Origin of the sequence: Paenibacillus sp. FSL R7-0210, from assembly GCF_038009085.1 — a bacterium.
GTDB classification, from domain to species: Bacteria; Bacillota; Bacilli; order Paenibacillales; family Paenibacillaceae; genus Paenibacillus_AQ; species Paenibacillus_AQ silagei.
In genome coordinates, this window is record NZ_JBBPAR010000001.1 from 1 (window position 1) to 57671 (window position 57671).

Here is a 57671-nt window from a genome sequence, read left to right on the forward strand (position 1 = left end):
AATACTTTTTACACAGCATGGCTCGTTGGTCAAGGGGTTAAGACACCTCCCTTTCACGGAGGTAACATGGGTTCGAATCCCATACGAGTCACCATTTTTTTGGAACTGATACATGGAGGCTTAGCTCAGCTGGGAGAGCATCTGCCTTACAAGCAGAGGGTCGGGGGTTCGAACCCCTCAGCCTCCACCATCTATCTTAACCGAATAGATTTTGTTCAATGACGCGGGGTGGAGCAGCCCGGTAGCTCGTCGGGCTCATAACCCGAAGGCCGCAGGTTCAAATCCTGCCCCCGCAACCAATTTGGAACCGTGGTGTAGTTGGCCTAACATGCCTGCCTGTCACGCAGGAGATCGCGGGTTCGAATCCCGTCGGTTCCGCCATTTTTAATGGCGTAAGGGATGAGAAATCCCTGGGTTCGTTGAAGCATAGGCATCGTAAGGAATACTTCGCAATCTCGTAACGGAGTGAAGAGTATCCCGTCGGTTCCGCCATCTTTACAAAATTACTTTTATGGCTCGGTAGCTCAGTCGGTAGAGCAAAGGACTGAAAATCCTTGTGTCGGGGGTTCGATTCCCTCCCGCGCCACCATACACAACTTAATATGCCGGTGTAGCTCAATTGGTAGAGCAACTGACTTGTAATCAGTAGGTTGGGGGTTCAAGTCCTCTCGCCGGCACCATACCGTGGAGGCTTAGCGAAGTGGCCAAACGCATCAGACTGTAAATCTGCTCACGTACGTGTTCGGTGGTTCGAATCCATCAGCCTCCACCATTTTTTAGGGGCATAGTTTAAAGGTAGAACAACGGTCTCCAAAACCGTTGGTGTGGGTTCAATTCCTGCTGCCCCTGCCAAGTAATTTCATATAAAAGAATCATATGGCGACCGTGGCGAAGGGGTTAACGCACCGGATTGTGGTTCCGGCATTCGTGGGTTCGAGACCCATCGGTCGCCCCATTTCTTTTATAAGAATTACATAGCAATACAACTTAAAAGCTTCACATGGCGACCGTGGCGAAGGGGTTAACGCACCGGATTGTGGTTCCGGCATTCGTGGGTTCGAGACCCATCGGTCGCCCCATTTTCTTTTAAAAAATATATTGGGGATTAGCCAAGCGGTAAGGCAACGGACTTTGACTCCGTCATTCATAGGTTCGATTCCTATATCCCCAGCCATTATATGCGGACGTGGCTCAGCGGTAGAGCATCGCCTTGCCAAGGCGAGGGTCGCGGGTTCGATTCCCGTCGTCCGCTCCATTTCATGTGGTGCCATAGCCAAGTGGTAAGGCAAAGCTCTGCAAAAGCTTTATCCCCAGTTCAAATCTGGGTGGCACCTCCATTATTTTTTTTCTGGAATTTATATATGTGTACGCCGGCGTGGCGGAATGGCAGACGCGCTCGACTCAAAATCGAGTGGGAAACCGTGGAGGTTCGAGTCCTCTCGCCGGTATTATTTTTAGTAAGAACAGCCCATTAGATTTTTCATCTAATGGGCTGTTCTTATTTTTCTGGATCATTTCCCTACCGCAAAAGTTCCTCCAGTCGCCAGCTCCGCCGGCCGGTCAAGGATAACCAGCGCCACCGGAGTTCCTTGGCTTCGATCCTAGCAAGACAACACTGCGTGATTTTAGTTTATCCCGAATTACTACACGGTAATGTCTCCGCACCAGCGAATGATTCCTTCTTTTATGGTTTGAATTGGATTTGGATCGGATAGAGAAATCGCCCAGGCAATATGTCCATCCGGCCGAATAAGCGCCGTGTGGACGTCGTTCCAATCCGCGTCAGCCTCAGCTAAAGAGGCATGTACAACTTGAAGGTTGCTATACGTTTCCCATTGACCGCTATTCTGTTCATTAGAATGGAAATGCAACAGAAGAAAAGTACCTTTGTGCAGGAGTGGATAGGAGTTAATTAATTGCCCATCTTTCAGCTTTAAGCTTAGATCTTTGAAACGTTTCCCGTTTAAAGGATGGGAACGCGCTTCGGCGTCGGGTGCATAATGTACGTCCAGGGCGGAAATTTGTGCAGCGATTTGATAATTAGCCTCCGGTATTTGAATCAGATTAGCCAGCATGCTTCGCAGTTCCGTGATGAGAGGCGTCACGTCCAGAAGCAGGGTTTGAACCTCGGTATTCCGGAGCAAGGCCGTATTCCATGGAAAACGTTCGGCATGATAACTGTCTAATAGCCAGTCTGGAGCCCAGCCTTTGATTGCTCCTGCAAGCTTCCAGCCTAGGTTCATCGCTTCTTGTAAGCCGACGTTCATTCCCTGTCCACCAGCGGGAAAATGAATGTGCGCCGAATCTCCCGCCAAGAACAATCGACCATTCCGATAGCGTCCCGCTTGCCGTGTAGCATTTCCAAATCGGGACATCCATTTCACATCGTTCAATCCCAGGTCGCTTCCGGTCGTACGGATGAGCGATGAACGAAACTCTTCCAATGTAACGCTCTCATCCTTGGAGACGTTACGTCTCTCCATATCGATCATCAAGACTCGATAGATATGATCATGTATTGGAATGATGCTGACCAATCCTTGTTCTGTAATTCGGGATATGACACTCATAGGAGCCAAATCAGATAGAACGGCATCCCCCAGAATAGCCGTGAAGGTCGCATCTGTACCTTCAAAGGATATATTTGCGTGTTTGCGAACCAAGCTTCTGGCTCCATCCGTACCTACCACATAAGCTGATCTTAACGTTGTTTCTCCATGCGGTCCCGCGATCTTAACGTTGACCCCATTCTCATCCTGATGCACAGACAGAGCCTCAACCTCTCTCAAGACCTCCGCGCCAAGACTAACAGTCCAGTCCTCCAGGACCTTCTCCGTCTCACTCTGCGGTAAAAAGAGGGTATGATTGGAAGAAGAATCCAACACCGAGAAATCCAAAGGAGTATCTAATCCGGCGAAATGTCCTCTCGAAAGTAAGCGGCCTTGCTTGATTAATTGTGATTTCACTCCACGCATATCTAATATTTCAAGCGTGCGTGGATGTACGGTAAGCGCACGTGAATATGGGGTTGTCTCCTTTAGTCGCTCAATGACGCATACCTTTACACCGGCTAAGGCCAATTCTCCAGCCAACATCATGCCGACAGGACCGCCACCGATCAGGATGACTTCATATTTCATATCAATAACCTCTTTCCTTATACATTATGGGAAGATCACGATAGCGTCTATTTCGATAAGCCATTCAGGATCGGCTAGTGCTTGAACGCCTATATAGGTACTTGCTGTCTTCGGCCAGTTAGGGCCAAACACATGAAATCCGGCGTCAAAAATAATCGAAATCAAATCCGGGCTGTGGTTAACAACAAAAATATTCATTTTTGCAATGCACAAGGGATCCGCTTGCACGGCTTCCAATGCATACTTAAGATTGGTGAACACTTGAATCGCTTGCGCGTAATAGTCCCCTGAACCGATCAATGCTCCTGATTCATCTACAGAAACCTGACCTGAGATGAAAGCCAGTTTTGAGGCAGTAGTTACCACGACATGAGAAATTACAGATGTAACCTTGTCCGTCAATATCTTCGGATTCACAATTTCCATAGGCAGGTAGGCTCCATTCCCATATTTATAAATCTTCTCTTGAAAAGTGGTCAAGTATTTCCAGTAAACCTCCTTCATCAATTATTGTTTCGTTGGAACCTTTTTTACTGCCTGTTAAAACAAGTGTGATGAAAATTATATTCTAATTTTGTTTCATATGAAACAATATCAGTTTACTTTGTTGCTATTTGTTCTGTCAACCCTAATATAAATAAGTGTATGAACATTTGTTTCACAGAGAACAATATATGATATAATAATAAAAACAAGTTTAGGAGCCAGTATAATCATGGATACTGCCAATAAGAACAAAACCGCCATTCATAAATTTTTCGTTCAGTTTCTTGAGCAAAAAGAGCAATATGAAACCCGAATAACTGCCACATACCTGGAGGATATCCGGAAACATATTGAATCGGAATTCAGCTTGAATATGACGGAACTGCACATCATTGCGTGCATCGGTGAGCAGGAGCCGATCAATCTCACTTCCATCGCGGAGAGAATAAATTTAAGCAAAGGAAATACCTCCAAAATTGCAAATAAATTACTAAAGGCAGGTTGGGTTCGAAAAGCCCAGCTCAACGACAACAAAAAGGAAGTGTATTTTCGGCTAACGTCTGTCGGCAAAAAGCTATTTGCTGCTCATGATGAGCTTCATGCGAAGGAAAAGCAAAGAATGTACGAATTTTTGGGGAAATATAACGAAAGCGAGCTTGAATTTATTAAACAGTTGTTTGGAGATATGGTTGACTTCTATCGCTAACTTACCTCTCATCTGAGCATAAAGGGGTTAACTTTTTATTTTGCAAAGGAGGCTGCCCCATGGAACAGCAATTAGGAATGACGAATGAAACAACCATGCCAGCAGGGGAATATATCACCGGTTCGGAGGTGCTTTTGCGCGGCTTGCTGCAGGAAGGCGTAGAGTGCGTACTCGGTTATCCTGGCGGAAATGTGCTCTATATTTATGATGCGATGGTACATCAGCCGGATTTCAAGCATATCTTGACCCGGTACGAATAAGGCGCAGTCCTTGCGGCGGACAACCTCAGTCGTGAATTGAAATTCACATAATATGATAAGCAAGTGCTGGAAAAGATATCCGATGTCTACAGCCATGAATGGCCCTTCCAGCCTAATAGATAAATGAGCTTTCAGCGAAAGAGGCCGCACTTTTACAAGCAGCAAAAGATCAACCGGATCAGTCGGAATGAAATTGAATGTTGGCAAAAGAGCAGGGGAGCGGCCCGCAAAAAAGAGGGACCGCTTCATTTTTTATGATTTATAATTCCTCGGAATAAAAAGCCTTGGATACAGCCTCTGTGGCTTTATCAATAAAAGCTGCAACTTTACTCGGGCTTTCCTTCAGGCCACTACTCACCCACTTTTTAATAATGGCTATACTGCCATGAGCGGTAAACGTATACCAGGACTCAAATAATTGCGGATCAAAATATTTTAATTCCTGCTTCCATCGCTCAATCGTTAAATCGTGACTGATATAAAGGATCCTTTCTAATAATTCTTTATCGCCATGCTCGGAGAACAGAACCTCACATATTGTTTTATTCGCTTTTATATACTTACATAATTCATAAGATAGCTTTTGAGGGTTTGAAGAACTAATTCCAAGTTGCTTAATTTCTTCGTAAAGATCATTTTCGATCGTTGCAAGAAGCTCAAACTGATTCGCATAGTGTGAATAAAAGGTGTTGCGGTTAATCCCTGCTTCTCTGCAAATGTCGGTCACTGTAACTTTATTGATTGACCGTTCTGTCAGCAGCTTCAACAAGCTTTCTTTGATCACCATTTTTGTATATCTCACTCTATGATCTGTTTTTTTGTCTTCCATATTATCCTCCCAATTTAAAATAATAAAATAGTAAATGAACAAATCTAATGTGATTTGTATGATAACTAACATATCTCAATCGAACAGCCTGTTGTTTAAGTAACACAGTGAAATTATAATTTACTTGAACGTTCAATTCAAATTCAACTTAAATGGAGGTAAAATATGGGTGATATAACTGTCGTACCTGTATGGATAATTCAAGATATTAGCGTCTTAATTGCTGCTGTTCTAATGGTTTTTTATATCCTTGATAAGGAAACGCATCCCAAAACAGTTCTGCTGCAATTTCTTGGTTTTGTATTTTTTTACGCCGCCGTTTTTGAAATTACTGCTTCATCGCTTGGGGAAGGTTTCTACGCCTATGGGCGGAGTATCTTAATGTTATTTAATATACCGATTACTGTTCCTATTATTGAGTTTCTGATCATTTATTCCACTTTGCGTGTTCTGAAGTCTGTAAATATACCGTCCTGGACTAAACCCTTTATTACGGGCTTGAGCGCTATGGTATTTGACTTTTCACTCGATCCGGTGGCCGTTAAACAGATTTTTGAGACCATGGATGGAACCATTGCAAGATGGACGTATTATCCGCTGGCCGGGGAACCTCAGATCTATGGGGAACCCGTGATGAATTTTACAGGATGGATTTATATCGCGGGGTATTGGACAGTCTTTATTCTGATAGGGGAATGGTGGCATAAAAAGAAAGGCTACAGTAAAACCGTTGGTTACATCTATCCGTTTCTGGCGGCCCTTGCGTCATTGGCTTGTATGTTCTCACCGTTATCTAACTTCTTTAATTATATGGGGCCGTTCTTCGAAAGAACCTCTAATATGCAATGGGTGAATTTGATTGCACTTTCTGTAATTACAATCGGAGTTTTAGCATTAGCTTTCCTAAAGCTCTGGGACCGGAAGGTTAATTATTCAATCACTCCCAAAAAAGATTTTCCGATCATGTTTACGTTCTTAGGTTTCCCTCTGGTTAACACTATTTTTTGCCTTATAGGAGGTTTCACGGAAGTCTTGTGGCTGGTCGTTCTGGCTCAGATCATATTAATGTTAGCCTGGATTGGAATTTATAAGATGGGTAAAAAAGCAAGCCCAATCGCGAGGTAGTTAAAGAAAACACCGCCAGCTTTAGCCCAAAGAGGTCTAAAGTCTGGCGGTGTTTTTTTGCCTTCTTCGTTAAGGCAGAACATTCCCGGCTGCGCGGTAAATCTCATACCATTCCTCGCGGCTGAGGGTGATGTCCGAGGCTTTGGCGATATCGGTTACTCCTTTGTCGGCTCAAACAACGGTAGGATATACTTTGTAATCAATTCAATTCTGTCCTTCGCACGGGGCATGAAACGAGAAGCAATCGTAACTACGATTTTCTTGTTGGGATTTACGTAAATCGCATTTCCGCCGTCGCCCAAAGCCGCATAACAACCTTGTCCCTCATTGTTAACAATCCACCATAAATACCCGTAAGGTAACTCTCCCCATCGGCTGTTTTCTTGGGTACTGTCCTTGATCCATTTTGCGGATAGCATTCGCTTACCGTTCCACAAACCTTCATTTAGGTATAGCTGACCGATCTTTGCCATATCCAAGGGGGTTAAGGTAAGTCCCCAACCGGCGGTGCTCGTTCCTTTGGGATCTATGATCCAACCATTAACAAATTTATCTTTGAGGAACGCCAAATACTCTTCTTTACAATGTATATTCGCATTAGGGGGCGCTTTGATTCCCAACGGTTCAAACAGATGTTCTGTGGCAAAATCAAGTACAGATTGGCCGGTTGCATTGGTGAGGATTCCCGACAGGACCTGTAGGCCGATTGTGGAATACTTGAATCCTCCAGGATCGTCCTTGCCACCCAACAAGTCCAGCGCAGCTTTGGTCCAATCCTCGCTGGTATAGACTTTTGTATATGGCTCCGACTTGTATTTATATGGTGCGGTCATTGTCAGTATATTTTTAATTGTGATATTCTGTATCATTTTTTCACCGCGTTTGACCGTGTAATCAGGAAAAAATTCCAATACTTTCTGGTCAATGCTATTAATATAGCCTTTGTCTATGGCAATGCCGATCAGTGCAGACACAACGCTCTTCGTCACCGATGCAATATGTATCGGATCGTTAGCGGTGTAGCCGTCAAAATAGCCTTCATATACCTTTTCGCTGCCGAGCAGTACTACAATACCAGCAATATTGCCATACTCTGTTTTAATCAGATTCTCGAAATCTAGAATTCTGTTATTCATAGTTGTTCTCCTTCTAAATATAAGTACATCGATGTCTGTGAAAAGCGTATTATGATATAAAATTTTTTGCAAGAGCCTATTATAAAACTTGCTTGAAGTCATGGGTGCAATACAAAAAGACCCGCAACCCCCTTTCTAAAGAGGATTTGCAGGTCTTTCATACAGATGGTCTGGTTTAAGGCAGCACATTTCCCGCTGCGCGGTAAATTTCGTACCATTCCTCGCGGCTGAGGGTGATGCTTGAGGCCTTGGCGATGTCGAGCAGGCGCGCGGTGTTGGTGGTGCCGACAATCGGCTGCATTTTGGCCGGATGGCGAAGCAGCCAAGCGGTCGCGATGGCGGTATCGGTTACCTCTTTTTCTGCGGCAAGACGGTTAATCACTTCATTCACCTTAGGGAACTTCTCGTTGCCCAGGAATACGCCCTCGAAGAATCCATATTGGAACGGCGACCAGGGCTGGATGGTCATATCGTGCAGGCGGCTGTACTCCAGGATTCCGCCATCGTGGACTACGGAACCCGCATTGGTCATGTTGACATTGAAGCCGGCATCAATCATGCCGGTAACCATGATGCTGAGCTGAAGCTGGTTGAAGAGGAGGGGCTGCTTGACATTCTTTTTCAACAGCTCAATCTGTAGAGGGTTCTGGTTGCTGACGCCGAAATGCTTGACCAGCCCTCTGCGCTCCAGATCATCGAAGGCTTCGGCTACTTCTTCCGGCTCCATCAGGGTATCGGGGCGGTGGAGGAGCAGGACATCTACATAATCGGTCTGCAGCCGCTTCAAGCTGTTCTCTACTGAGCTCACGATATGCTCCTTGGAGAAGTCGAAGAAGCCATTGCGGATGCCGCATTTGGCCTGGATCATGAGCCGGTCGCGCATGCCGGGATTTGCAGCCAGTACATCCCCGAATACTTCCTCCGCTTTGCCGCCGGCATAAATATCCGCATGATCAAAAAAGTCTATGCCGACCTCAAGGGCGCTTTGGATATGGACTTCAGCCTCTTTGGGAGACAAATCAGCGATCCGCATACAGCCGAGTGAAATCTCGGACACCTCAAGTGTACCGTTAGCCACATTAATTCTTTTTACCATTAATTATTCACTCCTTAAATGAAGGTATAGTGTAAGCTTAGACCTTAGAGTTAGGTGTAAGTCAATAGAATCATAGAGTGGCTGTTCATAGAAACGGATTGGTGTTACCTTTACATATAGGTGAAGCCAGCCATGGTTGGCAGAAAGGAGCTGCATGATGGGATACAGCATCAAAACCATAGCACAAAAAAGCGGACTGAGCCAATATACGCTGCGTTACTACGAACGGGAGGGTGTATTGCCGGTTGTGGCAAGGGATGTGAACGGTAACCGTTGCTTCAATGATGAGGATCTGGAGCTGATCTCGCTAATCTGCTGCCTGAAGGATACCGGAATGGCTATAGCGGACATTAAGCAATTCATTGCGTTCTCGCAGGAAGGCAGGGACCGTCTGCCCGATCAGCGCAAGCTGCTGCAGGAGCATAAACAGCATATCGATGAGAAGATTAAGTTCTTTCAGAGCTTTGCCCGGAAGATTGACCATAAGATCGCTTATTTCGCCTCCCTTGAGAATGAAGCGAAAGCCTCCGGAAATCATAAAACCACCTGAAAAGTAAGTTATCTGCACCGAAGTTGTGATCCGCTTCTTGGAGCCGGGGCAAACTTTGGGTAGAATAAGGAACAGATTCACTTCAAGAAGATGAAGGAGGACACTATAATGTCAGGCAATGAACCTAGTCTGGATTGGCTGAGCGATGTATCTGTATTTAAGGTGAACCGGTTGGAAGCGCATTCGGACCACCGGTATTATAGAACGATGGAGGAAGCGGAGAGACAAGCCCCCATGGCGCTGCGCCACTCTCTGAACGGAGATTGGAAATTCAGTTATGCAGTGAATGTCGCAGCCCGTGTGCAGAATTTCTATAAGACGGAATATGATACGAGAGGCTGGGGGGACATCCAGGTACCGGGTCATATTCAGCTTCAGGGGTACGGCAGGCCGCAATATGCGAATACGATGTACCCTTGGGACGGTCTGGATGCTGTAAGACCGCCGGAGATTCCGGTGAGCAGTAATACGGTGGGCAGCTATGTGAAGTTTTTTGAGGTGCCGGAGAATATGGGGAAGGGACCGGTCTTTATTTCTTTTCAGGGGGTAGAGGCGGCTTGTTATGTATGGTTGAACGGGCACTTCGTCGGCTACAGTGAAGACAGCTTCACCCCTGCGGAATTTGAATTGACACCCTATCTGCAGGAAGGAGCCAATAAGCTCGCGGTTGAGGTCTATCAGCGCTGCACGGGGAGCTGGCTGGAGGATCAGGATTTCTGGCGGTTCTCGGGGATTTTTCGTGAGGTGTATTTGTATACGGTTCCTGAGCTGCATGTACAGGATCTGCGGATTCAGGCGGGGCTGGATGCTTCCTATGAGGAAGGCAAGTTAACGGCTGAACTTCGCATGGCATCAGAGGCCGAGGCTATGATCCGAATGGAGCTGAAGAATGCGGCAGGCGCTGTGGTGGCGACAGCAGAAGGACGGGCTGTGGCGGGCAAGGCGGCTCTGAGTATGGATGCAGGCAAGGTGTTCCTGTGGAGCGCGGAGAATCCGTACCTGTATAACGTCTGTATCTCTGTAAGTAATAGCGAAGGGAAACTGGTGGAGGCGATTGTGCAGCGGGCGGGCTTCCGCGTGTTCGAGCTGAAGGACAAGCTGATGCTGCTGAACGGCCAACGGATCATGTTCAAAGGCGTCAACCGCCATGAGTTCAACCCCCGCACAGGACGGAACATCTCCAGGGAAGATATGATTAAGGATATCATCATCCTGAAGCAGAATAATATCAACGCAGTGCGGACCTCGCATTATCCGAATCAGACGCTCTGGTATGAGCTGTGTGATGAATACGGGGTGTATGTGATTGATGAGATGAATCTGGAATCCCATGGCTCGTGGCAGAAGATGGGCGCCGTTGAGCCGTCCTGGAACATCCCCGGGGATAAGCCGGAGTGGGAGGGGATTGTCATGGACCGGGCGGTATCGATGCTGGAGCGCGATAAAAATCATCCGTCGATCCTGATCTGGTCCTGCGGCAATGAATCGTATGCGGGTGAGGTCATTTTCAAGGTGTCCCATTACTTCCGCAAGGCTGATCCGGGACGGCTGGTGCATTATGAAGGAGTCTTCCATAACCGCAAATATAATGACAGCAGTGATATGGAGAGCCGGATGTATGCCAAGCCCGCCGACATTGTGGAGTACCTGGAGAATCAGCCGGATAAGCCGTATATCAGCTGTGAGTATATGCATGCTATGGGGAATTCGGTTGGAGGACTCCATAAATATATCGAGCTGGAGAGCCGTTATCCGCTCTATCAGGGCGGCTTCATCTGGGATTACATCGATCAGGCGCTGGTAGCCAAGGACCGGTACGGTGAAGAGTATCTGGCGTATGGAGGGGATTTCAATGACCGGCCGACGGACTACAGCTTCTGCGGTAACGGGATCGTCTTCGCTGACCGGACCCTTACGCCGAAGATGCAAGAGGTGAAGTTCCTCTACCAGAACATCCGGCTGGTTCCTGAAGCGGATGCCGTGACGGTGATCAACGGCAATCTGTTCGAGGGAACGGAGCGGCTGCTGCTGGAGTTCAGGTTGCTCAGAGAAGGACGGGAAATCTTCAAGGGGCAGCAGGAGCTTGCGGTTGCGGCTCAGGAAGAGGCGAGAATCTCGCTGGAACTGCCGGATGTATCCACAGCTCCAGGGGAGTACACGCTGGCGGTAAGTCTTACGCTGAAGGAAGCTGAACTATGGGCGGATTCCGGGTTCGAGACCGCTTATGGAGAGCATGTGTTCCGCGTAGAAGCAGCCGGGGCAACAGCAGGCGGGAAAAAGGCACTGCTGCCTGCGTCCGGGGAGTTCGGCGTCATTGAAGGGGATGTAAATATCGGGGTCACCGGGCGCGGCTTCTCCGCCCTGTTCTCCAAGCAGGCGGGCTCCCTGGTGTCGCTCTGCTACGGGGGGCGCGAGATGATTGCGACTCCGCCGGCTCCGCTGTTCTGGCGGGCCACCACCGACAATGACAAAGGGACTGGCCTGGGGTACCATGCCGGCGGCTGGTTCGCGGCCAGTCTGGCCCGCCAGTGTACGGCGGTCAGCCTGCACACCGAAGCAGACCGGGCTACGGTCAGCTTCGACTACGCCTTCAGCATCAGCAGTGAGCTGAAGGCAAGCATTGAATACACGGTTCATGCCGACGGCAGCGTCCGTGTCCGGATGGTCTACACCGGAGCAGACGGCTTGCCGGATGTGCCGGTAGTGGCGGTATCCTTCCGGATGCCGGCAGACTACGAGGCCTCCGAGTGGTATGCCCGCGGACCGGAAGAGAACTATAGTGACCGCGCATATGGAGCGCGGCTCACCCGCTTCCGCCGTAAGGTGACGGAGCTGCCGTCACCGTATCTGGTACCGCAGGAATCCGGCAACCGGACGGGCGTCCGTGAGGTGAGCATCACGGACAGCCGAGGGTATGGGCTGCAAGTTCAGGCGGCTGCGGGCCAGCCGCTGGAATGTACGCTGTCACCGTATACAGCGTTCGAGCTGGAGCAGGCAGCACATGCTTATGAGCTGCCTAAGGTGCACTATACGGTTGTCACCCTCGCTGCACAGCAGATGGGTGTGGGCGGGGATGACAGCTGGGGAGCGCCGGTGCATCCGGAATACCGGATCGCAGCGGGTCAGCAGCTGGAATTCGAGTTCACGCTGACGGCGGCATTGCCGGAGGCGTAATCATCACTAAGTAAACAGGCCATCAGCGTATTCTTCGCTGATGGCCTGTTTCATGAGAAGCGCTGCCGGTATTCGCGCGGCGACAACCCCTCCAGCTTCATGAAGCTGGAGCTGAAGTAGGAGGATTGGTTGAAGCCGACCTCTTCGGCAATCCGGGAGATCGGGAAGCTGGTCTGCATTAGCAGCAGCTTGCTCTGTCCGATACGGTAGCGGAGCAGATATTCCATGGGTGAACAGCCATATACCTTGTTCATGCAACGGGCGATATAGACCGGATGGAAGTTGAGGCTGTCTCCCAGCATGGCGGTTGTAATCTCTTCACGGTAGTGGGTGCGGAGATAGGAGGCGGCCTGCTCGGCACATAGGGTGGTTTGGGAGCTGCGGTGCTCCGGGTTCACAGAAGCGGCCAGCTGCTGCAGAAGATCCTGGAAGAGGAGCTGCTGCCTGAAGCGGACGGCTTCGAGGTGGGCGGTGGCCTGCAATTGCGTGAGCTGCTCCAATACCTCGTAAGCTCTGTCCGGCAGAAGTAAGTTAACAAACTGCGATAACACCAGATTGAAGGAGCTGATATCGAATAGAGAAGCGGGATGCTCTCCTGTAGTCTCAGTCAGAGTGCCGGAAGCGGACCCTGTCACCGATAAGGCGGGCAGGTCATGGAAGGTCTGAAAGTGGAGCCAATGATAGGCCGTATCCTCCTTGCAGCCTTCGGTTCCAAAGTGGTGGCAGTCGGGGCGAAGGATCAAGGCATCGCCTGCCTTCACGGTGAAGCGCTGCTCCTCCTCGCCGATATACAGGCATCCCTGCTGGACAATGAGCAAGTCAAATACCTTGATCTGCTGGCGGCTCCGGTGCTGATAGCCGGGCTGGCAGTGATTGAGGCCGCTGGCTATATAATGCGGCAGGGGAGGGATGCGGAACAGAAGCGGGTTCATGGGCTGGCCTCCTGAAGAAAGTTTGGATATTGAAAGTTTAGGTTGGAGAATTAGTACATTTCCCAGAGTATATCACCTATAATTTATTACAGGCAAGTTTAAATCGTAAGGCTGTGGATAGGTCCAGCGCGACCACCCGAATTCCCCCGGATTCTTCTCCTTAAGGAGTACTCCGGGGGCTTATTTGCGTTGAACTTGCGATTACTGCACAAATGTATGATAAGTGCACAGTGCGGTTAGCCGTAAAGTACAGGAATATCCCGAAGCTTCACTGTTCAGCCGCAGGAGGCTTCTTCTATACTCAGGTCATACATTGGATTTCACGAAGCCGCAGGGGCCATCAAGGCCCAAGGGCAGAGGCTTCGAACCCAGTGACGCGGCAACTTATCTATAGGCATAGGAGAGTGAAGGCTTTGAGACACCGCAAACGCAAGACCGGTATACCGCTCGTCACCCAGCTTCCCTTGAAGGGAACAGGCGGGCTGTCCACGCAGCTTGAGTCCGGCACCCGGAAGACAAGGAAGAAGGGCTTCGTGTATGAGCTGGTCCATAACCGGATTCTGTTCCTGATGCTGCTGCCTACGCTGTTGTTCTTTCTAATTAACTCGTATTTTCCGATGGTCGGGGTCTATTATGCATTCACGCAGTTTGATTTCAATTCCGGGCTGTTCGACGCTCCCTTCGTGGGGCTCAAGAACTTTGAATTCCTCTGGAAGTCGGGCACGCTGGTGAAGCTGACGCTCAATACGATCGGCTACAATCTGGCTTTTATTTTACTCGGGAATGTGCTGGCGATTATCTGTGCGATTCTGCTCAGCGAGCTGCGGGTGAAGTGGTTCAAGAAGCTGACCCAATCGGTCATGTTCCTGCCGTATTTCGTATCGTTCGTTATTCTGAGCGTTATCGTCTACAATGTGTTCAATTATGATAACGGTTTCTTGAATACGCTGCTGACGCAGTTCGGGGCGAATCCGGTGGATGTCTATAATAATCCGGTTATCTGGATTTTCCTGATCATTCTCTTTTATCTCTGGAAAAATCTCGGCTACAGCATGGTCATCTACCTGGCCTCCATCACGGGCATCAGTGAGGAATACTATGAAGCGGCCAAAATTGACGGTGCCCACATTTTTCAGCGGATCTGGTATATCACGGTGCCGATGCTGAAATCGACCTTCGTCATGCTGCTGCTGTTCTCGCTGGGGAGTATTATGAAGGGGCAGTTTGACCTCTTTTACCAGCTGATTGGCAATAACGGGGTGCTGTACAATACAACGGATATTCTGGATACGTACGTGTTCCGTTCGCTCAAGGTGACCTTCGATGTCGGGATGGCCACGGCGGCCGGCCTGTACCAATCACTGTTCGGCTTCTTCCTGATTATGACGGTCAACTATATCATCCGTAAAATAAATGACGATTACGCCTTGTTCTAGGTTGTGCGGAACCTGCTGCGGAAGGAGAGAAAGAGCATGCAAATCAAAGACGACTCGTACACCAGACTACTCCAGGGAGTGGCTTACACCGTAATTATACTGGGCTCCTTAGCCTGTCTGATTCCGTTCCTGCTGATTATTTCGGCTTCCCTGACAGCTAATGAGTCCATCATCAAGGATGGTTATCATTTCATCCCGGCGCAGTTCTCGCTGGAGGGCTACAAGACGGTATTCACCTTCCCTGATGAGGTACTGCGGGCGTATGGGGTGACGCTGTTTACTACGGTGACGGGGACGACGCTGGGACTGTTCTTCATGACGATGGCCGGGTATGTGCTGGCCCGCAAGGATTTCAAATACCGCAATACCTTCTCGTTCTATATTTACTTCACGACCCTGTTCGGCGGGGGGCTGGTGCCCTGGTACATTATGATCACCAAGTATCTGCATCTGACGGACTCTTACGGGGCGCTGATTTTCCCTGGCTTGATGACGCCGTTCCTGATTATTCTGATGAAGAATTTCATCCGCTCGGCGGTGCCGGAGGAGCTGTTCGAATCGGCCAAGATTGACGGGGCGGGGGATTTCAAAATATACTGGCGCATTGTACTGCAGCTCTCGATGCCCGGGATTGCTACGGTAGGCCTGTTCCTTGCGCTGGCTTACTGGAACGACTGGTTCTCCTCATCGCTGTTCATTAATGATCCGCATAAGTATCAGCTGCAGTTCCATTTGTACAATGTCATCAACTCAGCCTCCTTCATCGCCAATATGGGCGCGGGTACCGGGGTCAGCTTAGGCAGTGATCTGCCGACAGAATCCACCAAGATGGCGATGGCGATTGTGGTCACAGGACCGATTCTGTTCCTGTATCCGTTCATCCAGCGTTATTTCGTGAAGGGTCTGACGATCGGAGCGGTGAAAGGTTAGAACCGGCTGGCAGACTGTACCTTTACCGTACATCTGCTATATCGGCTAACATAGAGTTAGACACAAGGATGGTATGCTTCCGGGTAGAGAACTGCACGAGGGCATCGGGGAAGCGTGGGCTTACAACAAATTCTAGGAGGGTTCATTCATGAGAAAGAAAGCAGGCAGACGATCTTTGGTTACGCTTACAACTGGATTGCTCGCTCTATCGCTCCTGGCCGGTTGCGGCGGGGGGAACAGCAATGGCAATACCGGCAGCGCCGGGAAGGACGGCAACGCAGGCACACCGCCTGCATCAGAGGGAGTTGCTCCGGCAGCGGATAGCGGGATCGACACCTCGAAAAAGGTGGAGCTGCAATTCTATATGCTCGGCGATGCTCCTAAGGATCTTCCGGCCATCCAGGCGGAGGTCAACAAAATGGCTGAAGCGGACCTGAACGCCACGGTGAAGTTCAACTTCACCAGCTGGACGGACTGGGATCAGAAGTATAAGCTGCTGCTGTCCTCCGGGCAGGCGATAGATCTGATTTTTACGGCGGACTGGACGCAATATCAATCCTATGCGAAGCGCGGTGCCTTCCTGGCACTGGATGATCTGCTACCTAAGGCGGCTCCCGAGCTCCAGAAATTCGTCCCTGAGAAGATGTGGGAGGACGTTAAGGTTGACGGTAAAATCTATACGGTTCCGGCGACCTTCAAGGAGTATGTAACCAACGGGTTCGTCTACCGCGAAGATCTGCGTAAGAAATACAATCTCCCGGAGCCCAAGGACTTGGCCAGCTATGAGGCTTATATGGACGGCATTGTCAAAAACGAGCCGGATATGATGCCGATGTCCCTCAACAGCGATGTGGGTAACAACCTTCATTATATCTATACGGAGCTGCATAAAATGGTCGGCGCGCTGCCGTACGGCATGGGTGTGAAGTATGATTCTCCGTCCACGGTCTACTCCTACTGGGGCTCCGAGGAGCAAAAAGAAGAGCTGAAGATGATGAAGCGCTGGGCCGATAAAGGCTTTATTCCAAAGAATGTGCTGAATATTAAGGATACGATGCAGGACCCGGTCACTTCAGGTAAAGCGGCCAGCATGTTCGGGGACAATCCTAACCGGTTCAATGATATGAAAATGAAGATCAGCACAACTCATCCGGATTGGGAGCTGGCGTATTCTCCTTTCGGCTTAACCACCGGCTATGCGACCCCTGTACATCCGATTCACAACGGGTTCGCTATTCCGAAGAGCAGCAAGAACCCGGAGCGGGCGCTTGCCTTCTATCAGAAGATGGTGCTCGACAAACGGTATAATCAGCTGACGCAATACGGTATTGAAGGCAAGAACTACACAGTAGAAGACGGCTATTACAAGCTGGTCGGCACCAGTACCTCCAATGGCTTCACCCGTGAGGGCATGAACGGCTGGGCGTGGAGAAATCCGGAGTTCATGCTGTTTGACAAGGGCTTCGACGGGGTCAAGGCGATCTTTGATGAGCTGGATAAAATCCAGAAGCCGGACCTGTTCCTGGGCTTCGCCGAGGACTACACCTCCTATCAGGCAGAGAAGGCTGCGCTTGAGCAGGTAGAGAAGCAGTACCTGTTCCCGCTGGAGGCCGGACTGGTGGATGATGTGGATAAGGGCCTGGAGACCTTCATGCAGAAGGCCAAGCAGGCGGGCCTGGAGAAGATTCAGGCGGAGTGGACGAAGCAGTGGGAGGCTTATGTGGCTGAGAAAGGTCTAAAATAATGAAGGGAGCCCCGGGAGCCGAATGGCTTTTGGGGCTTTTTGTGTGCGCGGGAGCTGGAGTGGGTGCTGGAGTGGGTGCTGGTGCTGGTGCTGGAGTGGCGATGGCGCTTGGGTGGACGCTCCGAAAACGGAACGATGTTCCGATCGCTGTTGTGTCCGGATTTTTTGATTTTACCTTAGCGGTGAAAATCCGGACACAAAGGCGAACGCTCCGCTTCTCCACATTCATTCCGTTTTCTCCGCTGTTTAAGCGCTGGGCACACCTGCGTCAACCCCGGCCCTCTTGCCGCGTCAGCCCCCGGCTTCCGGGGCAGGTGGGGAGAGCAGAAGAGCCCGTCTCCACGAATCTGGAGACGGGCTTGAGGTGAAGCGTACCCTAGCTTCTCCGTGCACACGGAGAAGGGCTTGGTGTTCCACCAAAGCGAACAAAAGAAGGCTTGGTGTCCCACCAAAGCGAACAAAAGAAGGCTTGGTGTTCCACCAAAGCGTTACCATGGATGATAAAGTGTGCTATCTAGTCAATTCTATGAAAAATTGCTGTAAGTCCAGTTCTGATTTTATATTTTCAATTACGTTTTTTAGTCCAGGGACCCACAGCAGAGTGTCCTGCCGAATATAGTTTAATACTATGGCACAACTCCGTTCAAACTTTTCAATATGCGGACTGTGTTCATTTGTCAAAACATTTCTGACCTCTTCTGCTAAATTCATATAATCTGAGTTAATGTGATCCTGTTTACTAATTTCAGCAGGTTTTAATTTGGACCACACATAAGCTCCTCCTTCAACAACTGCTTCTGATCCCTCTAAATATTCCAGGAATGAATCCTCATTAATAAATTCATCGATCCGCTCCTCCAGACCTTTGAAAGCTTGGACAAAATTAATAACGTCTTCCAAAAAAGACACCTCCCGGATAAATAAGAAGATATGATTTTTGCTTGCTGTACAATTTCCTCAGTTAGCAAAACAATCTTATGTGATTTTAGTATATCGTGTTTTTTAACATTTTCAATTGTGAAAATGTTAACAAGTTGAATCTAAACTGGGGCCACGGCCCCAGATCGAAAACTTACAAATACGATTTATATAGTCCGCACGCTCTTTAAACGCCGGTAGTCGGTAGGCGTCGTACCGAAGCTGCGCTTGAACATCCGGTGCAGGTAGGAGCTGCTGGTGAAGCCGCAGCGCTCGGCGATCGCGGTGACGGGCAGGTCGGTGTTCTCCAGCAGGGCGCACACTTCGCGCATCCGCACCTCCAGGATGACATCGACGATGCTGTTCATGGTCTGTTGCTTGTAGAGGCGGCTGATATAGATGGGTGACATGTCCAGTTCATCGGCGATCTGGTTCAGGCTCAGATGAGGCTTCATGTAATCCTCATTGATCTTGGCGTTGATCTGGCAGATGAGGTCGTGCTGCTTGGTGTTCTTTTTGCCGGCCAGCTGCTCCTGCAGGGTATGGAAGAGGGCGGTGAAAGCCTCCTCGAGCTCCTCTATCGTCTCGATAGCGTCCAGGCTCGGCAGCTCGGCCATTCCATCGATTTGTAAGCGGTTACGCTTCTGGATAGTGTTCACGATCTCTCTAACGGTGACGCTGAGCCTGGACACGGTTAGCTGCGCGGTCTGGTAAGGGAAGGCCCCGGTCTCGCGGATCATCGCGCTGAACTGCTCGGCGGCGTCCGTCAGCTTGCCGCTCAGCAGCGCATCCGCTAGTCTCTTCTCCTTGTCAGCCGGATAATGATAAGTGCTGGACTCCAGCGCACAGATGTCCCGGGCATTCAGGATACTGCCATGCCCATAGAACAGGCGGTGATTCGACGCCTCGCGGACCTGCTGATAGAGCTGATGCAGATGGCTGGCATTACGGTCGATATGGCTGTAGGTCAGGGTAAGACTGATCTTCAGATAGTCGGAGCAGGCCTGCTGAATCTGCCGGAGCAGGGCTTCGATTAGGCCGGTATCCGTATATTCGACGGGATCGATAATGTTCAGCAGCACCAGAATCCCGTCATCGTTCATATCCACAGTCTCCACGCGGTAGGTCTGGCCGCAGATTTCGGAGGCGATGTTCATAATGGCGAATTTAGAGGCCAGCAGATAAGAGGAGCGGGCTTCCCGGAACTCCCGGTAACGGTCAATCCGCAGCAGGATCAGCCGGTAATCATCATTGAAGGTGAAATGAATGCCGAGCTGGCGCAGCTTCTCTACCTGCTGCATGGACTGCAACGGCTTCAGGCCGAGGATCAGGTCCCGCAGTGTATTTTGCCGGATCATGAACATGCTGTCGCGCTTCTCGGTCTCCAGAATATGCATCTCGCTGACAATCCGGTTCATCGGCAGGTAGAGGCTTCTGGACATGATCCAGGAGAGGCCGATGCCGGCCACCAGCACCAGACCTGCGATCAGTAAGGTGGTGTTGCGGATGTTGTTGGTCTGCTTCGTAATGATCTCATACGGCGTAATTCGTACATACTGCCAGCTTAAATCATCCGGTGCCGTATAAGAGATCAGCGAGTTCACGCCCCCGAAGGGAGCGATGAAATACCCGGCCTCCCGGCCCTTGATCCGCTGCTCGATGAATCCTGCTTCCTCCGGGGTAAGCTCCTGCTGCTTCAGGCTGTTGCTGGAGCGGAAGGCGCCCTGATCATCCAGAATATAGGTCGCGCTGGTGGAATCCGCCGGGCTGGCGATCTCTTTGTTGATCCACGGAGCCGAAATATTCACAATCACCGCCGAATTAATGGCCCGGTCCCAGCCGATCGCATCCAGACACAGGAAGGTGTAGGCACGGACCTGATCGTTCTCCTGTGCGCCGTTGGAATAGACTCTGGGAATGGGAGTGAACGCCTTATAGTTCTGATAGTGGCTCAGGATATCCAGAATGGAGGTATCGACCAGCTCCTTCTCGTTATACACACCGTTCTGACCATGGGAGGAGGCAACATACAGCTGTCCGCCCTTGGGATTATATACATAGATGGATTCAATATAAGGCATGGAGCTTAGATAGTTGCCCAGCTCGGACATGGCGGCGGTGACATCGTAGATGTCCGGCTTATCGTAGAACACGATTTTGGAGATGGTGCTGTTGCGGTAGATTTGAAAAGAAAGCGATTGCGCAGCATCCGTCATGTTCACGACCTCGCGGCTGGTCTGTGTGAGGTTGCCTAGGTCGGACTGGAAGGTCTGTTTCTTTTCTACGCCGATATAGTAGTTGTAATAAATGATGGTGGAGACCAGAAAGGTTAAGGAGACGCAAAGCGTAATGCTGACTAGCAGTCTGCTGTACAATGCCCGTTGATTGCCGATCTTGTTCAGTCTCATCCAAAGTAGCCCCCTGACTCACTGTGTATTCTTGCGGGTACCGTCCTTGTCTTAAATGTTCATAGTACGATTATAAGCTCCAGCCTATGAACAGGACAGTAGAACAAGCTTACAACTGTGAACAGGCCGGACCCCTGCGCAGTGAACAAATGCAAGATTCGTGTACAAAAGCTACTTGTGACAGGGGAGGGGACTATTCCCTATATGACTCTGCTCTGAATGCGGAAGGTGCGCGGGGAGAGGCCGATCTCCCGTTTGAACATATTGCAGAACTGGGCGTCGTTGACGAATCCGGCTGCAGCCGAGACCTCGGAAATATGCATTTGGCTGTGCAGGAGAAGCGACTTGGCATAATCCAGGCGTTTTAGTAAAAGATAACGGTGGGGAGAGTGCATGAACCGCTCCTTGAACAGATGCCGGAAGCGGTCATAGCTGTAACCGGACATCTCTGCCAGCGAGGCCACCGAGAGCTTGTGGCGGTAATGCTCGTTCATATAATTGAGCACATACTGCATCTGATCCTCTGCCGGGGAATGGAAATCGGAGGCGCTGAGCAGCCGCTGGAGATAGACGGTAATTTCACTCATCTGCAGATTCAGCAGCTCGCTGAACCCGTCGCGCTTGCGCTTGAACTCAGCGCTCATCCGCTGCAGGGTCTGTAGTACTGTGTGCTCTTTATCGTCGTCAAACACACCGGACAGCGAATTAATCACCGGGTTGCCGCAGTGGAAGCCGACGAACAGCACCTCCGGGCTGGGCTGATGATTCTCATCATGCTTAAAGCCTGCCGGAATGAGGGCGAAGGTAGAGGGCCGGAAGTGATAGCTGCGCTGGCCGATGCTGCAGGTGCCCTGACCGTGGATGTAATAGACAAGCTCGAAGCACTCATGCTGGTGCGGAGGGATATAGGTACCTGCTTCATGTTCTGCATTTACAATATATAGGACACGATCCATGATGAGCCTCCCTTGATCGTCATTTAGCCGAATCGTACAAAAACATGACCGAAAATATATAAATATTTATGTTTTCATTTGATATGATCTTATCAATAAAACCGAAGATTCTCAACTGGACTGGCCATCTTGTTCGGATATTTTACGGTTTTTTAGCGAAATGTAACATGAAATGTTTGGTTTTCAGAGTAAATTGCTTATTTTCAGAATTTCAACAGTCGCTTATTCATGCTGCCCGATTCGAAGGGACCAACAAAACGTGTAATTGGGATTTTATGCTATTCAGCAGGGTGGATCTATTACAAATAGGGGTGTGAACTTAGAACATGAAAAAGAAAATGCTCACTTTAATGTTGCTGGCAGTTATGGTACTGGTCGCTGCGTGCGGAAACAACAAGTCCGGGAACGGGAATGGTGCGACAGCAACTCCGGGAACGAATGAGGAAGGCGGCGCGGCTGCGGGGGACAAGCTCAAGGTGGTGCTGCTGATTCCGGGGACGCTGGGAGACAAGTCGTTTTTTGATGCGGCGAACAATGGTCTGCAGAAGGTGAAAAGCGAGCTTGGCGCAGAAACGAAGGTCGTGGAAATGGGCGCTGACAAGACGAAATGGGAGCCGACTTTTAATGATATCGCTGCTGAGGATTGGGATGTTGTCATCTCCGGCGGCTCGGAAATTACAGAAATGTTCAATGCAACGGCAGAAGCAAATCCCGATAAAAAATTCATCAACTATGACACCGACATCGAGGAAGCGCCTGCCAATATGTACAATATGTCTTACTCGACCAATGAGGTCTCCTTCCTGGCCGGAGCGGCTGCGGCGCTTGCTACCCAGTCTGATATGCCTAATGCCAACAAGGACAATGTGATCGGATTCCTGGGCGGAATGGACATTCCCGGCATCAATGCTTTCCTGGTCGGTTACATTCAGGGAGCACAGTATGTTGATCCGGAAGTGAAGGTAGCGGTCTCTTATGCCGGAGATTTCGTGAACCCTGCCAAAGGCAAGGAATTGTCGCTGATCCAGTATAACTCGGGCGTGGATATTATCTTCAACGTGGCGGGCGGTACGGGCCTTGGCATTTTCGATGCAGCGAAGGAAAAGAACAAATATGCCATCGGGGTCGATTCTGACCAGGCGATGCTGCTGAAGGATACGGATAGTGCGAAGGCCAACCTGATCGTTACTTCTGCGATTAAAAAAATCGATTCGGCCATCCTTGGCGCAGTGAAGAAACTGCAGGACGGCACGCTTGAAATGGGTAAACGCGATGTGCTTGGCTTCGTTGAAGACGGCGTGGGCATTGCCGAGAACGAGATCTACAAGGCGGCATTCCCGGCGGAATTACAGACCAAGATTGAAGAAGTGAAGCAGAAGCTGATCAATAAGGAAATTAAGGTAGATAACGCAATGGGTATGGAGACCTCTGAGGTTGAAGCGATCCGTAATGCCGTTAAACCTTAAGGACATGAATAAAACTTTGGTTGAAAGGCGTTGATGACCCATGGCAAATGCTCTGCTGGAAATGCGGGGAATCACCAAAGTGTATCCGAACGGTGTGGTTGCCAACAAGGACGTTGAGTTCTCTCTGCGCGAAGGCGAGATCCATGCGATTGCGGGTGAGAACGGAGCCGGTAAATCGACTCTGATGAAAATTATGTTCGGAATGGAGAGCCCGAGCGAAGGCGGGCTCTATATCCGGGGAGAACAAGTGAAGCTGCAGTCCCCGCAGGACGCGATTGACCGCGGCATTGGTATGGTGCATCAGCATTTCATGCTGGTGCCTTCTTTTACGGTGGCGGAGAATATGGTGCTCGGTATGGAGCCGAAGAAGGGCGTTGGCTTCAATTATGCAGAGGCCGTGCGCCTGACGGAAGCAACTGCACGTAAATATAATCTATTAGTGAACGCCAAGGCGAAGGTGGAGGACCTAAGTGTCGGCATGAAGCAGAAGGTGGAAATTCTGAAGGCGCTGGTGCGCGGGGCCAAGATTCTCATTCTCGATGAGCCAACGGCAGTGCTGACTCCGCAGGAGACGGAGGAGCTGTTCCATGAGCTGCAGCAGCTTAAGGAGCAGGGACACACGATTGTGTTCATCTCGCACAAGCTGAAGGAGGTCAAAGCCATCTGTGACCGGATTACCATCATGCGCGGCGGCCGGAGTGAAGGCGTCTTCGATACTAAGGAAGTAACAGAGCAGGAGATCTCGCGGCTGATGGTTGGGCGGGATGTGGTGCTGAAGTATGACAAAAGCGATCTTCCCTACGGCAAGCCGGTGCTTGCGGTGGAAGGGCTGAGCGTCTCAGACAGCCAGGGCAAAGCGCTGCTCTCCGAGATCAGCTTCTCGGTCCGTGAAGGCCAGATTGTCGGCATCGCCGGCGTTGAAGGGAACGGACAGACGCAGCTGATCGAGGCGCTGACCGGCGGCCTGCGCGGGGTTGGCGGCAGCGGGTCGGTACAGGTGAAGGGGAAGGATGTTCGTGAGCTGGATATTCTGGACATCCGCAACCTGGGGGTATCCTATATCCCTGAGGACCGGATGCGCCAGGGCTCTGCCGGAGATGCAAGCATTGCCGACAATCTGATCTCCACGCGCTACCGTCAGAAGGATATGAATAAAGGGCCTTTCCTGCACGGGTCAAGAATTGCTGCGCTGGCCTCTGCGCTGGTGGAGGAATTCAAGGTGCGCTGCTCCGGCCCGCAGCAGCCGATCGGCATGCTGTCCGGCGGTAACATGCAGAAGGTAGTCGTAGCCAGGGAATGTTCCACGAATCCGCAGCTGCTGATCGCCGAGCAGCCGACCCGGGGCGTTGATATCGGGGCTGCCCAGTTCATTCACCAGAAGCTGCTGGAGCTGCGCTCGGCGAACTGTGCCACGCTGCTGGTATCAGCGGATTTGAATGAAATTCTGGAGCTGAGCGACAGTCTTCTCGTGATGTATGAGGGCCAGATTGTTGCCTATTTCGATAATCCGTCAGCAGTCGGTGAGGAAGAGCTGGGGCTCTACATGCTGGGAATTAACCGGCAGGACAAAGAGCAGACCGGGAGGGCCGCATATCATGTTTAAAGTCAAATATTTCGAGGCGATCCGCACAGCGGCGGTCATCGTCATTGCACTTATTATCGCGTTCCTGATTATCTCGCTGGTCAGTGATCACCCGGTGAAGACGATCGGAATCTTCCTCTGGGAGCCATTGTCCACGAAGGGCCATATCGGCAATGTCATTGAGATGGCGATTCCGCTGATGTTCACCGGCCTTGCGGTCTCCCTGCTGTTCCGGGCCAATATGTTCAACCTGGGAGCGGAGGGGATCTTCTATTTCTCCGGTGTCGTGACTACTGCGCTGGCGATTCATCTCAGCCTGAACAGCTGGTTCCATCCGGTAGTGGCGATTCTTGCGGGCTCGATCGTAGGGGCACTGCTCTCAGCCATCCCCGGTATTCTCAAAGCGAAGTGGAACGCCAATGAGCTGGTAACCTCGCTGATGTTCAATAATATCCTGTTTGGGGTCGGGCTGTACCTGCTGAACTATCATCTGCGGGATGCCAAGGCCTTTGCCAACGTTTCTTTTAAATTCGAGAAAACGGCCCAGCTCAGCAAGCTGTTTGCAGGGACGCGGATTCACACCGGACTTATTATTGTGCTGGTGCTTATTGTGCTGGCTCACCTGTTCCTGTACCGGACCAAATGGGGCTATGAGCTGCGGATGACCGGGGTCAACCGGGACTTCGCCCGTTATTCAGGCATGAAGACGGCAAAGGTGATCATTCTGGTCCATCTGATCGCCGGGTTCATTGCCGGTATGGGCGGCTCGGTGGAAGTGCTCGGGATGTACAGCCGGTTCCAGTGGACCTCCTTGCCGGGCTACGGTATGGATGGTGCTCTGGTGGCCATGCTGGCCAAGAATAATCCGTTCTCCGTCATTGTATCGGCGCTCTTCCTGGCCTATATCCGCATTGGCGCCGATATGATGTCGCGCCTCTCCGATGTTCCGTCCGAGATGATCTCGATCATTCAGGCTGTCATTATTCTGCTGATATCCGCTGAGCAGTTCCTTAAGTTCTGGAAGAACCGCATGCTGCTGAAGGAGGCGAAGGAAGCATGAACAGTCTGCTGAATGTCATTCTGACGACGGATTTTGCCTTCTCTGTCCTGCGTGTAACCACGCCGATTCTGTTCGCTGCACTAGGGGCGCTGATCTCGAACCGTGCCGGAATCATCAACATCGGGATGGAAGGGATCATGCTGGTCTCGGCGCTGGCCGGGGTTATTGTGAGCGCCTATACGCAGAGCGCCTGGGTGGGATTGCTTGGGGCGGTACTGTCGGGAACGCTGATTGCGGGCATTCTGGCTTTTTTCACCTTAAAGTTCAAGACCCACATTATTCTCGGCGGGGTGGCGATCAATATGTTCGCTTCCGGCGGTACGGTATTTATTCTGTATCTGCTGAGCGGTGACAAAGGCTCTTCCACCTCCCTGGCGAGTAAAGTGCTGCCTAGTATAGATATTCCGCTCCTGCAGGATATTCCGGTGCTGGGCCCGATTCTGTCGGGGCACCACATTCTGACGTATTTCTCTATATTGTCAGTGCTCGTAGTCTATTATCTGCTCAACCGTACACCGCTGGGGCTGCGTATCCGCTCTGTAGGCGAGAATCCGCATGCGGCCCAGTCAGTGGGCGTCAGTGTGGTCCGCATTCAGTACAGCGCACTGCTGCTCAGCGGCTTCTTCGCCAGTCTGGGCGGAGCCTATATGTCGATGGGCTACCTGTCGCTGTTCACCCGCGATATGATCGCCGGCCGGGGCTGGATTGCCATCGCTGCTGAATCCATGGGCCGGAGCACCACCGTGGGCACAGCGCTGACCTCACTGCTCTTCGGCGCAGCTGACGCGTTATCCAATGCCCTGCAGGTGCTGAAGATTCCGGCGGAGCTGATCGCTACGCTGCCTTATGTGGCAACGGTGATCGGTCTGATTATCTATGCGGTCTCGGAGACACGGAAGAAGAATAAGAAGCTGAAGGCTACTATTACGAAATAAACCAGGTAGATAAGACGCACGAAAGAAATTAACGAAAAGCAAAAAGAAGCGGAGGGGAAATTTGGAACTGTAGGAGCGTTAGCGATCGCCTTTGTCACCGGATTTCAACCTCGACGAAGAGGGATAAAATCAAAGAAATCTGGTGACAACAGCGGCCGGAAGTCCAAATGTTCACCGCAGTGACGACCAAGCTTGGAGTTCAACTCTTAAGTGCGTCTTATCTAGCCACTCACAACTAATACAAGGGAGCGACAACGATGCCAACACCTATCATTATTGACTGCGATCCGGGGCATGACGACGCGATTGCCATTCTGCTTGCGCTGGCACATCCGGGAGAGCTGGATATCCGGGGGATTACGACCGTTGGCGGCAACCAGATTCTGGATAAAATTACCGACAATGCGCTCAAGATTCTCAGCTTTGTAAATGCAGATATTCCGGTAGCCAAGGGCGCTGCGGCACCGCTGCTGGGCAAGCTTGTTACCGGAGAGGAAGCCCACGGGGAGTCCGGCATGGATGGCCCGGCGCTGCCGGCGAGCAAGTTCAAGCCCGTAGAGCAGGGGGCAGTAGAATTCATGCTGGAGATTATCCGCGCCTCGGAAGAGAAGATCACTCTGGTGCCTACCGCCCCGCTGACGAATATCGCCCTGCTGATTATGGCGTACCCGGAAGTGAAGGAGCGGATCGAGAAGATCTCTCTAATGGGCGGCGGACTTGCTTACGGCAACGTGACCCGGACAGCGGAGTTCAATATTTATGTAGACCCGGAGGCGGCGCGAATCGTTTTCGAATCCGGCATTCCGATTGTCATGAGCGGATTGGATGTGACAGATAAAGCGGCGATCTTCGAAGAGGAGATTCAGGAGCTGAAGACGCGCGGTCCCGTGTCCGTCATGGTCGGCGAGCTGCTGGATTTCTATTCGATCTACGGGAAGAAAATGGGCTTTGTCGGCAATGCGCTGCATGACCCTTGCGCCATTGCCTGGCTGCTGCACCCGGAGCTGTTCGAATCCGAGCACCTGTATGTAACGGTAGAGACCGAAGGCAAGCTTACCCGCGGCATGACCGTGGCCGACCGCCGCAAGAAGCCGGACCAGCCTGCGAATACGGAGGTACTGCTTGGTGTGGACCGTGCAGCCTTCATCAAATTGCTGTTCGATTCGTTGGAACGGTTAGACCGGCAGCTGGGGTCTCCGGCAGGAGAATCCTAACGGATGGCGGGCTGGGAACGTCTGCAGGAGACGGTAAGGTTCGAGCTGCAGCAGCGGATCGAGGAAGGCTGCCAGCCGGGCAGTCTGGCGGAGAAGCTGGATGCGGCCGGGAGCGATGAGGACAAGCTGATGGAGGTATACCGGGAGCTGATGGCACTTCCTGTATCCGCTGATTTTCCTTATAAGGAGCCTTCGGATCTGGCGGGGATCAGGCAGCTCCGTCCGGAAGGTCCGCGCAAGCTAGCGGTGGACTGGACGCCGGACCAGTGGCGGGACAGGTTCTACGGGGCCTGGCTCGGTCGGAGTGTAGGCTGCGCACTGGGCAAGCCGCTGGAATATTGGGATTACCTGTACGGGAAGGATGGCCGGACCGGCTGGGAGAATATCGAGCTGTGGTTCCGCGGTGCGGATGCTTGGCCGATTACAGGTTATACTCCTGAGCACTCCACGGCACGCGAGGAATATGGCCTCGGCTTAAGCGACTGGTCATTCACCAGCACGCGTGAGAAGATCAGCTACATGGAGAGCGATGACGATATTCGTTATACCGTGCTTGGCCTGATGCTGCTGGAGCAAAAAGGGTTGAACTGGGATTCCTGGGATATCGGCAAGCTGTGGCACGGGCATCTGACCTACAGTCAGGTCTGTACGGCGGAGACACAGGCCTATATGAACTTCGCTCAGGAGACCTCCCATCTGCACGGGGAGAAGCCGGCGGATTGGCCGCTGCGGCAGGAGCGGGTACGGATGCATCTGAATCCGTACCGGGAATGGATCGGTGCGGCGATCCGCGCGGATGCCCTGGCTTATGGAGCGGCCGGACATCCCGAGCTGGCAGCGGAGCTGGGCTGGCGGGATGCGTCGTTCTCGCATGTGAAGAACGGAATCTATGGCGAGATGTTCAATGCAGCCATGATCTCAGCGGCGTTCGCAGGCCTCAGCAACCAGGAGATTGTCCAGATCGGGTTGAGTGAGATTCCGCAGACGAGCAGACTGGCTAAGGATGTGCTGCGGGGAGTTGAAATTGCACAGCAGGCAGGCAGTGAGCGTGAGCTGGTCAGCACCCTCTGGAACGAGTTCAGCCATTACGACCCGGTGCATACGAACAACAACGCTGCCATTGTGGCCGCATCGCTGATCTATGGTGGCGATGACTTCGAGAAAGCGGTGGTCACCTCCGTATCTGCCGGAATGGATACCGACTGCAACGGGGCCACCGTCGGCTCCATTATGGGAGCGAAGCTGGGGGCTGCTAAGCTGCCGGTCCAATGGACCGCACCGCTGAACGATCTGCTGTATGCGGATCTGCCGGGCTTCCACCCGATCGCCATCTCTGAGGTCGCGGAGCGGAGCTATCAGGTGTTCCTGAAGCTGCGGGCGGAGCTGGGAGAAGAGGAATAGGGTTAAGACAGATACTAAAGTTATAGTTGAGCGCTTTTTATGAAGTCGCCCCGCACCGGATGTTTTCAGGTGAAAACATCCGGTGCGGTTGGGCGGCTTTTTTTGTTGATTAGGAAATTATGATTTGCGTCCGATGTGGATAAGTTGTGCATAAAGTTGGGGGTAAGTGTCTTGGAGCATCGGCAGGATGACTATATTCTGGATCAGTCATAGGAATGACTTCTCTGATTTCACCGAACAGCCGGATATGGTCGAAAAACCGACCACATTCGGTGCGGCAGAGGCGTGTGGGCCGGATATGGTCGAAAAACCGACTACATTCGGTGCGGCAGAGGCGTGTGGGCCGGATATGGTCGAAAAACCGACCACATTCAGTGCGGCAGAGGCGTGTGGTCCGGATGTATGAGTAAAAGCGAATCATGTGGCCACAGCCAGTAACAAATTTCGAGAAATCCTGCAAGAAGTGCAACAATGCTGCTCCATACAAGCGGCGGTGAGGGAGACAACCCTCAGAATGGATCAAATACAGGCTGAATATCGCAATGAATGGGACCAATTTCACTCGTTAGGGTGATCTGGTTCTTGGATACAAGCAAACACCAAAGCGAAAGCCCCACATTGTGGGGTTATTTTGCGTGTGCGCCGAATAGCCTATTAGTACAGGGAGCGGCTTGACCGCAGGAATGTCGGGAGGGACTGCAGGGCATGGGCAGAATCAGAAAATGGGGGAAACGGAGCGCAGGCGTACCGCTCTTCGGGCGTCTGCGGCTGCCGGACTTCAGCGGAAGCGGTCTGAGGGGGCCGGGCGGGCGCCGCCAGGCCTTCAAGGCCAAACCGTCCAGAGCGGGAATCCGGCCGCCGGGTGCGGGTTCGGGAGCAAGGTTCGAAGCGAAGCCTTCAAGACCCGGCGCGGGTCTGCCTGGCCGGAGCTGGGGACGGAGCGGGGGCTTCGTGGCGAAGCCCTCCAGGTCCGGCGTCCGGCTGGACGGGAGTGAAGCAGATTACGGGACTGCGAAGCCGTCCGGGAGAGCAGCGGGTGCTCCGGGCCAGCGGGTCTGGCGCAAGTCCGGGCGCGGCGGCGGCTTCCGCTTGTTCGGCAGCAGGGACGGGAAGCGTCAGGAAGCCGCCGGGGGCAAGGGGCAGAAGCCGCGCAGACGGGGCAGATTCTGGATCGTTCTGAGCCTGCTGCTGCTTCTGGCGGTGCTGCAGGGGCTGCGTTATGTGGAGCAGCACCTGAAGCCGCCGATTCTCCATCTGGCACAGATCCGGGTGAAGCAGATCGCCACGGAATCCATTAACAAGGCGATTACGTCCCAGGTGGCGGACGGCGGGAATGCTGAGGCGCTGATTGACTGGAAGACGGATAAGAGCGGCAAAATCTCCGGCTTCATGCTCAACTATAAGGAGCATATGCGGATTACCTCGCAAGCCGCCGAGGTGATACAGTCCACACTGCAGGAGCTGCATAACCGCAGCGAGCGTATTCCGCTGGGCCAGGCGCTTGGCAGCCCGCTGATTGCCTCCTTTGGACCCGATATTCCGATCAAGATCGAACCTCAGGGGGCCGTGAAGGTGGAGCTGAATACCCGGCAGCAAAATGCCGGAATCAATATGATTCTGGTTGAGGTCTATATTCACATTGTGACCGAGGTAGCGGTCGTAATCCCCTTTGACATGGAGCCGCAGGTGGTGGACACAGAGATCCCCGTCTCCTACCTGATGGTAGTCGGTGACGTTCCAATGTACTACTATGACAATCAGGGCAAGCCGGTCGGCGAGAACGGCAGCAGCGCCCCGGGCATCGCTATTCCGGCTCCTTCGCTGAACACTGAGAAGGGCAGCTCCGGCACGGAAGGCACACCTTCAGGCGGCGGCAACAGCAGCTCAGGCTCGGGCGGATCAGGCGGACATGCGGGCAGCGGGGAGAGCCCGACGCCTGCCGCAGGCGGCAACAATGCGCCGGATGCGTCCGGGGGAGGCGGAAATACGGGGGACGGGTCGGAGTAGGGGAGAAGCGGGGATAATGTCGGGGTAAGGGCTCCTGTGGTCATTTAATGGCTAAATGGGGGTCTTTTTTTATTGTGCCGGATGGGTTGATACGGGCTAATGCGGATAAAGTTCGGAATTAGTTGGCAGGCTGCCGGTGCGATGAGGACGATGAGGTAAGTATTCAAATCCACCTTTCCAATATGAATCCACTAGGAATGGACCGGAATGGCTTCTATAATAAGGGCAACGCTGCGGCTGAAAGGGGCTGTAAGCCAATCTTGGGGGGGCTGAGACTAATGAGAATATTGATTGTAGATGATGAGTCCAGACATCTTAGAGGGATGGTCAATCTGATCGGACGCCTTCGGCCGGAGGATCAGGTGGTGGCGGCGCAGGATGGCTTGTCCGCTATGGAAATGGTGAAAGCCCACCGCCCGGAAGCTATATTGACTGATATCCGTATGCCCGGAATGGATGGGCTTGAATTTCTGGAACGGCTTAAGCTTGAAGGTATCCGGACCAAGGTCGTAATGGTATCCGCTTACAATCTGTTCGAGTATGCGCAGAAGGCAGTTCATTATGGGGCTTATGATTACCTGCTGAAGCCGGTGGAGATTGACCAGGTAGCGGATGTCCTAAGCCGGATCGACCTTCTGCTGACAGCGGAAAAGAGGCAGCGCCGTGAAGAGGAAGAAATGCAGCACCGGCTTAAGCTCGCTTCTTCCGCCTATCTGAACCGGCTCATGCTGTCCTGGCTGAACGGCAGTGCGTCCTTGGCCGAGCTGGCGGAGCTGGACGGTTATGATTGGCTGCGGGAGAGCGGTGTCGCAGTGTATTCGGAGCTGAACTCCTGCCAGGACAGCGGGGAGAGACAGGACAGCGGCGTGTTCATCCGTGCTCTGGAGCAGGCCTGGGGCAGGTGGGGGGAAGCCATCACCATTCCCTTGAGCGGGATGACGGAGGACGGCCCTCTTGCCGCCGTTACCTTGATTACCCTGGAAGCCCTTACCGGGGACAAGCGGGAAGAAGCCCGGTCCATTGCCCGTTCCTTGGCGGCGGATTGGGCGCATACCGGACAGCTCATCCACGGGATTGGCCCGGAATGCCGTTCCCTCCGGGAAGAAGCGCCGCGATCCTATCTGGCAGCCAGAACGGCCAACAGTTACAACTTCTATGATTTCCGGCAGGGGCTGCTGTTTTCAGATGAGATCAGGTTTTCTTACCGCGAGGCCGTTCCTGACTGGAGCAAGGTCTATGAGGCGTTGAAAATGGATGATGCTGCGCTTGTTCTGGAAGCTTGTGTGGAAGCCCTCTGCCAGCTTGCAGACGGTGGACATGCCAGCCCTATGCTGCTGAAGGAACAGGCATCGCTAATGCTGCTGCAGATCCGGAGTGAGCATCAGGACATTCTGGATAAGAGAGCGCAGCAGATGCTGACCGGTACGGCTACGCTGCTTATCCGCTCATGCCGCTCGTACCCGGAGCTGGTGGCCCAGTTGGGGCAGGCACTCCGGGAAGCGCATTTGGCCTTAACCGTATCCCGGCAGGATCAGGGGGAGAGCATGATCGCTGAATGCCTAAGCTGGATACAGCAGCATATGAAGGAGGAGCTTACACTGGAGCGGGCAGCTGAGCATTTCCATTTTAACCCCTCTTATTTCAGTACACTGATCAAGAACAGGACGGGAAAAACGTTCTCGGAGCATGTGACGGCGGCCCGGATGAAGCGGGCCAAGGTACTGCTTGCCGGGGAGCCGCTCCGAATATATGAGATATCCCTGGAATGCGGATTTCAGGATACGAAATATTTTTGCCGCGTATTCAAGAAGTATTACGGCATGTCGCCCAAAGCCTATAAGCATGCGCTGTCGCAAAGGAAACGTGAGGCATGAAGATCACCTTCCGTTACCGGCTGCTGGCCAGCTATATTCTGCTGATCGCCATTCCCCTGCTCGTTCTGGGGGCTTTATTCTACCGGACCAGCCTGAAGATTATCACAGAGCAGGCGCAGAAGAATGTATATGAGATTGTCAGGAAGAATAATGAAGTCATGGACACCAAGCTGCGGATCGTGGACCAGAACAGCATGTCCTTGTTCCTCGATAAGGATCTGTTCCGCATCTTCAACCAGCTGGACCCCGCGAATGAAGCGGAGCTGTTCGCAGCCGACCGGCAGGTGACGGCTGTGCTCGGCAAAACCTTTTCCCAGAACCAGGATATCTTTGCCTACCAGCTATGGACCTCCTACTTCACCTTCGGACAACCCCTGCCTCAAGGAGAACCGACGCAATCGGATATATACCGTATGGCCCGGCAGGCGGGAGGGAAGCTGGTATGGATACCTACTTATGAGTTCGCGTCCATGTTCAACCAGTCCTATTTGCAAGGCGGGAATCTGGAGTTCCGTTATCTCTTCTCGGCTACACGCCTGCTGGATTTCACCTATCTGAGCAATACGAAGCTTGCCAAAATGGATGCCGGAGTGGAGCGCCCCGTACTTGCCATAAGCTTCAAATCCGAGGTGCTTAAATCCTTGTATGCAGACAGCCTTCCGGGGAACTCGCGCTACATGGTGCTTGATCCGCAGGACAGGGTAGTCGCCAGCAGTGAGCCGGGTCAGGTTGCACAGATCTATAAGGAGGCAGGGCTGGACAAGCTGCAGCGGGAGAACAGCGGGGCACGGAGAATGAAGCTGGACGGCGAAGCGGTGATCGTCTGCTTCGACCGTTCGGAGGTGACCGGCTGGATGTCTGTGGTGTGGATACCAGAGGCAGGGCTGGTGAGCAGCCTGGTGCCGGTGATCCGGACATCTATTACTGTACTGGCTGTTGTGATGGGGATTGTGGCTCTGATCCTCGCTTATTTCATTGCAGGTAAAATCACTAAGCCCATCAAGCGGCTGCTCAGCGCGATGAGATCGGTGGGCGAGGGAGATTTCCAGACCCGCGTGGATGTGGTGAGCCATGACGAGTTCGGCGTGCTGACGCAGCGCTTCAACCGGATGAATGACCGGATTCAGCTGTTGGTGACGGAGAATTACGAGATCAAGCTGAAGGAGAAAGAGGCTGAGATACAGGCGCTGAATATGCAGATGCATCCGCACTTCCTGTACAATACGCTGAATGTGATGAACTGGACGGCAATTGAGAATGATCAGCAGGAGCTTAGCAGGATGCTTGTCTGTCTGTCCAACATGCTGCATTATACCTCCCGGAAGACATGGGACGCCGTACCTTTGTCCGAAGAGATGAGCTGGATGAGTAATTACTTCTATATTATGTCAATCCGCTTCGAGGACAAGTTCACCGTGGAGTATGATATGGACCCGCGGCTATTGGCGTACGATGTGCCGAGACTGCTGTTCCAGCCCTTTGTGGAGAATGCGATTCTTCACGGCTTCGATCAGATCGGCTCTGGCGGACTCATTGGAATCCGCGGCTGGATTAACGGCAGAACCCGGCATTACGAGGTAGCTGACAACGGCCGGGGCATGAGTGATGAGACGATACACAGGATTCTTTATCAGAAATCTTCCTCCGTGGGCATTAAGAATACTATTGACCGCATTCAGATGACCTACGGCGGCGAGTACGGGATATCCATCTTCTCGACTCCGGGGACAGGCACGAAGGTAGTGATTACTTTGCCGCTATAAGCCAATCCCGGTCCACCAATCCAAAGAGATTAGGGTTATGTAAGCGCTATCTTATATTTTATAATAAAGACATCATAGACTGCAGCTATGAACCCGTTGAACTTAGAAATCGAGAGGGGCTTCCGAATATGTCGCAACCCAGGAAATCAGTCTTCATCACATTGGCTCTGGTTCTGATGCTTGCCGCCGTGCTGTCTGCGTGCTCAAAGTCTAATACTGCAAGCCCTGACACTTCCGCATCTTCCGGGAATTCCGGATCGAAGGAGAATATTAAGCTGCGGATGACGGTCTGGGGCTCGCCGGAGGAAGTGGCTCCTTATAAAAAAGCGATTCAGAATTTCGAGGCCAAGCATCCGAGCGTCAAGGTCGAGCTTCAGCATATTGCCGCCGATTATGATACTAAGCTGACGACCATGGTCGCCGGGAATGATGTTCCGGACATTGCCATGATGGAATCGGGCACCATTGCTTTTCCGATGGCGGAGCAGGGCAAATTCTATAATCTTCAGGAATTCCTGGATACGGATGCCGACATCAGTCCGGATACACTGGTTCCCAATATTACCTATTCCCTGGAGCCGGGCAATGTTATCGGAATCGGCCCCGGCCCCGAATCCTTCGCCTTGTTCTACAATGAGGATATCTTCAAGGACGCCGGTATTGAACCTCCTCCGTCCAATGTGGCGGATGCCTGGACCTGGGATGAATTCGTCGAGGTTGCCAAGAAGCTGACCGTGGACATGAACGGCAAAACAGCGGACCAGGAAGGCTTCGATCCGACCAGAATCAAGCAATATGGAGCAAATATCTCCACCTGGTGGGGGGTGTACAGCAACTTCATCTATTCCAACGGCGGGGATTTCATCTCTGCAGACGGTAAAACCTTCGGGCTGAACCAGCCGGAGGCGGTGGAGGCGCTCCAGAAAATATCCGACCTGATGAATGTCCACCATGTCTCTCCTTCACCAGTGCAGTCCAAGAACATTCCGGCCACCAATGTGGCGCTCCAGACCAAAAAGGTAGCGATGACGGTAGACGGGCAATGGGCCAGTGCAGGCCTCGCCCAGTCGAAGTTCAACTTCAATGTCGGGGTCATGCCTGTAATGAAGGAGCCGGTCACCACCGTGGTCTGCGGCATGTTCTCCATTTTTAAATCCACCAAGCATCCCCAGGAGACCTGGGAGCTGCTGAAGGCGCTGCTCGATCCCGAAGCCTCCATTGACATGCTTACAGCCGGAACCTGGATGCCATCTCCCAAGGACTGGTACACCGATCCTGCGCTACTGGCCAAATGGACGGAGAATCTGGACGCCAGACCGTCCGGCTATAAGGAAGCCATTGTCGATGTGATTCTGACCAAAGGGCATCAGACCCCGACCGGCTATGTGAAGAATTTCAACAATATTATGGACTTGGTCAATCCTGCGCTGGATAAGGTGTGGCTCGGCCAGCAGACGGCCCAGGAAGCGATGGACTCCATCGCGGCAAAGGTCCAGGCCCAGATTAAGGGACGGCGCGATATCAAGGAATAATCAACAAGACTGGAGGCCAGTATGCGAAAAGGAATGTTCTACGGGCTGCTGTTCACCGCCCCCGCCATCCTTGGGTTTGCCATTTTTACGCTGGGTCCCATGATCGCCAGCCTGGTGCTCAGCATGACTAACTATAATGTGTTCAAAGAGCAGACCGCTTTCACCGGTCTGGATAATTACCTGCGGCTGTTCTCAGGTGAAGATGAGCTGTTCTATAAATCGCTGGGGATCACCTTCTATTTCGTCGTGTTGCGTGTGCCTGCGGTGATTCTCATCTCCTTCGGGATTGCGCTGCTGCTGAATCTCAATGTAAAGGGAAGGGCTATCTTCCGTACGATCATCTACCTGCCGAGCATTGTTCCGGCGGTGGCCTCGGCCATGATCTGGATGTGGCTGCTTAACCCTGACCTGGGCCTCATCAATTCACTGCTGAGCCGCTTGCATCTGCCGACCAGCAACTGGCTGTACGGCGAAGGCAGCGTGATCCCCTCGGTCGTACTTACCACGCTCTGGGGGATCGGCAGCACGGTGATTATTTTCCTCGCCGGACTATCCGGCATCCCCCGGCAGTATTATGAGGCCATTGAGGTGGATGGAGGGGGCTGGTTCCGTAAGCTGAGCCATGTGACGGTTCCGATGGTCACCCCGACAATCTTTTTCAATACAATCATGACGATTATCGGTTCCTTCCAGGTCTTCAACGAAGCCTACATTCTGACGCAGGGCGGACCGAATAACCGGAGTTTGTTCTATGTATTTTATTTGTGGAGAACAGGCTTCCGGGATGCCGAGATGGGGTATGCGTCCGCGCTGGCCTGGATCTTGTTCGTCATTATTCTGTTCTTCACCTTCATCGTCTTCAGAACCTCGAAGTCATGGGTGTATTACGAAGGGGGGGGCCGGGCTTGAGGCCATCGAAGCTTTCACTTACCGCAGGTTACGGGGCGCTGATCCTAATCTCCTGTATGTTCATCATTCCGTTTGTCTGGCTGATCCGCAGCTCGCTGATGAATTTATCGCAGATATTCACCATGCCCCCCGAATGGATACCGAAGCCGTTTCAATGGGGCAATTTCCATAAGGCGCTTACGGTGTTGCCGTTCGATGTCTTCTTCAAGAATACGCTCATCATCGTGGTCACCGTGCTGGTGGGAACCGTAATTACGAGCAGCATCGGAGCCTTCGGATTCTCACGGATTCCGTGGAAGGGCAGGGATGCGGTGTTCGCGGTCCTGATGACCAGCATGATGCTGCCGGCGGCGGTGACGATGATCCCAAGCTTTTTGGGCTGGCAGATGATGGGGTTCTACGATACGTTGTATCCGCTGATTGTGCCCGCTTATTTCGGCGGGGGGATCTTCAATATTTTCCTGCTCCGGCAATTCTATCTGACCATTCCGCGCGATTTCGATGAAGCTGCCTATGTGGACGGGGCGAATTACTGGCAGATCTATACCCGGATCATCTTTCCCCTAAGCCGTTCCGCGATTATCGTAGTGGCCTTGTTCAGCTTCCTGGCCTCCTGGAATGACTTCATGGGACCGTTGATCTATCTGAAAAGCGACAAATGGTTCACCCTTGCGCTGGGCCTGCAAATGTTCCAGGGCACCTATACCGCGCAGTGGGATCTGCTGATGGCGGCCTCGGCGACCGTCGTTCTGCCCTGCGTCATTGTGTTTCTGGCCGGACAGCGGTACTTCCTGGAGGGCATAACCTTAACGGGATTAAAAGGATAAAGGAGGCGGGGAACAGAAATGGCAGAGCAACAATCGAAGATTCATACCTGGCAAGATGTGTCCTTCACCTGTGTAACTATCAATGACGAGTTCTGGAAGCCGCGTCTGAAGGTGCTCCGGCAGACCACGCTGCCGGATTGCCTGTCCAAATGTGAGGAGACCGGCCGCATCAATAACTTCGCCAAGGCAGCAGGACTGCTGGAAGGGCATTACGAAGGCAAATATTATAACGACTCAGATGTCTACAAGGTGCTTGAAGGCATTGCCTATGCGCTGATGTCAGAGCGGGATGCGGCGCTGGAGGCTGAGGCTGACCGGATCATCGGGCTGATCTCGGCTGCGCAGGAAGAAGACGGGTATCTGTGTGCGTACTTTACCCTGGAGAATCCCCAGGGCAAGTGGACGGACATGGAGAAGCACGAGATGTATAACGGCGGCCATCTGATCGAAGCGGCGGTTGCCTATTATGAAGCCACCGGCAAGCGCGAGCTGCTGGAGGTAGCCTGCCGTCTGGCCGATCATGTTGACGAGGTGTTCGGCCCCGGCAAGCGGCACTGGGTGGAGGGGCATGAGGAGATCGAGCTGGCACTGGTGAAGCTGTACCGCGTGACGCAGAGTGAGCGCTACTGGAAGCTGGCACTCTGGCTGCTGGAGGAGCGCGGCCATGGCTATGGTGTTGGCGCGATCTGGGATAATCCGGAGTGGGGACCGGCCTATTGCCAGGACGATGTCCCCGTCCGCGATATTAAGCAGGTCACCGGCCATGCCGTCCGTGCCATGTATCTGTATACGGCCATGGCGGATATTGTCCATACTTCTGGAGATTCGGCTTATTCGGAGGCTCTGCACCGGGTCTGGACACATACGGTGGAGCGCAACATGTATGTAACGGGCGGCATTGGGCCGTCCAGGCACAATGAAGGTTTCACCTCCGATTATGATCTGCCCAATGAGACCGCCTATTGCGAGACCTGCGCCGCCATTGCCATGGTGTTCTGGAATCACCGGATGAATCTGACGTTCGGGGACGGTAAATATGCCGATGTGGTGGAACGTGAGCTTTATAATGGCGCCTTGTCAGGAATCTCCCTGTCCGGGGATAAGTACTTCTATGAGAATCCGCTTGCTTCCCAGGGCGGGCATCATCGTGTCCCATGGTTTGAAACCTCTTGCTGTCCGACCAATCTGGCCCGCTTTCTGCCATCCCTGGGCCAGTACGCCTATGCTGTTACAGAGGATGGCCTGGCGGTGAATCAATATATGAACAGCGAAGCGGAACTGGTGCTCGGCAGCGGGCTGGGTGTCAGGCTGAAGGTAAGCACCCGGTATCCCTGGGATGGCCGGATAGAGCTTGAGGTGAACCTTGCTGCAAGCGCCGAATTCAGTATCCGGCTGCGGGTACCGGAGTGGTGCAGCGGATACCTAGTAGAAGCGGGAGGCATCAGCATCGGGGAGGCGGAAGCCTTGACGCATCAGGGGTATATCGTGCTGGAGCGGAACTGGTCGCCGGGGGATACGGTGGTGCTTGAGCTGGAGCTGCCCGTGAATAAGGTGCGGGCCAGACCGGAGGTGGAGGCGGACAGAGGGAGGGTTGCTGTACAGCGGGGACCCGTTGTATATTGTCTGGAGCAGACGGACCATCCCGGCAGTTCCTATGATGCCTTCTCCCTGCCGGCCGGAGCGAGGTTTCGGGTGAAGCATCTGCCGGAGCTGCTGGGCGGGGTGACGGTGCTGCAGAGCCGGGATGCAGACGGCAGGCCGCTCAGGTTCATCCCCTATTATGCTTGGGACAACAGGGAGCCTGGTTTCATGCAGGTCTGGGTCCGGGAACGGGAAGGAAGTGGCCTGTACAGCTATTGAATTCGCTAGTGCAGAGCAAAGGAGGAGATTCGCTTGCGCGGAATTACGAACCCGGTTATCCCGGGCTGGTATGCTGACCCGGAGGCCAGAACATATGGGGGGAGGCATTATGTGTATGCCACCAGATCCTTCACGGAATATACCCGGCAGATGAATCTGGATGCCTTCAGCTCCGTTGACCTGATTCATTGGACGACCCACGAGGGGATCATCGAAATGGATGATTTCCCCTGGATCTGGAGAGCGGTATGGGCTCCGACCCAGATTGAGCATCACGGCCGGCATTATCTGGTCTTTGCCTCGAACGATATCCAGAAGGACGGCGAAGCCGGCGGGCTGGAGATTGCTGTTGCGGATGCTCCCGAAGGCCCCTACAGAGGGTATCTCCACCGGCCGCTGATCGGCGGGTTCATTCACGGCGCACAGCCGATCGACGCTCATCTGTTCAAGGATGATGACGGTGCAATCTATCTGTATTACGGGGGCTGGGGCCATTGCAACGTGGCCCGGATGAATGAGGAGATGACGGGGTTTGTTCCGTTCCCGGACGGAGAGGTCATCCGTTCCGTCACTCCGCCGGGTTATGTGGAGGGGCCGTGTATGATCAAGAAGGACGGCCTGTATTATCTGATGTGGTCAATGGGCGGATGGACCAACGGGACCTACCGGGTCGCTTATGGCGTAAGCGACAACCCGCTTGGTCCATTCCCGAACCTGGGGACCATACTGGAGAGGCAGGAGCCGGTGGCGGAAGGCCCCGGCCATCATGGATATTTGCATCTGCCGGAGCGCGATGAATGGCTGATCGTCTATCACCGCAGACTCATCGGAGACCGGGAGCCGGGCAACCGCATGTTATGCATCGACAGACTGGAACTCGGTGCAGGCGTTATCAAGCCGGTAAGGATGACCGACCGGTGGTAAGCTTGTCGGCTTATCGTAGGTGAATACAGGAGGAATGAGGCCTTGGCTTATGACGGGGCCTTTTTTGTCGTGGTGCCGGAGAGGAATGCGTCATTCAATTAATGTTATTCCCCCTGTATTCCCATAATGTTGTACAAATTGCAACTCGGAAACCGGGATATCCGGGGATATGATAGAGTTGTTGTATAAAATGCAAGAATTGCCCCCGCTAAGCGTTTGGAGGATGAAAAATCCTGCTTTTTATGCAGTAATTTTGGAATGTAGCCGGGATGAGCAGGGTAATGTTGTATTTTGAGCAGGATTTTCACTGGGAGGTTGGGGACGAATGCAAAATATTCATGATAATGAAATTGTTTCTTATACAGTTGATTTGCAAAAGTCAAAAATTACATTCCAAACATTGGGCGGCAAAGACAATTCAGTTCCCGTCATGATTGAGTTCATTGATGTCTTGGCGCATATGTTTGAAACGCAGTTGCAAGGGAGTATTAATGAGTAAAGCTTTGAAACCAAGCGGAGCTTCAGACATTGTTACCTCCCGTCATCCCCACCCTGAAGCACCGACTTCACAAGCAGCAGCCACGGAATGCTTCCAGTAGCGGCGATGCTCCCCTCCGGGTGAACCTCCGCTGCAAGCAGCAGCATGTAATAACTGAGGCCAGTGATTGCGGCAGCGCTGCCGGATTGCAGTAGCGTCTGTTCATCGTCTGACGTAAGCTGTGGAGCTTGCCCGCAGGATTGAGCTATGGCTGCATAGAGCAGCCATTCGGCAGCATCCCCGGGCAATCTATGGTGCTGAGATTGCCCGGTATATTCCGCACACCACTGTAATCTAAATGAAGCAGGTGCATGCAGCATTCCTTGCAGCAGTGGCAGGGGAAGTCTGCTCCAGAGAAAGTGTGCAGCGCCAAGCGGCCTGTCAAGCAGAAGCAGGAGCAGTGTGTCCCAAGCGCCTGCTTGAAGCAGCAGTTGTGCTGTGTAAGAAAAATCTGTAGAGCTAAGCGGTGTGTCTGCGCGGTATTCCGAATCGGCTAAGCTGCCGATATCGGGGGCCGGGAAGGAACATTCTGCCGGAACAGAAGGGTCTTCTTGTTCTTCGGCTTGGCATTGTGGCAGCCTGGAATGGCTGGTTTCAGCATGGGGGGAGGCGACTTGGCGCTCCTGCATGCTGTTAGAGCCTGCCCGATGCTCCGCCGGGCCGGGCTGCTGCCCCGCCAGCCGGCGGTGCATGGCTGCAAGCCCGGGCGGCAGCTCCGCCAGCCGCCCCAGGCCTTGTCCTGCCGCGGCGATCCCGCTGTTGCGGCAGGACAAGGCCCACAGATAGCCGGATACCCACGGGTTATCCGGCGCGCCTCTCTGCATCCGCGCAAGCTCAGCGGATGCGGCCCCGGGCTGTTCCGGGTCGCGGAACAGCGTCCCCAGCAGCACCTGAAGCACCTGCCGGATATCCTCCGGCAGATGCGGTGCTGCGAGAAGCGCCGCCAGCCACGGGGCGGCGCGGGCATTGAGTGCGGCCGGCACCAGCCGGATCAGCACTCGCCGGGGCAGGGCAGGGAGCAGCTGACGCGTGAACACTGTCAGCTGCTCCGCTTGCCCGGACAGCAGGCACAGCGTGGCCAGCTGCTCCCAGGCGGTTACGTCATCAGGCGCGTAGCCGATCGCCTGTCTGTAATGCTCCATTGCTTCCGAGTAGAGGAACAGCCGCTCGCAGACCCGCCCGGCGGAAAGGCGGGTGCGGTAGGTTCCGCTGCCGGAGGAGGAAGGGTATTTATGTGCGGTATCCCCGCTGTCCAGCGCCTGCTGGAGCAGAGGGTATGCCCGCCATACCTGCCCTTGCTCCAGCAGCAGACCCGCATAGCTCTCCAGCAGATCAGTGAAATCTGCGTACAGCCCAATCCCGGCCTGATAGACAGACTCCGCGTCCGCAGGCCGCCCGCCCGCTTGGAGGGCAAAGGCTGTTTTGAGATACAGGTCGGCGGTATAGCCGGAGTCGGGCGGAGCTTCTTCCAGCAGCGGCAGTAGCAGGTTCGCCGCAGCCGGGTACTTGCCCTGCTGGTAATATTCCGTCCCCAGTGCGTACCGCAGGGGAACACTGCCGGGCTCAAGCTCTAGCGCAGCATGGATCAGCTCCAGATTGCGGCTGGCTTTATTTTTGCGCTGAAGCTCATCATCCAGATAGCCGTAATGGTGGACAGGCAGACGGGCATAAGCAATATGTCCTCCGGGGAGGCTCCAGATGCTGGAGGCTACCTCTTCATGAATGCTGCCGCGAAAACAGATACGTACATCGTTTCGGAAGAGTCTGCACACATTGTCTGTCACGTATTCGCGCCCGGAGGCATCACCTACATAATGAATAAAAGGCAGGAAATACCCGTCCGCATGCTCCGATTCCAGCAGAAGCTTTAACTCCTCTGGCTTCCAGTCAGCAAGGGCTTCATCTGCATCCAGCACCAGAATCCACCCATAGGAGGCCAGCTGTAGGGTATGATTACGGGCTTTGGAGAAATCGTGTTCCCAGGGCAGCCTGATTACCCGGGCACCGAACCTGCCGGCGATAGCCATACTGTTATCCTCTGATCCGGTATCCGCGATAATAATCTCCGAGACCATACCCTGAACAGACAGGAGGCATTGCTCCAGATGTTGCGCCTCATTCCTTACGATCATGCAGAGCGAGATCCCGGGAGTATCCATGGTCTATACGCTCCTTTCTAACAGTATCTGATTGAAAAAGCGGGAGTGCAAAGCAAGCGGGTATACCCTGACGGACTGGAGAGCCGTTATTTTCAAAAAAACAGCACTTTTTACGGAGTTGCGGACTCAGAGGAACCTATTATCACTCTAACCGATGATTTAAGGCAGCATATCCGCCTTTAAGCGCCGTGGAGTCCGTAACTCTTCCCAGTCATGCGTTTTCTGCAAAATAAACGCTCCTCAGTCCGCAACGCCCAGGCAACTGACACTCTGCTGAATAAAAACGGACTATGCAGGGATAGTTGCAGAACGTACACCTAAAACGAGCGAAAAGGCACACTTTCATTGTATAACTGTAGTCTGTACAACTAAATCTGCCCAAAAAGGGGAGAGGGAAGAATCAACGGATGTTTAAATGTACGAAGTACAACTAAACCGGAAATTGGCGAGCAATCAGGCGTTTTAGTTGTACCAAATACAATTAAGGCTTATCGCAACTCCGATCATCTGATGACATACTAATCGGTTGATCTGGGAAGCGGAAGTGTAAGACGGACTGCCGCAGCCGCTGGTGAATAGATTGCCGAGGTTGCGAGCGCAGCCAGAACCTTGTCAGCCAAAAGAATCAAGGGCTGCACAGCCGCAGCAATAGCAGATAAGGGGAGTGAGGTGTTCCCGTCCGCCGGGTTAACTGCAGGATGATTTAGCAGCCCGGTGATATCATCGTAGCTCAGCTCAGCTGCGGAAGCTGCTTCCGCCCGTTGCAACAGCTTCAACAAATCAGCGCTAGGCGGCACCTCAAGCGCTGCATCATCTACCGCTCCAGCACCTACCCCAGCATCGATCTCACCCGCACTCTGCGCCGTAGCATCCACCGCTCCCGCCGCCACACCAGACCCCACACCGCCCTCAAGCATATCAGCCGCCGCTGTGTAACAGCCATCCCTTACCAGCAGGCGCAGTAGCTCCTGGCGCTGCTCCGTCAGGATGCCGGGCAGCTGCCCGGCCAGCCAGCCGTGAAGCTCGGGCTCGCGGCCCGTGCATTTGAACAGGCGCGTGAGCCGGGGAATCAGCAGCCAGGGCTCCGGCTGGAGCTGGGCTGCCCTGGTGAAGCAGGCTGCCGCTTCATGGTCTTCGCCGATCTGCTGGCAGAGCTGCCCCAGTAGCGTGTGGGTGAGATATGTGCCTAACCCGGATTCTGTATGATAGAGGGGAGGGGAGGCTCCGATCTCCAGTGCCCGGCATAGCGCAGCCTTGGCTTCGGCTAAGGCTGCGACCTGCAGCAGCAGCGCACCTTTGAGATGGTGAAGATCGGGATAGTCCGGGAAGAGCGAGCTTCCCTGCCCGCAGGCTTCCAGCGCAGCCGGGTAATCACCGGTTACCGCCAGGCAGCGGACTTTGTATTTATAGAGCAGATGAATATAGCTAGTGCCCGGCTCGGCCAGGTTCAGCGAGGTGCCGATATGCTCCAGCGCCTGCCCGTAATCGCCAAGCCGCATATATTCAACCGCCAGATTGAAATGCTGAAAAGCATCTCCGGGACTCTCCTCCAGCTGCTGCTTCAGCAATCCGAGATTACGGCTGATTTTGTCTTTTCGCTCCACAACTCCGTCGGCATAGCCGTAGTGATGAACAATCACGGTGCTCATATGCATCGCGGCCGCCGGGGTCTCCTGCACAATGGAAGCCGCAATCTGCTCATGAATAATGCCGCTGAAGCGATACTTCGGGCGGTTCTTGAACATACGGAGGATCGGGTTAACCGTAAGGGTCTGCGAAGCGCGCTCCATCCCCTGATGATTATGAATCCGCACAAAAAAAGCCTCATACTCCGTATGCTTCGCGCACACCAGCAGCTCATCCCGGCTCCCAGGCTCCAGTTCCTCGTCTGCATCCAGCACCAGAATCCAGGTACCCTGTGCCAGGGCCAGCCCGGCATTGCGTGCGGCGGCAAAATCCCCGTTCCACGGGTAATCGATGATCCGGGCACCGAAGCTGCGGGCAATGGATCGGGTGGCGTCGGTGGAGCCGGTGTCCACAATGATGATTTCATCCGCAGCCCCGCGCGCACTCCGCAGACAGCGGGCCAGGTTGTCGGCTTCATTTTTGACAATCATGCATAAGGAAATCAGCGGTTGGTGTGGTTTCGTGGTCATTAGCTCAGACCTGCTCCTCTCTGCCGTTGGGTGTAATTCCACTTCGTATGCCAAGGGGTGCGGCGCAGCACCGCGATGGATTGAGCCACCGCTGCACTGTCCTCCTGAAGCGGACCCTGAGCCGGCTGCCCCACCCCCAGGAGACGTTCTACAGCTTCTGCGAGGCGCTGCTCCGCCAGATGCAGATAACAGAGCGCCAGTCCGGTACTAACTGCATCGTCTGCAGGCGATTCCCCCAGGGCAAGCCGGTACCAGCTGGCAGCCTCCGCATAATGCCCTTTATCTATGAGCAGTTCTCCGAGATACCGTAGGGTTGCCCCTGAAGCTTCCTTGCTGCCTGCAAGGCCAATGAACAGTTCCCCCGCCTCTGCACGCCAGCCTTCCTCATAGAGCGCCTCTGCCAGAGTGCTTGTATGCGCTGGGAAGCGTTCAACGAGCCGCTTGCCCAGCGCGATGAACTGGTGCTTCACAGCAAGCCGGATGACCTCGGCAAGCAGAGGGGATTCCCCGAAGGCGGCGAACTCCGCTTGCTGCACGGCAGCATCGGACGACAACCTTGCATCGATCTCCAGCAATTCGGAACGCACTTCCGCAGGTGATTGCAGCCAGAGCTCCTCTTGCAGCTTCTCGCCCAGTTCCCATGTCACCATGGCTTCAAGGAGCCATAGCTGCCGCACCGTTTCTGTGTTCAATCCTCCGGCTGAGAGCTGTAGAGTGCCGGCCCGCAGCTTGTCGGCTGTCTTCCTGAACGTATGATATTTTCCGGTAATGATCCAGGAAGACAGCAGGAACAGCAAGGTGTCCTCCTCCAGCGGGCAGACCGCAGGCGGCAGCTCTGCAATTGCCTTATAAGCGCCCAGCCGATATAAAGTACCGATAATTGCGGTTCTGGCAGCACGCTGTGCTGTGCCGGTCAACTGTATTAAGAGTGCGGCGATCTCTCCCTCCGGCACCTCCAGCTCCTGAAAAGCAGCAGCGATCCCCTCCAAAGCGGGGAGATACAGGGAGTGCTGCTGAAGCGCACGATGGTACAGCTGCGCGGCCTCCTTTTGCTTCCCGAGCTGCTGGAAAATGGCCCCCATCCGGTGCAGCGGGCGGAAGCTGTCCATGCCCTGTTCAGTGACGTATGCTCTGCGCGGAGCCGGGGCAGACGAGGTATCTATGGCGTGCTGGTAAGACTGGACGGCGCGCTCATAGAATCCTTGGCTCTCCCACGACTGGCCCTGCATGTAATGCAGGTCGGGATAATCTCCATAACGTGTCAGCTCGCGGGTCAGCAGGCTGTCGACCGCTTTCACATGACCGGCGGCCAGATCGATTTTGCACAGATCGCGAATGATCGAGGGACGGTAAGAAGCCTGAAGCGGAGCGAGGGTAAGACTCTGGCGCAGCAGTTCTCCGGCTTCCTCCAGCCGTCCGTCCTGACAGCAGGTGACTGCCAGATTATAACGGCTGAACACATCGTCAGGCTCTTCCGCAAGCGCAAGCCGCAGCAGGTGCTCGTTGCGGCTGATTTTATGCTTGGCGCTCATAACCGGGGGCAGGTAGCCGAAGTGAAGAATCTCTATTGGACTGGCCTCAATGGAGGCGGACCCATGTTTTGTGAGAATAGAGGACTCTACACTTTCGTGAATTCTCCCGCTGAAAAGATAGCCCTGCCCACCCCGGAACAGCCGCACAGGATGGTGATACAGACGATCCTCGGGCCTGCTTCCCAGCAGGTTCTCTATGCGCACCGTGTACGCTTCGGCTGTGCTGCCTCCGAGAATCTCCTTGATTGAATCTATGGAAGTCTGAAGGATTTCATCTGCATCCAGGACCAGTATCCAACTGCTGGCCGCATGGGAGAGACCGGTATTGCGTGCGTCTGAGAAATGGTGGTTCCACTGGGCTTCAATGACCGTTGCCCCGTATCTCCGGGCGATTTCCACGGACTGGTCCGTGGAGCCGGTATCGACCACGATGATTTCATCGGCGCCCTGCAGACTAGCTAGGCAACGTGGGAGCAGCTCGGCTTCATTGTTGACTATGAGCTGTACTCCTAGTGTAGGTTTGGCAGATTGATTCAAGATCGTTCCTCCTTCGCGGGCCTTAATTCCTCCGGGTATTTTGCAAAAATAAGAATGTATATGCGTTGCTGCCGTCTTATGTAGATGCGGAATAACGCACAGCCAAGAGTACATGGGTATCCATGCACTCTTGGCTCCTGCATCGTATGACGGAAATTATGCTTACGTTCCTTGTGCATCAAAAATAACATTAAGCGTAGAAGCCGCACCCGGCGTGGCGGATTGATAGGAGAGGCGGGTGTATTTCAGGAACCGGGCAGGCACAATAACGTCTACAGAACCTGCTGGCAGCGGATTGTCTCCGGTCGTATCGACGAAATAGTTGGTTCCGTCTGCACTGATCTCGACCCGTGTATTCACCGGATTGGCTCCGGTATTCACAATGAAGTAGGAATAGGTGCCAAGGACACTGGTATTGTTGGCCGGCAGCGGTGTATAGGTATCCGAGGTTGCAATTGCCGTTGTAGGCAGCTCAATGAAGCTGCGCTGGGAAATAGACGTTACGCTGCTCAGCGTACCAGCAGTGATAGTTGCGCCAAGCACGCTAGTAATCGTACCAGCGAGGATGTTCGTTATTGTACCAGCAGATGATAGAGTACCGGCAGTGATAGTCGCACCAAGCACGCTAGTAATCGTACCGTCTAAGAGGTTGGTCACTGTACCAGCAGATGTTAAAGTACCAGCAGTGATAGTCGCACCAAGCACGCTAGTAATCGTACCAGCGAGGATGTTGGTTACTGTACCAGCAGATGATAGAGTACCAGCAGTGATCGTCGCACCAAGCACGCTAGTAATCGTACCGTCTAAGAGGTTGGTCACCGTACCAGCAGATGATAGAGTACCGGCGGTGATAGTCGCGCCAAGCACGCTAGTAATCGTACCGTCTAAGAGGTTGGTCACCGTACCAGCGGATGTTAAAGTACCAGCAGTGATAGTCGCACCAAGCACGCTAGTAATCGTACCGTCTAAGAGGTTGGTCACCGTACCAGCGGATGTTAATGTACCAGCAGTGATAGTCGCACCAAGCACGCTAGTAATCGTACCGTCTAAGAGGTTGGTCACCGTACCAGCGGATGTTAATGTACCAGCAGTGATAGTTGCACCAAGCACGCTAGTAATCGTACCAGCGAGGATGTTCGTTACTGTACCAGCAGATGATAGAGTACCAGCAGTGATAGTTGCGCCAAGCACGCTAGTAATCGTACCGTCTAAGAGGTTGGTCACTGTACCAGCAGATGTTAAAGTACCAGCAGTGATAGTCGCGCCAAGCACGCTAGTAATCGTACCGTCTAAGAGGTTGGTCACCGTACCAGCGGATGTTAATGTACCAGCAGTGATAGTCGCGCCAAGCACGCTAGTAATCGTACCGTCTAAGAGGTTGGTTACTGTACCAGCGGATGTTAATGTACCAGCAGTGATCGTCGCACCAAGCACGCTAGTAATCGTACCGCCGAGGATGTTGGTTACTGTACCAGCCGATGTTAATGTACCGGCAGTGATCGTTGCGCCAAGTATACTAGAGATGGTGCCGTTCAAAATGACAGTGGTCAGGTTCCCGCTGGTATCCGTAGTTAGCGGCCGGTCGATCAGGGTCGAGGGGTCCCGGCCAAAAATAAGTGTGCGCAAATTATCCGGATTGGCCTGAAATGAACTGAAATTTGGCAAATGGAGTCATCCTTTCTGTGGGCGATTTCTGCCGTCAGCCTGCTCATGAAAAGACCCAAACCGTCGTCTGGGTCCATAAGCATGTATAAGCTGCCGGGTTAATAGAGAGAAGCATGAGTTGGACAGGACCATTCGAATGGTGTGATATTAGGATATGGAGCTTTTAAGAGAGTGACTGGGTTAGCCCTGCAAAAATACGCAGCCGCCAAACAACCTGCCGGACAGCTTCGCATACTATGAAAATATGCTAGACCGACAGAAGGAGTGAGAATATGCCGAATGAGACTGTATTTAATCAGAATAGCCAGCCGCTGTATACCGAGCAGGTTAACACCTATATTGCACCCGGGATCGATACTCTGCCTGAAGCGGGAGCCGCGATGTCAGGTTTATTGTTTGGGATTCCTTTTGCCTCCACGGTGGGTACTTCAACCCCGCTTGTCATGCAGATAGCTAATCCCGGCGGCAGCGGACGTACCTTGTATATCTCCCGCATCATCGCAAGCACGGGAACAGCGTCGGTCACCTTAACCTTGCTGCGTAATGCAACGGTGAGTGGATCAACGGTCACTCCGGTCAACTATAATTTCGGGAGCTCGGTCACAAGCGTCGGCACTGCCCGGACCGCAACGGCTGCGCCTACAGGTTCTCCGGCAACATTAATGTCGATGCTGCTGGCCATAGGTCCGGTCATCCTTAATATGGACGGCAGGATGATCCTGCCTCCCGGCAACTCTCTTACGATATCGGTAACCATTGCGTCAGGGAGTACTGCGGCAACAGGCAACATCAGCTGGTGGGAATTTTAGAACGGAAGAGGAGGAGAAGAACCATGCCCAACAACTATGTAATCAATGACAATGACCAGCCGGTCTATGTGGAAATGACGAACACCTTCCGTGCCCCGGATATCAGTGCCCCGCCAGAGATCAGCGCTTCGCAGGCCGCCGTATTATTCTCGGCGAATGCCTCGAATTCAGCAACGATCGTGCTGTCGCTTCTCTCGGCTGTTATTTCAGTCCGCATCAGTAATCCTGCGGGCAGCGGCCGGACCTTGTATCTGTCCCGGATCAGCGGCAGTATCGGCGGCACCTCGGTGCTGACCTCGATCTCTGGCAGCTTTACCATTGTCAAAGGAGGCACAATTTCTTCGCCGTCCACGGTGACGCCGGTAAATAATAATCTGGCCAGCGCGGCAGCAAGCAGCATGAGCGTCCAGTCCTCCACCGCAGCTATTTCCGGGGGTACTGTGCTGGCGAATGTTCAGATTGCGCCGGGAGTGTTCAACCCGGCTTTTACCGGCAGCATTATCGTCCCTCCGAACAATGTCATCAGCATCAGCGTAAGCTCCTCAAGCGCGGCAGTCGGGACGATTATATCTGCATTAAGTCTGAACTGGTGGGAGAGATAGCAGGCTGGTGCTTAAGCGCCTCTATAGATGTTTCAAGCTAGACATTATCCTTCTATCTCACTGAAACACTACCGCCGCTAAAAGGACGCCGACACCGTGCCTACTTGACTTCAGGGTGGCAAAGGTTTATTTTTCTATAAATGGATGAATTAGAGGATTGGGGAGGAGGAAGCATGGAGACTTGTCTGTTTATACACGGCTTCACCGGAGGTGAATACGAGATTTCTCCGCTTGCACAGTTTCTGGAGCGCAGTGGCTATGTGTCCAGAATGTTTACCCTGCATGGACATGGAGGCGGCAGAAGGGAACTGCTTGATTCAAGCCGGAGGGACTGGCAGCTAAGCGCCGAGGAGGAGCTGAAGCAGCTATTCTCAAGCTCCGACAAAGTACATCTGATCGGCTTCTCTACCGGAGCGCTGATTGCATCGCGGCTATCCGTTCAGTATGCTTCCAGGATTCAGTCGCTCACCTTGTTGTCAACCCCGGTGTATCCGCTCAACCCGGCCGAGATTCTGCGCACACTGGTCCGCCCGGAGATGCTCCGGAATTATCTCAGCAAATGGGGTTCTACACCCATGAGAGCCACGCGGGAGTTCCAGCGGCTGGTGCGTGAGAGCTTCGAGGTCTATCCGCAGCTGAAGGTGCCGACCTTGATTGTACAGGGCAGGCGGGATCATCTGGTGAAATTCAAAAGTGCGGACTATCTCCGGCAGACGATTCCCTCGGAACGCAGACAGGTGCTGATTATGGAGCAAAGCGGACATATGGTCTGCCATAGCGCGGAGAGTCCCGCCATGATGGATGAAGTGCTCCGGTTTATCCGCCGCGCCGGCGATTCCGGGTAGACGAAGAACCCTTCCAGGGCTGGAAAGGGTTCTTCGGTCTGCCGCTGCTTCTATGATTATACGTTGACATTGAGGAGGGGGCGTGGTATTTTCAGCTTAAGGAAACCGGTTTCCTATTGAAAAGGATGATTACCGTCCTCCGCTATTCTACTATTCCGTTATTTCGCTAGTTATTCTGCAGCAGCCCCGCCGCTTCGCTTGGAAGATAACCGGGGAATCAACTCCGGCTCCAGCAGTTGTCCGCTCACAGCAGCTTCTTTGTTATCCAGCTTGTCCATTAATAATCGTCCTGCGGATGCGCCGAGCTGGAAGGTATCCATATCGAGTGAAGTCAGCGGAGGAGTGGTGTAGGGGGACAAGGGATATTCATCGAACGTGGCAATGCCCAGCTGTGAAGGAATGGAGATATTCAATTCCCGGGCCGCCTGCAGCACGCCGTAAGCAGAGAAGTTACTCATGCAGACGATGGAGCCGGGGGGATTCGCACTTTGCAGGAGCTGCTTGGCTGCCTGATAGCCATCCTCCTCCACCGCCCGGCCATTGATGATCCAGCCGCTCTGCACAGCCATTCCCGCCTCGCTGAGTGCCCGCTGATAGCCGGCTGCACGGCGCAGGAAGAGCGGCTCATCCTTCTCGCCGCCGATGAAGGCCACAGACCGGTAGCCCTGGTCCAGCAGATGCCGGGTCAGCATGAATCCGCCCAGCTCATTGTCGCAATCGACCCAGATTCCCGGAGCGTTGATCTCACCGATGGAGATATAGGGGAACTCAAGCCGGTTCAGCTCCGCGCACAGCTCAGGAGTCAGCACCGAGGTGTTGGCAATAATGCCGTCCACCCGCTTATTCAGCACCAGCCTCTGCAGGAAATGCCCCTCCGCATGGTCATGCTGAATATTGGCAATGGTCAGCTCATATTTCAGAGGACCAATGATGCTCTCCACCCCGCCGATAATGTTATAAAAGAACTGATTGAGAAACTCGCTTTCCTTGGACATATCAATGAGGATAGCTATCGTATTGCTGCTCTGTCTGGCAAGTCCGGTGGCGATGCTGCTTGGGGTATAGTTCATCTGCTTGATGATGTCCCGGACCCGGGCCTTCGTTTCCTCGGATATTTTGGGAGAGTCGTTCATGACCTTGGATACAGTGGATTTGGCGACACCCGCTGCCTGGGCGATATCCTTAATAGTAACTTTCATAGCTTTCCCTCCCGTCCTTACGGTATGGTACGCCCTAATGGCGAACCTTGTTCTACCTGTCATAATAACACAGTTGCTGAGACTGCTCTATGCGGCATAAAAGGAGACTATACAGTATGCTTACCCGGTTATTCGTATATCACACAGCGGAGGACCCTTTTGCCTTCCCGGCAGGCCCCCGCCTGCTTAAACTCAGACTATTCGTGCAGAGCGGACAGTCCTTGTCCTGCACGGTTATCCACGCTGACCGTTATGATTCACCCGGCCATGAGCTTCCGCAAGAGATGGAGCGGATCGGCTGTGCCGGAGCGTATGACATTCATGAAGCCCTTATTCCTGCCGAGACTGGCAAATGCCGGTATCTGTTCCACATCGGGAATCCCGCAGGTGAATACCTATGGTATGGGGAGCGGGGAAGCTCGGAGAACAGGGACCAGGCGGGTGCCTTTCAATATGCCTATATTCACCGCCCGCAGGCTATTGCGCTGCCTGCCTGGAGTTCAGACACGGTGGTCTATCAGATTTACCCCGAGAGCTACCATCAGGGGACGCTTCAAGGCATTACAGACAAGCTTACATACTTGCAAGAGCTTGGCGTGACTGCTATTTATATGACGCCAATCTTTGAATCGCCTTCCGGGCATAAGTATAATACTTCCGATTACTATAAGGTAGACCCTGGATTCGGGACGCTTGAGGATCTGAAGATGCTGGTCGGGACTGCCCACCGGCTGGGAATGAAGGTTCTGCTGGATGCGGTCTTTAATCATTCCGGCGATACCTTTTTTGCCTTCCGGGATGTGCTGGAGCATGGGGAGGCTTCGCGCTACAAGGACTGGTTCTATATCCATTCCTTCCCGGTCAGCGGGGCGCCGGCTCCCGGCTATGAGACCTTCGCCAAGGCGGAGGCGAGTATGCCGAAGCTCAATATGGATCATCCCGAGGTAGCGGATTACATGATGGACGTAGCCAGGTATTGGGTGCGGGAAGCGGGGATCGACGGCTGGAGGCTGGATGTGGCCAACGAGGTGACTCCGGCCTTCTGGACAAGACTGCGGCGGGAGCTGAAGGCGGAATTCCCGGACCTTCTGCTGATCGGCGAGATTATGCATGCTTCCGGGCCCTGGCTGCGGGGAGACCAGTTCGACGGCGGGATGAATTACCTGCTGCGGGATGCGGTGCTGGAGTTTTTTGCAGCGCAGTCTGCGGGGCCGTCGCGGTTCATGGAGCAGCTGCTGCACCAGGAGGCCTTGTACAATGATCAGGCCAATTCGGCGATGTTCCAGCTGCTGGGCAGCCACGATACGCTGCGTTTCCTGACCGCCTGCAAGGAGGGGGGCCGGGGCTGGGACCGGGAAGCTACGGCAATGAGCCGGATGCGGCTGGCTGTCTTTTTCCAGATGACTTATATTGGGCTGCCGATGATCTATTACGGGGATGAGGTTGGAATGGAAGGCGCTACAGACCCGCATTGCCGACGGCCGATGCTCTGGGAGGAGCAGGCTCAGCATACCGGACTGCTGGACTGGTACAAGCGGCTGATCTCGCTGAGAACAGAGCATGAGGTGCTGCGCCGTGGGGCCTTCCGCCCCTGGTTCACAGATGAGACGCGGGGGATCCTTGGCTATGTCCGGCGCAGCGGGCAGGATCGGATGGGGCTAATTATCAATAACTCCCCCAACCGCTACCATCTGGAGCTGCCCGCCTACCGTTCGGACACCAAAGTGCTGACTGATCTGTTAAGCGGACTCACCCTCCGCAGCTCAAGCAAGCTTCTTGTGGAGATCGAGCCATTTGGCTGTCTGATGCTGCACTAACCTGTAACCTCTGTCCACGGTAAAAGAGTAACGGACTCTGAGGGGCGCAGCAAGCGGGTGTTATTTCTTCTTTTTGTTTTGTCTCAGCAGCCGGAATTCCTTGTTCTCCCATTGCTTGAGCAGCGGATAAGGATCGAAGGCCCACTCCGTAATGCCGCGGTCACGGTAGATGCCATAATGCAGGTGGGGCGGGAACTTGCCCTGTGTGCCCGGGCTGCCATAGCCGGAGCTGCCGACCCAGCCGATGGTCTGTCCCGGAGTGACAATATCCCCTCGCAGCAGGGACTTCTCATACCCCATCAGGTGGGCATAATAATGGTAGCGGTTCTCGATATCGCGGATACCGATGCGCCATCCGCCGTAGCGGTTCCAGCCCTTGGTCTCGACAATGCCGAAGCAGGTGCTGCGCACCGTCAAGCCATGCGGCGCGAACAGATCCGTGCCTTCGTGAATGCGCGCGCCGCCCCAGCTCCGCCCGGTGCCCCAGGTGCTGCGGTAGGCATAATTGGTCCCGATCGGCAGCGGAAATGCACTGCCGGACAGGTCCAGCCGTCCGAAATGCTCATATAGCTTGGCGAACTGGGAGACGCGCTGGGCGGCCCGCCCGTTATGATAGTACTCCCAGATTCCGATATTGAAGTCCGTAGCGGAATCCCCGTACTTGAGCAGGTGGCGGGCCATGCTGTAGAGCACATCGGCATCGCTCTCGGGATCGGCGATGCCGTCTCCTGAGCCGTCCACCCCGAAGCCGCCGAAGAAGCGGATGGAGTCCGGTTGCTTATCGTCCTGATCCGGGTTCAGCGGGCCGGACCATACAGGCGCCGGAATCATAATTCCGGTAAGCCTTGGCTTGGCCGCTGCAGAAGTGCTATCTGCGGCGGCTGTTTTTTTGCTTTTCCTGGCGATGGAACGTTCATACTGATCGATGGCAGCGAAGCGGTACCAGGGAATGCCCGTTGCCGCGCCCATCTGCTCAAAGAGCTGCTTGCGGTCAGCGGCGGCAGTCTCTTTGCTGTCTGCGGGAGCAGGACTGCCCGAGCTCAGTTCGGGAATTGTATGATAACGGGCAGCTTGGGTACTTTCGGCAGGACTACCGCTCCAGAGCAGGGCGGCGGCAGACATACACATCAAGGTTCTGCGGGTGTAGGGGCTCTTTATTAAGGCCAGCATGATCTCATCCTCCTGCGTTTGGGCGCATGAATTGCATATAGGTTTGCGGAAGCGGCACTCGGGCCAGGTGCTTTTCTTTAGATTGAAGCAAAAGGACTTTTTTTATCCATGACTGCTCCAAGGTTCACAAAAACAGGCAAAGGACTACTTCACATGCTATAATATGAGGCAGCAACTTTTGACTGTGAAATAAATTGACATGACATTCAGATCGAAAGCGGGGTCTCATCACTTTGACTAATCGAACAGCCAAACAGCCCAAGCCAGACTGGATCAAAATCAAGTTAACCACCGGTGAGGAATATCAGGAAATCAAGGGTATGATGCGCTCGAAGACGTTACATACCGTATGCGAGGAAGCACGCTGCCCGAATATTTATGAATGCTGGGCTAACCGCACGGCGACCTTCATGATTCTGGGGGATATCTGTACGCGCGCTTGCCGCTTCTGTGCGGTGAATACAGGCCTGCCGACCGAGCTGGACCTGCTGGAGCCGGAACGAGTGGCAGAGGCTGCCGAAGGCATGCAGCTTAAGCATTGTGTGGTTACGAGCGTGGCCCGCGATGATCTGGAGGATGGGGGTGCGGCGATTTTTGCCGAGACCGTGTCTGCGATCCGTAAGCGCCTTCCTCTATGCAGCATTGAAGTGCTGATTCCTGATTTCCTGGGGGACCGCGCGAGCCTGGAGACCGTGATGAACAGCAATCCGGATATCCTGAATCACAATATCGAGACTGTGGAGCGGATGTCGGACCGTGTCCGGGCCAGAGCCAAGTACCGTCGTTCCCTGGAGCTGCTGCGCCGGGCCAAGGAGATGAAGCCGGAGATTCCGACCAAATCGAGCATTATGCTTGGCGTCGGTGAGGAGTGGGATGAGATTCTGCAGGCGATGGATGACCTTAGAGCCGTAGATTGTGATATATTGACATTAGGACAATATCTTCAGCCTTCGCCGAAGCATCTGAATGTGGAGAAATACTATCCGCCGGAGGAGTTCGCGGTGCTGAAGGAAGAGGGCCTGAAGCGCGGCTTCAGCCATGTGGAGGCCGGCCCGCTGGTGCGCAGCTCTTATCGTGCCCATGAGCAGGTAAAGTCTGCTGCCGTGGCCCGTGAGGCGCGTTCCGTTTCACAGGCATAGGTAGGTCTTTTAGTCTATTTGCGTTGGGTCCGATTTTATAAAAACTTGTGAAAACAAGTTTGCCGCGTGACGGAGTCACAGTAGATAGGTTTTGGTTTTAATGTTTGGATTTAGATTTAAAAAGGGGGAAAGGACCGATGCTGCGTAGCGGCGAGGTTCTTGGGTGACGTTTGCACCCCCTCACGTTGATGGAGTCATGGAGAGGGATTTTGAAATTGTAGGAGCGGCAGCGGCCGGAAATTCAAAATCCTGCGCAATGACGGCTTATCAACGCCCCCCTAGATATCATTGAAAGGCAGGCGACACACGCTTGATCGTTATAG

The 57671-nt window shown here is 53.4% G+C and carries 44 protein-coding genes, 14 tRNA genes and 2 pseudogenes (1 of these 60 running past the window's edge); 44 read left to right on the top strand and 16 right to left on the bottom strand.

Annotated features, from left to right (window positions below):
* The first annotated feature begins 19 nt into the window (after positions 1–19).
* From MKY64_RS00005 to MKY64_RS00070, 14 genes are all read left to right on the top strand, one after another.
* Positions 20–94 (top strand) — tRNA-Glu (locus tag MKY64_RS00005).
* A gap of 20 nt (positions 95–114) precedes the next feature.
* A tRNA-Val gene (locus MKY64_RS00010) sits at positions 115–190 on the top strand.
* Positions 191–222: 32 nt separating this feature from the next.
* A tRNA-Met gene (locus MKY64_RS00015) sits at positions 223–299 on the top strand.
* Between the two features lie 4 nt (positions 300–303).
* Positions 304–381, top strand: a tRNA-Asp gene (locus tag MKY64_RS00020).
* A 132-nt stretch (positions 382–513) separates the two neighbouring features.
* Positions 514–589: transfer RNA gene (locus MKY64_RS00025), tRNA-Phe, on the top strand.
* Positions 590–604: 15 nt separating this feature from the next.
* Positions 605–680, top strand: a tRNA-Thr gene (locus MKY64_RS00030).
* A 6-nt stretch (positions 681–686) separates the two neighbouring features.
* Positions 687–772, top strand: a tRNA-Tyr gene (locus tag MKY64_RS00035).
* Positions 773–778: 6 nt separating this feature from the next.
* Positions 779–852 (top strand) — tRNA-Trp (locus tag MKY64_RS00040).
* 27 nt (positions 853–879) lie between these two features.
* Positions 880–955, top strand: a tRNA-His gene (locus MKY64_RS00045).
* A gap of 48 nt (positions 956–1003) precedes the next feature.
* A tRNA-His gene (locus MKY64_RS00050) sits at positions 1004–1079 on the top strand.
* Between the two features lie 20 nt (positions 1080–1099).
* Positions 1100–1174: transfer RNA gene (locus tag MKY64_RS00055), tRNA-Gln, on the top strand.
* A 6-nt stretch (positions 1175–1180) separates the two neighbouring features.
* Positions 1181–1255 (top strand) — tRNA-Gly (locus tag MKY64_RS00060).
* An 8-nt stretch (positions 1256–1263) separates the two neighbouring features.
* Positions 1264–1337, top strand: a tRNA-Cys gene (locus MKY64_RS00065).
* Positions 1338–1369: 32 nt separating this feature from the next.
* Positions 1370–1448 (top strand) — tRNA-Leu (locus tag MKY64_RS00070).
* Between the two features lie 195 nt (positions 1449–1643).
* On the opposite strand, the gene MKY64_RS00075 is transcribed toward MKY64_RS00070, so the two are convergent.
* Together MKY64_RS00075 and MKY64_RS00080 are read right to left on the bottom strand one after the other, a co-directional pair.
* Positions 1644–3140 carry a monooxygenase gene (locus MKY64_RS00075; RefSeq protein WP_340950352.1) on the bottom strand — a complete coding sequence of 499 codons (1497 nt, stop codon included), beginning with the start codon at positions 3138–3140 and terminating at the stop codon, positions 1644–1646.
* 24 nt (positions 3141–3164) lie between these two features.
* Entirely contained in the window at positions 3165–3620 is a 456-nt protein-coding gene (locus MKY64_RS00080; protein ID WP_235192044.1) for a RidA family protein, read from the bottom strand.
* A gap of 235 nt (positions 3621–3855) precedes the next feature.
* Between MKY64_RS00080 and MKY64_RS00085 the strand changes: the two genes are divergently transcribed.
* Together MKY64_RS00085 and MKY64_RS00090 are read left to right on the top strand one after the other, a co-directional pair.
* The gene (locus MKY64_RS00085; RefSeq protein WP_340950353.1) at positions 3856–4332 is read left to right on the top strand and encodes a MarR family transcriptional regulator; all 477 of its coding nucleotides are present in this window, start codon (positions 3856–3858) and stop codon (positions 4330–4332) included.
* 59 nt (positions 4333–4391) lie between these two features.
* Positions 4392–4589 (top strand): annotated as a pseudogene (locus tag MKY64_RS00090) (thiamine pyrophosphate-binding protein); the annotation flags it as partial.
* A 262-nt stretch (positions 4590–4851) separates the two neighbouring features.
* Here the strand turns inward: MKY64_RS00090 and MKY64_RS00095 are convergent.
* Positions 4852–5421 carry a TetR/AcrR family transcriptional regulator gene (locus MKY64_RS00095; protein WP_340950355.1) on the bottom strand — a complete coding sequence of 190 codons (570 nt, stop codon included), beginning with the start codon at positions 5419–5421 and terminating at the stop codon, positions 4852–4854.
* A gap of 165 nt (positions 5422–5586) precedes the next feature.
* On the opposite strand from MKY64_RS00095, the gene MKY64_RS00100 reads away from it, so the two are divergent.
* The gene (locus MKY64_RS00100) at positions 5587–6546 is read left to right on the top strand and encodes a carotenoid biosynthesis protein (RefSeq protein ID WP_340950358.1); all 960 of its coding nucleotides are present in this window, start codon (positions 5587–5589) and stop codon (positions 6544–6546) included.
* Positions 6547–6615: 69 nt separating this feature from the next.
* Here MKY64_RS00100 and MKY64_RS33350 read toward each other — a convergent pair.
* From MKY64_RS33350 to MKY64_RS00110, 3 genes and pseudogenes are all read right to left on the bottom strand, one after another.
* Positions 6616–6705: pseudogene (locus MKY64_RS33350) on the bottom strand (aldo/keto reductase); the annotation flags it as partial.
* Positions 6702–7682, bottom strand: a complete 981-nt coding sequence (locus MKY64_RS00105) for a serine hydrolase domain-containing protein (protein ID WP_340950360.1) — start codon at positions 7680–7682, stop codon at positions 6702–6704. The pseudogene MKY64_RS33350 and the gene MKY64_RS00105, both read right to left, overlap by 4 nt.
* A 175-nt stretch (positions 7683–7857) precedes the next feature.
* Positions 7858–8778 carry an aldo/keto reductase gene (locus MKY64_RS00110; RefSeq protein ID WP_340950361.1) on the bottom strand — a complete coding sequence of 307 codons (921 nt, stop codon included), beginning with the start codon at positions 8776–8778 and terminating at the stop codon, positions 7858–7860.
* A 157-nt stretch (positions 8779–8935) separates the two neighbouring features.
* Between MKY64_RS00110 and MKY64_RS00115 the strand changes: the two genes are divergently transcribed.
* Both MKY64_RS00115 and MKY64_RS00120 read left to right on the top strand, forming a co-directional pair.
* On the top strand, positions 8936–9328 hold the full coding sequence (locus MKY64_RS00115) for a MerR family transcriptional regulator (protein ID WP_076085605.1): 393 nt from the start codon (positions 8936–8938) through the stop codon (positions 9326–9328).
* Positions 9329–9436: 108 nt separating this feature from the next.
* On the top strand, positions 9437–12502 hold the full coding sequence (locus MKY64_RS00120; protein WP_340950362.1) for a glycoside hydrolase family 2 TIM barrel-domain containing protein: 3066 nt from the start codon (positions 9437–9439) through the stop codon (positions 12500–12502).
* A gap of 50 nt (positions 12503–12552) precedes the next feature.
* On the opposite strand, the gene MKY64_RS00125 is transcribed toward MKY64_RS00120, so the two are convergent.
* Positions 12553–13434: a helix-turn-helix transcriptional regulator gene (locus MKY64_RS00125; protein WP_340950365.1), complete on the bottom strand. Its 882-nt coding sequence runs from the start codon at positions 13432–13434 to the stop codon at positions 12553–12555.
* A gap of 569 nt (positions 13435–14003) precedes the next feature.
* Here MKY64_RS00125 and MKY64_RS00130 point away from each other — a divergent pair.
* The 3 genes from MKY64_RS00130 to MKY64_RS00140 all read left to right on the top strand — a co-directional run bounded on the left by MKY64_RS00130 (position 14004) and on the right by MKY64_RS00140 (position 17544).
* Positions 14004–14870, top strand: coding sequence for an ABC transporter permease (locus tag MKY64_RS00130; RefSeq protein WP_235192047.1), 867 nt, complete (start codon positions 14004–14006; stop codon positions 14868–14870).
* A gap of 36 nt (positions 14871–14906) precedes the next feature.
* Positions 14907–15800, top strand: coding sequence for a carbohydrate ABC transporter permease (locus MKY64_RS00135; RefSeq protein WP_036700398.1), 894 nt, complete (start codon positions 14907–14909; stop codon positions 15798–15800).
* A 148-nt stretch (positions 15801–15948) separates the two neighbouring features.
* Positions 15949–17544, top strand: a complete 1596-nt coding sequence (locus MKY64_RS00140; RefSeq protein ID WP_036731074.1) for an extracellular solute-binding protein — start codon at positions 15949–15951, stop codon at positions 17542–17544.
* A gap of 510 nt (positions 17545–18054) precedes the next feature.
* On the opposite strand, the gene MKY64_RS00145 is transcribed toward MKY64_RS00140, so the two are convergent.
* The 3 genes from MKY64_RS00145 to MKY64_RS00155 all read right to left on the bottom strand — a co-directional run bounded on the left by MKY64_RS00145 (position 18055) and on the right by MKY64_RS00155 (position 21826).
* Positions 18055–18444, bottom strand: a complete 390-nt coding sequence (locus MKY64_RS00145; protein ID WP_076085619.1) for a hypothetical protein — start codon at positions 18442–18444, stop codon at positions 18055–18057.
* 185 nt (positions 18445–18629) lie between these two features.
* Positions 18630–20870 (bottom strand): helix-turn-helix domain-containing protein, encoded by a 2241-nt coding sequence (locus MKY64_RS00150; protein ID WP_340950366.1) that lies wholly within the window; start codon positions 20868–20870, stop codon positions 18630–18632.
* Between the two features lie 200 nt (positions 20871–21070).
* Positions 21071–21826: an AraC family transcriptional regulator gene (locus tag MKY64_RS00155; protein ID WP_076085625.1), complete on the bottom strand. Its 756-nt coding sequence runs from the start codon at positions 21824–21826 to the stop codon at positions 21071–21073.
* Positions 21827–22152: 326 nt separating this feature from the next.
* On the opposite strand from MKY64_RS00155, the gene MKY64_RS00160 reads away from it, so the two are divergent.
* The 16 genes from MKY64_RS00160 to MKY64_RS00235 all read left to right on the top strand — a co-directional run bounded on the left by MKY64_RS00160 (position 22153) and on the right by MKY64_RS00235 (position 41679).
* Positions 22153–23292: a BMP family ABC transporter substrate-binding protein gene (locus tag MKY64_RS00160; protein WP_340950369.1), complete on the top strand. Its 1140-nt coding sequence runs from the start codon at positions 22153–22155 to the stop codon at positions 23290–23292.
* Between the two features lie 40 nt (positions 23293–23332).
* Positions 23333–24895 carry an ABC transporter ATP-binding protein gene (locus MKY64_RS00165; RefSeq protein ID WP_340950370.1) on the top strand — a complete coding sequence of 521 codons (1563 nt, stop codon included), beginning with the start codon at positions 23333–23335 and terminating at the stop codon, positions 24893–24895.
* Complete coding sequence (locus MKY64_RS00170) at positions 24888–25934, top strand: ABC transporter permease (protein WP_036731087.1); 1047 nt, start codon at positions 24888–24890, stop codon at positions 25932–25934. The genes MKY64_RS00165 and MKY64_RS00170 overlap by 8 nt, the downstream gene beginning before the upstream one ends.
* Positions 25931–26869, top strand: a complete 939-nt coding sequence (locus MKY64_RS00175) for an ABC transporter permease (protein ID WP_209878968.1) — start codon at positions 25931–25933, stop codon at positions 26867–26869. The genes MKY64_RS00170 and MKY64_RS00175 overlap by 4 nt, the downstream gene beginning before the upstream one ends.
* Positions 26870–27126: 257 nt before the next feature.
* The gene (locus tag MKY64_RS00180; RefSeq protein WP_340950373.1) at positions 27127–28083 is read left to right on the top strand and encodes a nucleoside hydrolase; all 957 of its coding nucleotides are present in this window, start codon (positions 27127–27129) and stop codon (positions 28081–28083) included.
* A gap of 3 nt (positions 28084–28086) precedes the next feature.
* On the top strand, positions 28087–29484 hold the full coding sequence (locus MKY64_RS00185; RefSeq protein WP_340950374.1) for an ADP-ribosylglycohydrolase family protein: 1398 nt from the start codon (positions 28087–28089) through the stop codon (positions 29482–29484).
* 187 nt (positions 29485–29671) lie between these two features.
* On the top strand, positions 29672–29890 hold the full coding sequence (locus MKY64_RS00190) for a hypothetical protein (RefSeq protein ID WP_340950375.1): 219 nt from the start codon (positions 29672–29674) through the stop codon (positions 29888–29890).
* Positions 29891–30654: 764 nt separating this feature from the next.
* Complete coding sequence (gene yunB, locus MKY64_RS00195; protein ID WP_339257614.1) at positions 30655–31491, top strand: sporulation protein YunB; 837 nt, start codon at positions 30655–30657, stop codon at positions 31489–31491.
* Between the two features lie 278 nt (positions 31492–31769).
* Complete coding sequence (locus tag MKY64_RS00200; protein WP_339251000.1) at positions 31770–33365, top strand: response regulator; 1596 nt, start codon at positions 31770–31772, stop codon at positions 33363–33365.
* Positions 33362–35128 (top strand): sensor histidine kinase, encoded by a 1767-nt coding sequence (locus MKY64_RS00205; protein WP_339250998.1) that lies wholly within the window; start codon positions 33362–33364, stop codon positions 35126–35128. Before MKY64_RS00200 ends, MKY64_RS00205 begins: the two co-directional genes overlap by 4 nt.
* A gap of 128 nt (positions 35129–35256) precedes the next feature.
* Positions 35257–36660 (top strand): ABC transporter substrate-binding protein, encoded by a 1404-nt coding sequence (locus MKY64_RS00210; protein ID WP_339250996.1) that lies wholly within the window; start codon positions 35257–35259, stop codon positions 36658–36660.
* A gap of 21 nt (positions 36661–36681) precedes the next feature.
* Positions 36682–37569 carry a carbohydrate ABC transporter permease gene (locus MKY64_RS00215; RefSeq protein WP_339250994.1) on the top strand — a complete coding sequence of 296 codons (888 nt, stop codon included), beginning with the start codon at positions 36682–36684 and terminating at the stop codon, positions 37567–37569.
* The gene (locus MKY64_RS00220; RefSeq protein ID WP_425355140.1) at positions 37566–38396 is read left to right on the top strand and encodes a carbohydrate ABC transporter permease; all 831 of its coding nucleotides are present in this window, start codon (positions 37566–37568) and stop codon (positions 38394–38396) included. Before MKY64_RS00215 ends, MKY64_RS00220 begins: the two co-directional genes overlap by 4 nt.
* Positions 38397–38414: 18 nt before the next feature.
* Positions 38415–40256 carry a glycoside hydrolase family 127 protein gene (locus MKY64_RS00225; RefSeq protein ID WP_339250992.1) on the top strand — a complete coding sequence of 614 codons (1842 nt, stop codon included), beginning with the start codon at positions 38415–38417 and terminating at the stop codon, positions 40254–40256.
* A gap of 33 nt (positions 40257–40289) precedes the next feature.
* Positions 40290–41180, top strand: a complete 891-nt coding sequence (locus MKY64_RS00230) for a glycoside hydrolase family 43 protein (protein ID WP_339250990.1) — start codon at positions 40290–40292, stop codon at positions 41178–41180.
* Between the two features lie 325 nt (positions 41181–41505).
* On the top strand, positions 41506–41679 hold the full coding sequence (locus MKY64_RS00235) for a hypothetical protein (RefSeq protein WP_340950378.1): 174 nt from the start codon (positions 41506–41508) through the stop codon (positions 41677–41679).
* A 32-nt stretch (positions 41680–41711) separates the two neighbouring features.
* On the opposite strand, the gene MKY64_RS00240 is transcribed toward MKY64_RS00235, so the two are convergent.
* The 4 genes from MKY64_RS00240 to MKY64_RS00255 all read right to left on the bottom strand — a co-directional run bounded on the left by MKY64_RS00240 (position 41712) and on the right by MKY64_RS00255 (position 49083).
* A complete protein-coding gene (locus MKY64_RS00240) occupies positions 41712–43877 on the bottom strand; it encodes a glycosyltransferase (RefSeq protein WP_340950379.1) in 2166 nt (721 codons plus the stop codon).
* Positions 43878–44395: 518 nt separating this feature from the next.
* The gene (locus MKY64_RS00245) at positions 44396–46033 is read right to left on the bottom strand and encodes a glycosyltransferase family 2 protein (RefSeq protein WP_340950381.1); all 1638 of its coding nucleotides are present in this window, start codon (positions 46031–46033) and stop codon (positions 44396–44398) included.
* Positions 46033–48102, bottom strand: a complete 2070-nt coding sequence (locus MKY64_RS00250; RefSeq protein WP_340950382.1) for a glycosyltransferase family 2 protein — start codon at positions 48100–48102, stop codon at positions 46033–46035. Before MKY64_RS00250 ends, MKY64_RS00245 begins: the two co-directional genes overlap by 1 nt.
* Positions 48103–48264: 162 nt before the next feature.
* Entirely contained in the window at positions 48265–49083 is an 819-nt protein-coding gene (locus MKY64_RS00255) for a DUF6385 domain-containing protein (RefSeq protein ID WP_339311491.1), read from the bottom strand.
* A 956-nt stretch (positions 49084–50039) separates the two neighbouring features.
* Between MKY64_RS00255 and MKY64_RS00260 the strand changes: the two genes are divergently transcribed.
* From MKY64_RS00260 to MKY64_RS00270, 3 genes are all read left to right on the top strand, one after another.
* Positions 50040–50576, top strand: a complete 537-nt coding sequence (locus tag MKY64_RS00260; RefSeq protein WP_339250980.1) for a hypothetical protein — start codon at positions 50040–50042, stop codon at positions 50574–50576.
* Positions 50577–50599: 23 nt separating this feature from the next.
* Entirely contained in the window at positions 50600–51178 is a 579-nt protein-coding gene (locus MKY64_RS00265) for a hypothetical protein (RefSeq protein ID WP_339311488.1), read from the top strand.
* A 173-nt stretch (positions 51179–51351) separates the two neighbouring features.
* Positions 51352–52023: an alpha/beta hydrolase gene (locus MKY64_RS00270; RefSeq protein WP_339311486.1), complete on the top strand. Its 672-nt coding sequence runs from the start codon at positions 51352–51354 to the stop codon at positions 52021–52023.
* Positions 52024–52193: 170 nt separating this feature from the next.
* Here the strand turns inward: MKY64_RS00270 and MKY64_RS00275 are convergent, their stop codons facing one another.
* Positions 52194–53222, bottom strand: coding sequence for a LacI family DNA-binding transcriptional regulator (locus MKY64_RS00275; protein ID WP_339311484.1), 1029 nt, complete (start codon positions 53220–53222; stop codon positions 52194–52196).
* A gap of 116 nt (positions 53223–53338) precedes the next feature.
* On the opposite strand from MKY64_RS00275, the gene MKY64_RS00280 reads away from it, so the two are divergent.
* Positions 53339–55039, top strand: coding sequence for an alpha amylase N-terminal ig-like domain-containing protein (locus MKY64_RS00280; RefSeq protein WP_339311482.1), 1701 nt, complete (start codon positions 53339–53341; stop codon positions 55037–55039).
* A gap of 60 nt (positions 55040–55099) precedes the next feature.
* Here MKY64_RS00280 and MKY64_RS00285 read toward each other — a convergent pair whose 3' ends face one another.
* A complete protein-coding gene (locus MKY64_RS00285; protein WP_036724874.1) occupies positions 55100–56209 on the bottom strand; it encodes a M23 family metallopeptidase in 1110 nt (369 codons plus the stop codon).
* Between the two features lie 233 nt (positions 56210–56442).
* On the opposite strand from MKY64_RS00285, the gene lipA reads away from it, so the two are divergent.
* Positions 56443–57348, top strand: coding sequence for a lipoyl synthase (lipA, locus tag MKY64_RS00290; RefSeq protein WP_339311479.1), 906 nt, complete (start codon positions 56443–56445; stop codon positions 57346–57348).
* A gap of 310 nt (positions 57349–57658) precedes the next feature.
* Positions 57659–57671: the start of a YutD family protein gene (locus MKY64_RS00295; protein ID WP_340950388.1), read on the top strand. It continues 665 nt past the right edge of the window; 13 of the gene's 678 nt are visible here — the first part of the coding sequence; it begins with the start codon at positions 57659–57661; the stop codon falls past the right edge of the window.

Bases quoted from the DNA above. Each gene is read 5' to 3' on its own strand.
- MKY64_RS00075 (WP_340950352.1), bottom strand. From the start codon at position 3,140: ATGAAATATGAAGTCATCCTGATCGGTGGCGGTCCTGTCGGCATGATG.
- MKY64_RS00085 (WP_340950353.1), top strand. From the start codon at position 3,856: ATGGATACTGCCAATAAGAACAAAACCGCCATTCATAAATTTTTCGTT.
- MKY64_RS00095 (WP_340950355.1), bottom strand. From the start codon at position 5,421: ATGGAAGACAAAAAAACAGATCATAGAGTGAGATATACAAAAATGGTG.
- MKY64_RS00100 (WP_340950358.1), top strand. From the start codon at position 5,587: ATGGGTGATATAACTGTCGTACCTGTATGGATAATTCAAGATATTAGC.
- MKY64_RS00105 (WP_340950360.1), bottom strand. From the start codon at position 7,682: ATGAATAACAGAATTCTAGATTTCGAGAATCTGATTAAAACAGAGTAT.
- MKY64_RS00110 (WP_340950361.1), bottom strand. From the start codon at position 8,778: ATGGTAAAAAGAATTAATGTGGCTAACGGTACACTTGAGGTGTCCGAG.
- MKY64_RS00115 (WP_076085605.1), top strand. From the start codon at position 8,936: ATGGGATACAGCATCAAAACCATAGCACAAAAAAGCGGACTGAGCCAA.
- MKY64_RS00120 (WP_340950362.1), top strand. From the start codon at position 9,437: ATGTCAGGCAATGAACCTAGTCTGGATTGGCTGAGCGATGTATCTGTA.
- MKY64_RS00125 (WP_340950365.1), bottom strand. From the start codon at position 13,434: ATGAACCCGCTTCTGTTCCGCATCCCTCCCCTGCCGCATTATATAGCC.
- MKY64_RS00130 (WP_235192047.1), top strand. From the start codon at position 14,004: ATGCTGCTGCCTACGCTGTTGTTCTTTCTAATTAACTCGTATTTTCCG.
- MKY64_RS00135 (WP_036700398.1), top strand. From the start codon at position 14,907: ATGCAAATCAAAGACGACTCGTACACCAGACTACTCCAGGGAGTGGCT.
- MKY64_RS00140 (WP_036731074.1), top strand. From the start codon at position 15,949: ATGAGAAAGAAAGCAGGCAGACGATCTTTGGTTACGCTTACAACTGGA.
- MKY64_RS00150 (WP_340950366.1), bottom strand. From the start codon at position 20,870: ATGAGACTGAACAAGATCGGCAATCAACGGGCATTGTACAGCAGACTG.
- MKY64_RS00155 (WP_076085625.1), bottom strand. From the start codon at position 21,826: ATGGATCGTGTCCTATATATTGTAAATGCAGAACATGAAGCAGGTACC.
- MKY64_RS00160 (WP_340950369.1), top strand. From the start codon at position 22,153: ATGAAAAAGAAAATGCTCACTTTAATGTTGCTGGCAGTTATGGTACTG.
- MKY64_RS00165 (WP_340950370.1), top strand. From the start codon at position 23,333: ATGGCAAATGCTCTGCTGGAAATGCGGGGAATCACCAAAGTGTATCCG.
- MKY64_RS00170 (WP_036731087.1), top strand. From the start codon at position 24,888: ATGTTTAAAGTCAAATATTTCGAGGCGATCCGCACAGCGGCGGTCATC.
- MKY64_RS00175 (WP_209878968.1), top strand. From the start codon at position 25,931: ATGAACAGTCTGCTGAATGTCATTCTGACGACGGATTTTGCCTTCTCT.
- MKY64_RS00180 (WP_340950373.1), top strand. From the start codon at position 27,127: ATGCCAACACCTATCATTATTGACTGCGATCCGGGGCATGACGACGCG.
- MKY64_RS00185 (WP_340950374.1), top strand. From the start codon at position 28,087: ATGGCGGGCTGGGAACGTCTGCAGGAGACGGTAAGGTTCGAGCTGCAG.
- MKY64_RS00190 (WP_340950375.1), top strand. From the start codon at position 29,672: ATGACTATATTCTGGATCAGTCATAGGAATGACTTCTCTGATTTCACC.
- MKY64_RS00200 (WP_339251000.1), top strand. From the start codon at position 31,770: ATGAGAATATTGATTGTAGATGATGAGTCCAGACATCTTAGAGGGATG.
- MKY64_RS00205 (WP_339250998.1), top strand. From the start codon at position 33,362: ATGAAGATCACCTTCCGTTACCGGCTGCTGGCCAGCTATATTCTGCTG.
- MKY64_RS00210 (WP_339250996.1), top strand. From the start codon at position 35,257: ATGTCGCAACCCAGGAAATCAGTCTTCATCACATTGGCTCTGGTTCTG.
- MKY64_RS00215 (WP_339250994.1), top strand. From the start codon at position 36,682: ATGCGAAAAGGAATGTTCTACGGGCTGCTGTTCACCGCCCCCGCCATC.
- MKY64_RS00225 (WP_339250992.1), top strand. From the start codon at position 38,415: ATGGCAGAGCAACAATCGAAGATTCATACCTGGCAAGATGTGTCCTTC.
- MKY64_RS00235 (WP_340950378.1), top strand. From the start codon at position 41,506: ATGCAAAATATTCATGATAATGAAATTGTTTCTTATACAGTTGATTTG.
- MKY64_RS00240 (WP_340950379.1), bottom strand. From the start codon at position 43,877: ATGGATACTCCCGGGATCTCGCTCTGCATGATCGTAAGGAATGAGGCG.
- MKY64_RS00245 (WP_340950381.1), bottom strand. From the start codon at position 46,033: ATGACCACGAAACCACACCAACCGCTGATTTCCTTATGCATGATTGTC.
- MKY64_RS00260 (WP_339250980.1), top strand. From the start codon at position 50,040: ATGCCGAATGAGACTGTATTTAATCAGAATAGCCAGCCGCTGTATACC.
- MKY64_RS00265 (WP_339311488.1), top strand. From the start codon at position 50,600: ATGCCCAACAACTATGTAATCAATGACAATGACCAGCCGGTCTATGTG.
- MKY64_RS00270 (WP_339311486.1), top strand. From the start codon at position 51,352: ATGGAGACTTGTCTGTTTATACACGGCTTCACCGGAGGTGAATACGAG.
- MKY64_RS00275 (WP_339311484.1), bottom strand. From the start codon at position 53,222: ATGAAAGTTACTATTAAGGATATCGCCCAGGCAGCGGGTGTCGCCAAA.
- MKY64_RS00280 (WP_339311482.1), top strand. From the start codon at position 53,339: ATGCTTACCCGGTTATTCGTATATCACACAGCGGAGGACCCTTTTGCC.
- MKY64_RS00285 (WP_036724874.1), bottom strand. From the start codon at position 56,209: ATGCTGGCCTTAATAAAGAGCCCCTACACCCGCAGAACCTTGATGTGT.